General features: G+C 74.7%; 58 protein-coding genes (2 of these 58 running past the window's edge). 30 read left to right on the plus strand and 28 right to left on the minus strand.

Annotated elements, in window-relative coordinates; genetic code table 11:
- Both ATJ88_RS14075 and ATJ88_RS14080 read left to right on the plus strand, forming a co-directional pair.
- On the plus strand, positions 1-1,310 hold the 3' portion of the coding sequence (locus ATJ88_RS14075; protein ID WP_098465367.1) for a glycoside hydrolase family 1 protein. It extends 241 nt beyond the left edge of the window; 1,310 of the gene's 1,551 nt are visible here — the last part of the coding sequence; the start codon falls outside the window, past its left edge; its stop codon occupies positions 1,308-1,310.
- A gap of 19 nt (positions 1,311-1,329) precedes the next feature.
- Positions 1,330-2,340, plus strand: coding sequence for a LacI family DNA-binding transcriptional regulator (locus tag ATJ88_RS14080; protein WP_098464366.1), 1,011 nt, complete (start codon positions 1,330-1,332; stop codon positions 2,338-2,340).
- Here ATJ88_RS14080 and ATJ88_RS14085 read toward each other — a convergent pair.
- Positions 2,286-3,368 (minus strand): 1-acyl-sn-glycerol-3-phosphate acyltransferase, encoded by a 1,083-nt coding sequence (locus ATJ88_RS14085; RefSeq protein WP_245852445.1) that lies wholly within the window; start codon positions 3,366-3,368, stop codon positions 2,286-2,288. The two genes, ATJ88_RS14080 and ATJ88_RS14085, sit on opposite strands and share 55 nt — an antisense overlap.
- Positions 3,365-4,186, minus strand: a complete 822-nt coding sequence (locus ATJ88_RS14090; protein ID WP_098465369.1) for a patatin-like phospholipase family protein — start codon at positions 4,184-4,186, stop codon at positions 3,365-3,367. The genes ATJ88_RS14085 and ATJ88_RS14090 overlap by 4 nt, the downstream gene beginning before the upstream one ends.
- 134 nt (positions 4,187-4,320) lie before the next feature.
- Here ATJ88_RS14090 and ATJ88_RS14095 point away from each other — a divergent pair, with 134 nt between their 5' ends.
- The gene (locus ATJ88_RS14095; RefSeq protein ID WP_098464367.1) at positions 4,321-4,674 is read left to right on the plus strand and encodes a DUF6221 family protein; all 354 of its coding nucleotides are present in this window, start codon (positions 4,321-4,323) and stop codon (positions 4,672-4,674) included.
- A 91-nt stretch (positions 4,675-4,765) separates the two neighbouring features.
- On the opposite strand, the gene ATJ88_RS14100 is transcribed toward ATJ88_RS14095, so the two are convergent.
- Positions 4,766-8,290 carry a proline dehydrogenase family protein gene (locus ATJ88_RS14100; protein ID WP_098464368.1) on the minus strand — a complete coding sequence of 1,175 codons (3,525 nt, stop codon included), beginning with the start codon at positions 8,288-8,290 and terminating at the stop codon, positions 4,766-4,768.
- Between the two features lie 181 nt (positions 8,291-8,471).
- Between ATJ88_RS14100 and ATJ88_RS14105 the strand changes: the two genes are divergently transcribed.
- Entirely contained in the window at positions 8,472-9,749 is a 1,278-nt protein-coding gene (locus tag ATJ88_RS14105; protein WP_098465370.1) for a Glu/Leu/Phe/Val family dehydrogenase, read from the plus strand.
- A gap of 23 nt (positions 9,750-9,772) precedes the next feature.
- Entirely contained in the window at positions 9,773-10,714 is a 942-nt protein-coding gene (locus tag ATJ88_RS14110; protein ID WP_211287520.1) for a putative protein N(5)-glutamine methyltransferase, read from the plus strand.
- 4 nt (positions 10,715-10,718) lie between these two features.
- Here the strand turns inward: ATJ88_RS14110 and ATJ88_RS14115 are convergent, their stop codons facing one another.
- Genes ATJ88_RS14115 through ATJ88_RS14125 form a run of 3 tightly spaced genes read right to left on the minus strand, consistent with a single transcriptional unit; the run spans position 10,719 to position 13,556 of the window.
- On the minus strand, positions 10,719-11,549 hold the full coding sequence (locus ATJ88_RS14115; RefSeq protein WP_098464369.1) for a tryptophan-rich sensory protein: 831 nt from the start codon (positions 11,547-11,549) through the stop codon (positions 10,719-10,721).
- 59 nt (positions 11,550-11,608) lie between these two features.
- Entirely contained in the window at positions 11,609-12,367 is a 759-nt protein-coding gene (hemQ, locus tag ATJ88_RS14120; protein WP_098464370.1) for a hydrogen peroxide-dependent heme synthase, read from the minus strand.
- 43 nt (positions 12,368-12,410) lie between these two features.
- Positions 12,411-13,556, minus strand: coding sequence for a ferrochelatase (locus tag ATJ88_RS14125; RefSeq protein ID WP_098465372.1), 1,146 nt, complete (start codon positions 13,554-13,556; stop codon positions 12,411-12,413).
- Between the two features lie 165 nt (positions 13,557-13,721).
- On the opposite strand from ATJ88_RS14125, the gene ATJ88_RS14130 reads away from it, so the two are divergent.
- Complete coding sequence (locus ATJ88_RS14130; RefSeq protein WP_098464371.1) at positions 13,722-14,345, plus strand: carboxymuconolactone decarboxylase family protein; 624 nt, start codon at positions 13,722-13,724, stop codon at positions 14,343-14,345.
- A 4-nt stretch (positions 14,346-14,349) separates the two neighbouring features.
- The gene (locus tag ATJ88_RS14135) at positions 14,350-15,219 is read left to right on the plus strand and encodes an RNA polymerase sigma-70 factor (RefSeq protein WP_098464372.1); all 870 of its coding nucleotides are present in this window, start codon (positions 14,350-14,352) and stop codon (positions 15,217-15,219) included.
- 6 nt (positions 15,220-15,225) lie between these two features.
- Here the strand turns inward: ATJ88_RS14135 and ATJ88_RS14140 are convergent, their stop codons facing one another.
- The 3 genes from ATJ88_RS14140 to ATJ88_RS14150 are packed head-to-tail and all read right to left on the minus strand — an operon-like array spanning position 15,226 to position 17,719.
- Positions 15,226-16,410 (minus strand): glycerate kinase, encoded by a 1,185-nt coding sequence (locus tag ATJ88_RS14140; RefSeq protein WP_245852446.1) that lies wholly within the window; start codon positions 16,408-16,410, stop codon positions 15,226-15,228.
- Between the two features lie 23 nt (positions 16,411-16,433).
- Complete coding sequence (locus ATJ88_RS14145) at positions 16,434-16,922, minus strand: MarR family winged helix-turn-helix transcriptional regulator (RefSeq protein ID WP_098464374.1); 489 nt, start codon at positions 16,920-16,922, stop codon at positions 16,434-16,436.
- A 35-nt stretch (positions 16,923-16,957) separates the two neighbouring features.
- Positions 16,958-17,719 carry an isoprenyl transferase gene (locus ATJ88_RS14150; RefSeq protein ID WP_098464375.1) on the minus strand — a complete coding sequence of 254 codons (762 nt, stop codon included), beginning with the start codon at positions 17,717-17,719 and terminating at the stop codon, positions 16,958-16,960.
- A 213-nt stretch (positions 17,720-17,932) separates the two neighbouring features.
- Here ATJ88_RS14150 and trhA point away from each other — a divergent pair, with 213 nt between their 5' ends.
- A complete protein-coding gene (trhA, locus tag ATJ88_RS14155; protein WP_170023638.1) occupies positions 17,933-18,703 on the plus strand; it encodes a PAQR family membrane homeostasis protein TrhA in 771 nt (256 codons plus the stop codon).
- 16 nt (positions 18,704-18,719) lie between these two features.
- Here the strand turns inward: trhA and ATJ88_RS14160 are convergent, their stop codons facing one another.
- Genes ATJ88_RS14160 through mca form a run of 3 tightly spaced genes read right to left on the minus strand, consistent with a single transcriptional unit; the run spans position 18,720 to position 20,783 of the window.
- Complete coding sequence (locus ATJ88_RS14160; protein ID WP_098464376.1) at positions 18,720-19,538, minus strand: carbon-nitrogen hydrolase family protein; 819 nt, start codon at positions 19,536-19,538, stop codon at positions 18,720-18,722.
- Positions 19,535-19,909, minus strand: a complete 375-nt coding sequence (locus tag ATJ88_RS14165) for a hypothetical protein (RefSeq protein ID WP_098464377.1) — start codon at positions 19,907-19,909, stop codon at positions 19,535-19,537. The genes ATJ88_RS14160 and ATJ88_RS14165 overlap by 4 nt, the downstream gene beginning before the upstream one ends.
- Position 19,910: 1 nt before the next feature.
- A complete protein-coding gene (gene mca, locus ATJ88_RS14170) occupies positions 19,911-20,783 on the minus strand; it encodes a mycothiol conjugate amidase Mca (RefSeq protein WP_098464378.1) in 873 nt (290 codons plus the stop codon).
- Between the two features lie 77 nt (positions 20,784-20,860).
- Here mca and ATJ88_RS14175 point away from each other — a divergent pair, with 77 nt between their 5' ends.
- The 5 genes from ATJ88_RS14175 (at position 20,861) to ATJ88_RS14195 (ending at position 24,604) form a co-directional block, all read left to right on the plus strand.
- Positions 20,861-21,292 carry a DUF4307 domain-containing protein gene (locus tag ATJ88_RS14175; RefSeq protein WP_098464379.1) on the plus strand — a complete coding sequence of 144 codons (432 nt, stop codon included), beginning with the start codon at positions 20,861-20,863 and terminating at the stop codon, positions 21,290-21,292.
- 204 nt (positions 21,293-21,496) lie between these two features.
- The gene (gene greA, locus ATJ88_RS14180; protein ID WP_098464380.1) at positions 21,497-21,976 is read left to right on the plus strand and encodes a transcription elongation factor GreA; all 480 of its coding nucleotides are present in this window, start codon (positions 21,497-21,499) and stop codon (positions 21,974-21,976) included.
- A 204-nt stretch (positions 21,977-22,180) separates the two neighbouring features.
- Entirely contained in the window at positions 22,181-22,762 is a 582-nt protein-coding gene (gene ectA, locus ATJ88_RS14185; RefSeq protein ID WP_098464381.1) for a diaminobutyrate acetyltransferase, read from the plus strand.
- A gap of 148 nt (positions 22,763-22,910) precedes the next feature.
- Positions 22,911-24,158 (plus strand): diaminobutyrate--2-oxoglutarate transaminase, encoded by a 1,248-nt coding sequence (ectB, locus tag ATJ88_RS14190; protein WP_098465374.1) that lies wholly within the window; start codon positions 22,911-22,913, stop codon positions 24,156-24,158.
- A 41-nt stretch (positions 24,159-24,199) separates the two neighbouring features.
- Positions 24,200-24,604 (plus strand): ectoine synthase, encoded by a 405-nt coding sequence (locus ATJ88_RS14195; protein ID WP_098464382.1) that lies wholly within the window; start codon positions 24,200-24,202, stop codon positions 24,602-24,604.
- Between the two features lie 138 nt (positions 24,605-24,742).
- On the opposite strand, the gene ATJ88_RS14200 is transcribed toward ATJ88_RS14195, so the two are convergent.
- From ATJ88_RS14200 to ATJ88_RS14230, 7 genes are all read right to left on the minus strand, one after another.
- Positions 24,743-26,080 (minus strand): RNA polymerase sigma factor, encoded by a 1,338-nt coding sequence (locus tag ATJ88_RS14200; protein WP_098464383.1) that lies wholly within the window; start codon positions 26,078-26,080, stop codon positions 24,743-24,745.
- A complete protein-coding gene (locus ATJ88_RS14205; protein WP_098464384.1) occupies positions 26,077-26,421 on the minus strand; it encodes a YciI family protein in 345 nt (114 codons plus the stop codon). The genes ATJ88_RS14200 and ATJ88_RS14205 overlap by 4 nt, the downstream gene beginning before the upstream one ends.
- Positions 26,421-26,789 (minus strand): YciI family protein, encoded by a 369-nt coding sequence (locus ATJ88_RS14210; protein ID WP_098464385.1) that lies wholly within the window; start codon positions 26,787-26,789, stop codon positions 26,421-26,423. The genes ATJ88_RS14205 and ATJ88_RS14210 overlap by 1 nt, the downstream gene beginning before the upstream one ends.
- Before the next feature lie 10 nt (positions 26,790-26,799).
- The gene (locus ATJ88_RS18395; protein WP_170023640.1) at positions 26,800-26,961 is read right to left on the minus strand and encodes a hypothetical protein; all 162 of its coding nucleotides are present in this window, start codon (positions 26,959-26,961) and stop codon (positions 26,800-26,802) included.
- Between the two features lie 89 nt (positions 26,962-27,050).
- Complete coding sequence (gene ilvA / locus ATJ88_RS14220) at positions 27,051-28,244, minus strand: threonine ammonia-lyase (RefSeq protein ID WP_245852447.1); 1,194 nt, start codon at positions 28,242-28,244, stop codon at positions 27,051-27,053.
- Between the two features lie 76 nt (positions 28,245-28,320).
- Positions 28,321-29,580: an AI-2E family transporter gene (locus ATJ88_RS14225; protein WP_245852448.1), complete on the minus strand. Its 1,260-nt coding sequence runs from the start codon at positions 29,578-29,580 to the stop codon at positions 28,321-28,323.
- A 105-nt stretch (positions 29,581-29,685) separates the two neighbouring features.
- Positions 29,686-30,297, minus strand: a complete 612-nt coding sequence (locus tag ATJ88_RS14230) for a YdeI/OmpD-associated family protein (protein WP_098464388.1) — start codon at positions 30,295-30,297, stop codon at positions 29,686-29,688.
- 111 nt (positions 30,298-30,408) lie between these two features.
- On the opposite strand from ATJ88_RS14230, the gene ATJ88_RS14235 reads away from it, so the two are divergent.
- A complete protein-coding gene (locus ATJ88_RS14235; protein ID WP_098464389.1) occupies positions 30,409-32,001 on the plus strand; it encodes a Na+/H+ antiporter in 1,593 nt (530 codons plus the stop codon).
- Positions 32,002-32,093: 92 nt separating this feature from the next.
- Complete coding sequence (locus ATJ88_RS14240; RefSeq protein ID WP_141538694.1) at positions 32,094-32,474, plus strand: cytochrome d ubiquinol oxidase subunit II; 381 nt, start codon at positions 32,094-32,096, stop codon at positions 32,472-32,474.
- Here ATJ88_RS14240 and ATJ88_RS14245 read toward each other — a convergent pair.
- The 4 genes from ATJ88_RS14245 to ATJ88_RS14260 all read right to left on the minus strand — a co-directional run bounded on the left by ATJ88_RS14245 (position 32,471) and on the right by ATJ88_RS14260 (position 39,180).
- On the minus strand, positions 32,471-34,036 hold the full coding sequence (locus ATJ88_RS14245) for a class I SAM-dependent methyltransferase (RefSeq protein ID WP_098464391.1): 1,566 nt from the start codon (positions 34,034-34,036) through the stop codon (positions 32,471-32,473). The genes ATJ88_RS14240 and ATJ88_RS14245 overlap by 4 nt on opposite strands.
- 35 nt (positions 34,037-34,071) lie before the next feature.
- Positions 34,072-34,413: a YciI family protein gene (locus tag ATJ88_RS14250; protein WP_098464392.1), complete on the minus strand. Its 342-nt coding sequence runs from the start codon at positions 34,411-34,413 to the stop codon at positions 34,072-34,074.
- A 79-nt stretch (positions 34,414-34,492) separates the two neighbouring features.
- The gene (locus ATJ88_RS14255) at positions 34,493-37,837 is read right to left on the minus strand and encodes a hypothetical protein (RefSeq protein WP_098464393.1); all 3,345 of its coding nucleotides are present in this window, start codon (positions 37,835-37,837) and stop codon (positions 34,493-34,495) included.
- On the minus strand, positions 37,834-39,180 hold the full coding sequence (locus ATJ88_RS14260) for an SWIM zinc finger family protein (protein ID WP_245852449.1): 1,347 nt from the start codon (positions 39,178-39,180) through the stop codon (positions 37,834-37,836). Before ATJ88_RS14260 ends, ATJ88_RS14255 begins: the two co-directional genes overlap by 4 nt.
- Positions 39,181-39,325: 145 nt before the next feature.
- Between ATJ88_RS14260 and msrA the strand changes: the two genes are divergently transcribed.
- The 12 genes from msrA (at position 39,326) to ATJ88_RS14315 (ending at position 48,400) form a co-directional block, all read left to right on the plus strand.
- Positions 39,326-39,985, plus strand: coding sequence for a peptide-methionine (S)-S-oxide reductase MsrA (gene msrA / locus ATJ88_RS14265; protein WP_098464394.1), 660 nt, complete (start codon positions 39,326-39,328; stop codon positions 39,983-39,985).
- A gap of 15 nt (positions 39,986-40,000) precedes the next feature.
- The gene (locus ATJ88_RS14270; protein ID WP_141538695.1) at positions 40,001-41,560 is read left to right on the plus strand and encodes a recombinase family protein; all 1,560 of its coding nucleotides are present in this window, start codon (positions 40,001-40,003) and stop codon (positions 41,558-41,560) included.
- 698 nt (positions 41,561-42,258) lie between these two features.
- Positions 42,259-43,140, plus strand: a complete 882-nt coding sequence (locus ATJ88_RS14275; RefSeq protein WP_098464396.1) for a hypothetical protein — start codon at positions 42,259-42,261, stop codon at positions 43,138-43,140.
- Positions 43,141-43,302: 162 nt separating this feature from the next.
- Positions 43,303-43,878 (plus strand): DUF7169 domain-containing protein, encoded by a 576-nt coding sequence (locus ATJ88_RS14280; protein WP_141538696.1) that lies wholly within the window; start codon positions 43,303-43,305, stop codon positions 43,876-43,878.
- A complete protein-coding gene (locus tag ATJ88_RS14285) occupies positions 43,878-44,123 on the plus strand; it encodes a hypothetical protein (protein WP_141538697.1) in 246 nt (81 codons plus the stop codon). The genes ATJ88_RS14280 and ATJ88_RS14285 overlap by 1 nt, the downstream gene beginning before the upstream one ends.
- Positions 44,124-44,134: 11 nt before the next feature.
- A complete protein-coding gene (locus ATJ88_RS14290; RefSeq protein WP_098464399.1) occupies positions 44,135-44,809 on the plus strand; it encodes a hypothetical protein in 675 nt (224 codons plus the stop codon).
- The gene (locus ATJ88_RS18400; RefSeq protein WP_170023642.1) at positions 44,806-44,967 is read left to right on the plus strand and encodes a hypothetical protein; all 162 of its coding nucleotides are present in this window, start codon (positions 44,806-44,808) and stop codon (positions 44,965-44,967) included. Before ATJ88_RS14290 ends, ATJ88_RS18400 begins: the two co-directional genes overlap by 4 nt.
- A 156-nt stretch (positions 44,968-45,123) precedes the next feature.
- Positions 45,124-45,489 carry a hypothetical protein gene (locus ATJ88_RS14295; RefSeq protein ID WP_098464400.1) on the plus strand — a complete coding sequence of 122 codons (366 nt, stop codon included), beginning with the start codon at positions 45,124-45,126 and terminating at the stop codon, positions 45,487-45,489.
- Positions 45,486-45,761: a hypothetical protein gene (locus ATJ88_RS14300; RefSeq protein WP_098464401.1), complete on the plus strand. Its 276-nt coding sequence runs from the start codon at positions 45,486-45,488 to the stop codon at positions 45,759-45,761. The genes ATJ88_RS14295 and ATJ88_RS14300 overlap by 4 nt, the downstream gene beginning before the upstream one ends.
- A 59-nt stretch (positions 45,762-45,820) precedes the next feature.
- Complete coding sequence (locus ATJ88_RS14305) at positions 45,821-47,233, plus strand: phage portal protein (protein ID WP_098464402.1); 1,413 nt, start codon at positions 45,821-45,823, stop codon at positions 47,231-47,233.
- The gene (locus ATJ88_RS14310; protein WP_098464403.1) at positions 47,230-48,012 is read left to right on the plus strand and encodes a VG15 protein; all 783 of its coding nucleotides are present in this window, start codon (positions 47,230-47,232) and stop codon (positions 48,010-48,012) included. Before ATJ88_RS14305 ends, ATJ88_RS14310 begins: the two co-directional genes overlap by 4 nt.
- A gap of 64 nt (positions 48,013-48,076) precedes the next feature.
- Positions 48,077-48,400, plus strand: coding sequence for a hypothetical protein (locus ATJ88_RS14315; RefSeq protein WP_098464404.1), 324 nt, complete (start codon positions 48,077-48,079; stop codon positions 48,398-48,400).
- Between the two features lie 62 nt (positions 48,401-48,462).
- On the opposite strand, the gene ATJ88_RS14320 is transcribed toward ATJ88_RS14315, so the two are convergent.
- From ATJ88_RS14320 to ATJ88_RS14335, 5 genes are all read right to left on the minus strand, one after another.
- The gene (locus ATJ88_RS14320) at positions 48,463-49,179 is read right to left on the minus strand and encodes a hypothetical protein (RefSeq protein WP_098464405.1); all 717 of its coding nucleotides are present in this window, start codon (positions 49,177-49,179) and stop codon (positions 48,463-48,465) included.
- Entirely contained in the window at positions 49,176-49,859 is a 684-nt protein-coding gene (locus ATJ88_RS14325) for a helix-turn-helix domain-containing protein (RefSeq protein WP_170023644.1), read from the minus strand. The genes ATJ88_RS14320 and ATJ88_RS14325 overlap by 4 nt, the downstream gene beginning before the upstream one ends.
- Before the next feature lie 11 nt (positions 49,860-49,870).
- Entirely contained in the window at positions 49,871-50,800 is a 930-nt protein-coding gene (locus tag ATJ88_RS18405; RefSeq protein ID WP_170023646.1) for a hypothetical protein, read from the minus strand.
- An 83-nt stretch (positions 50,801-50,883) separates the two neighbouring features.
- Positions 50,884-51,366 carry a hypothetical protein gene (locus ATJ88_RS14330; RefSeq protein ID WP_098464407.1) on the minus strand — a complete coding sequence of 161 codons (483 nt, stop codon included), beginning with the start codon at positions 51,364-51,366 and terminating at the stop codon, positions 50,884-50,886.
- A 238-nt stretch (positions 51,367-51,604) separates the two neighbouring features.
- Positions 51,605-52,249, minus strand: a complete 645-nt coding sequence (locus ATJ88_RS14335; RefSeq protein ID WP_098464408.1) for an NAD(P)-dependent oxidoreductase — start codon at positions 52,247-52,249, stop codon at positions 51,605-51,607.
- A gap of 100 nt (positions 52,250-52,349) precedes the next feature.
- Here ATJ88_RS14335 and ATJ88_RS14340 point away from each other — a divergent pair, with 100 nt between their 5' ends.
- The 3 genes from ATJ88_RS14340 to ATJ88_RS14350 all read left to right on the plus strand — a co-directional run.
- On the plus strand, positions 52,350-52,727 hold the full coding sequence (locus ATJ88_RS14340) for a winged helix-turn-helix transcriptional regulator (RefSeq protein WP_098464409.1): 378 nt from the start codon (positions 52,350-52,352) through the stop codon (positions 52,725-52,727).
- 183 nt (positions 52,728-52,910) lie between these two features.
- Positions 52,911-53,093, plus strand: coding sequence for a hypothetical protein (locus tag ATJ88_RS14345; RefSeq protein WP_098464410.1), 183 nt, complete (start codon positions 52,911-52,913; stop codon positions 53,091-53,093).
- Between the two features lie 85 nt (positions 53,094-53,178).
- A protein-coding gene (locus ATJ88_RS14350) for an ATP-dependent DNA ligase (RefSeq protein ID WP_098464411.1) crosses the window boundary here: on the plus strand, positions 53,179-54,546 show its 5' portion. It continues 249 nt past the right edge of the window; the window shows 1,368 of its 1,617 coding nt (coding positions 1-1,368); its start codon is at positions 53,179-53,181; its stop codon lies beyond the right edge, outside the window.

The raw sequence follows: 54,546 nt of genomic DNA on the forward strand, positions 1-54,546 counted from the left end.
ACGGTGACGACGGGTCGGTCGCCTGCGACCACTACCACCGGTACCCGCAGGACGTCGCCCTCATGACGAGCCTGAACCTGGACGCCTACCGGTTCTCGACGTCGTGGGCCCGCGTGGTCCCGGACGGCCGCACCGTCAACCGGGCGGGCCTGGACTTCTACTCCCGGCTCGTCGACGAGCTGCTGGCGGCGGACGTCCTGCCGTGGCTGACGCTGTACCACTGGGACCTGCCGCAGGCGCTGGAGGAGCGGGGCGGCTGGCCGCGCCGCGACACCGCCCACCGGTTCGCGGACTACGCGGTCACGATGCACGAGGCCCTCGGTGACCGGGTCAAGGTGTGGACCACCCTCAACGAGCCGTGGTGCTCGGCGTTCCTCGGCTACACCGCGGGCGTGCACGCCCCGGGACGGACCTCGCCCGCCGACGGCCTCGCCGCCGCGCACCACCTGCTGCTCGGTCACGGGCTCGCGGTGAACGCGCTGCGCGAGCGGGACCCGGAGGCGACGCTCGGTCTGACGCTGAACTTCACGGTGTCCGACCCGGTGGACCCGACCGACCCGGCCGACGTCGACGCCGCGCGCCGCGACGACGGCATGTTCAACCGGATCTTCCTCGACCCGGTGTTCCGCGGCGCCTACCCGCCGGACGTCCTGGACGACACGGCCCACCTCGGCTTCGCGGAGGTCGTGCAGGACGGGGACCTGGAGATCATCTCCACGCCCCTGGACGTGCTGGGCGTCAACTACTACAACGGCGGCGCGGTGTCCGCGACGCCGCCCGCGCAGGCCCCGCAGGGCACCGCCGGACCCGACGGCGAGCGCGCCGTGCCGGCCGACGGCCCCGTGCGTGAGACCCGCTCCCCCAACCCGGTGCCGGACGGCATCCACCCGCACGGCCGCGGCCTGCCCACCACCGACATGGGCTGGGAGGTGCAGCCCGAGGGTCTGACCCGGCTGCTGCTGCGTCTGCAGGAGGACTACACGGGCCCGCGCGGCACCGCGCTCTACGTGACGGAGAACGGCGCGGCGTACCCCGACGTCGTGCAGGACGACGGCGGCGTGGACGACGCCGACCGGCTCGCGTTCGTCGACGCCCACCTGCGCGCCCTCAAGGACGCGATCGACGGCGGCGCCGACGTGCGGGGCTACTTCGCGTGGTCCCTCCTGGACAACTTCGAGTGGGCGCTCGGCTACTCCAAGCGGTTCGGGATCACCCGGGTGGACTACGCGACGCAGCAACGTACCGTGAAGGCCTCCGGCCGCTGGTACGCGCAGGTTGCCCGAGACAACGCAGTCCCGGCTCGCGACTGACAGAAGGCAGAATCAGACCGTGGTCACGAAGCACATCGCCCCGACGCTCGACGACGTCGCCCGCGCGGCCGGCGTCTCCCGCTCCACCGCGTCGCGGGCGATCAACGGCGGCGAACGCGTCTCGCCGGAGGCGCAGCAGGCGGTGGACGCCGCCATCGTGCGGCTCGGCTACGCGCCGAACCGGGCCGCCCGGTCGCTCGTGACCCGGCGGACCGACTCCATCGCGCTCGTCGTCCCGGAGCCGGACGCCCGCATCCTCACCGACCCGTTCCTCGCGGGCGTCGTCCGCGGCGTCAGCGAGGGCCTGGGCGGCACGGACCTGCAGCTCGTGCTGCTCCTGGCGCGGCCCGGGGAGCGTCCCGGCCACATCGCGCGCTACCTCAACAGCGGGCACGTGGACGGCGTCATCATCGCCTCGCACCACAAGGACGACCGGCTGGAGCCCGAGCTGCGGGCCGGGTCGCTGCCGGGCGTGTTCGTCGGCCGCCCGTTCGACAGCGCGGGACTGCACTACGTCGACGTGGACAACGCGGCGGGCGCCCGCGTGGCGACGCAGCGGCTGGTCGACCGCGGATGCCGCCACGTCGCGACCCTCACCGGACCCCAGGACATGACGGCCGCGCTCGACCGGCTCGACGGCTGGCGCCAGACCCTGACCCGTGCGGGGCTCCCCACGGACGCGGTCGCGCACGGCGACTTCACCGTGCAGGGCGGTGCCGCCGCGATGGCGCAGGTCCTGGCCGAGCACCCGGACGTCGACGGCGTGTTCGCGGCGTCCGACCTCATGGCCACCGGTGCGCTGCAGGTGCTGCGCGAGCAGGGTCGGCGCGTCCCCGAGGACGTCGCGGTGGTCGGGTTCGACGCGCTCGGCGCGGAGCTCACCACCCCGCGCCTGACGACCGTCCTGCAGCCCGTGGTGGAGATGGTCGCCGCGGCGACGTCGACGCTGCTCGACATGCTCGCGGGCGAGGTCGTCTACCCGGAGCCGCGGATCTTCGTGCCCCGCCTGGTCGAGGGCGACTCCGCCTGAGGGGTGCGCTCGGCGATCCAGCGGTCCACGACCTCCCACTGGTCGAACAGCCAGGCGGCGCGGCCGACGTCGTCGGCGGGCAGGGTGCCGGGGCGGTGGAGGCGTCCGCCGAGGGTGATGGTCTTGTCCATGGGGAGCTCGCGCCAGATGTCCCTGAGGGTGACGAGGCGTTCGAGACCGGTGTGCGCGACGACGAGGACGGCGGCACCGGGCACGCCGTCCAGCGCGGCGGAGAACCCGCCGGTGTGGGGTGCCATGACGTTGCCCATCGCCTCCGCCCGGCGGGCGAGGTCCTCCTGACCGGCGGCGCGCAGCGCGTCGATGCGGGCGGCGCGGCGCCGAGGGGTGACGTTGCCGCCCTCGGGGAAGAGGACGAGGGCGTCACCGGCGGTCAGGTCGCGGGCGATGCGGTGGACCGTCTCACGGGCGCCGGGACGTCCCGGGGGACGCCGTGCGGCGGGGGTGACGAACGCGGACGGCAGCCGGTGCAGGAGCACGTCGACGGCCGGGTCCCACTGGAGGGTGTCCTTGAGGACGACGGCGGGGGCGCGTCCGGCGAGGCCGAGGAGCCGGTCGACGAGGATGAACGAGTCCCCGGGTCCCGCGTGCCGGCTGACGACGACGAGCGGCGCGTCGACCAGGGCGCCGTCGGAGCGGTCGCCGTCGACGATCTCGACGTCGATGCGCAGGCGCAACGTCCAGCGCACCTGCCAGAAGAACACGGCGAGCATGCCGCGCGCGAGACGGACGTGGGCACGCCGGTACCAGGGGCGGCGGGCGGCGAGCCCGCACCCCGACGCGATCCACAGGCCGAGGAGGGCGAGGAGCGCGGCGGCGTCCCACACGACGTAGAACGCGGCCATCCACAGCGCGCGCAGGAGGCGCAGGCGTCCGGGCAGCACCCAGGTGAGGGCGGCGCCGACGACGAGGGCGAGCATGAGGGCGGTGGGCACCATGACCACGGCGAGGGCGACCACGAGGGGTGCCAGCAGGACACGGCGGACCCAGCGGGGTGGCGGGGCGATCACGCGTGCTCCGCGAGGTAGGTGCGGGCGGCGTCGTAGGACCGGCCGATTCGGTCGCGGGTGGCGTCGAGCCGCCGGAACGAGCCGATCTTCTCGTCGCCCGGCACGGGCCCGCCGGAGGGCAGGACGTGCACGGCGACGCCGAGCGGCACGTCCGCGAGCTCGCGGAAGAACCGGTGGCGCCGGGAGATCTCGAAGGCGACCTTCGCGACGTCGGACGGGGTGCGGGGCACGGTGAGGGGTTCCTCGACCCGCCCGACCTGCAGGACGTACACGGTGGTGGCGCCGCGCCGCACGGCCTCCCCGAGCGGGATGGAGTTGACGAGACCGCCGTCGAGGAAGTGCTCGCCGTCGATCTCGGCGGGCGGCAGCGCGCCGGGCACGGACGCCGACGCGACGATCGCGTCGACGAGGGGTCCGGTGTCGAACCAGTGCTCGGCGGCCCGCTCGATGCTGGCGGCGGCGACGACGAGCGGCACCTCGAGGTCGGCGAACGTGCGGTGGTCCCCGACGGTGCCCTCGACGAGGGCGCGCAGCTTGGCAGGGTCGAACACGTGGGTGCGGGACCGGGCGAGGTGCCCGATCTGGCGGTACCAGGGTTCGCCGTAGACGCTCGCGGCGACGGGAGACGCCCAGGCCTCGACGAGCCGGTCGACGACGGCGGGCGTGGGATCGGCGGCGAGCGCGGCCCCGTTGATCGCGCCGATGGAGGTGCCGACGACGAGTTCGGGCCGGACCCCCTGCTCCAGCAGCGCCTGGATCATCCCGACGTGGACGGCGCCGCGCACCCCGCCGCCTCCGAGCACGAACGCTGTGGTCACGCACCCGATGCTCTCACGGTGCTCCGCGCGGCGCGGGGCGTCCGCGCCGGACGGTGCCGACGGCCGTCGTCGCGGCCCTTGACCGGACGTGAGGTACTGGGGGCAGGACGTCGACAGCACGAAGGGCAGCACCGATGAGCATCACCGAGTTCCTGGAACGCCGGCTCGACGAGGACGAGAAGGTCGCCGGCGCGGCTGACCTCGTCTCCTCGGGGCTGGAGACGCCACCGTTCTCGTCGCGGTACGACGAGCTGACGGACCACATCCTGCGCTGGCGGCCGTCGCGGGTCCTGGCGGAGATCCGGGCCCGCCGGCACATGCTCGAGCTCGCCTACGAGGCGACGGGGCTGGACATGGACCGGGACCTCGACCGGGCGCTGGGGTCGCGGGAGCGCAGCGGGGTGGCGTACGTCGGCGACCGCATGCTGCGTTCGCTGGCCATGCCCTACGCCGACCACCCCGACTACGACGAGGCGTGGCGGCTGTAGCCGACGGCGCCGGACCGCCGGTCGCGAGGTCGTCCCTCCGGTCGCGGGTCGGTACCCCGACCTGCGACCGGAGGGACGTCCTCGCCGGGGGTCAGGCGCGCCGGTGGCCGTAGCGGTGCCGGGTGCGGCTGACGGCCTGCTCCCGCAGGAACGTGAGCAGCTCGCGACGCCCCGCGGCGACGACCGGGTGGTCGAGGACGGCGACCTCGCCGAGCCGGCCGACGGCGGCGGCGCGCAGGCCGGGGGCGGTGCCGACGACACGGATCCGCCCCGTGACCTCGCCGGCCTCGACGGCGGCGGCGAACGCCTCGTGGGTCATGGCCGGCTCGTGGGGCACGCCCCAGCCGGCGTCGGAGTCGGGGACGACGACGGCGCGCACCCCGGCCCGGTCGGCGGCGGCGAGCACGCGGCGCACCTCGACGGGCAGGGCGCCGTCGCCGACGCGCACGGTGACGTGCTCGACGGGCCGGTAGCGGAACGTGTTCTCCTCGACGTCGAGGCCGGACTCGTCGTGGCCGCGGGCGAACTCACGGGTCCAGGCGTCGTCGTCGGAGGTCCGCGCCCAGGCGAGCCAGCCCTCGGGGTCGCCGGCCCGGTCCGGGACGTCGCCGGCGTCGGACCACGCGCCGAGCTGGGCGACGTAGTTGGGGCCGCCCGCCTTGGCGCCGGGTCCGACGGCGGAGGCCTTCCAGCCGCCGAACGACTGTCGCTGCACGATCGCTCCCGTGATCTGTCGGTTGACGTAGGCGTTGCCGACCTCGACGGTGTCGAGCCAGGTCGCGACCTCGTCGGCGTCGAGGGAGTGGATGCCGCCGGTGAGCCCGAACGACACCTGGTTGGCGAGCGCGACGGCCTGCTCCAGGGTGTCGGCGCGCATGATGCCGAGGACGGGCCCGAACACCTCGGTGAGGTGGAAGAACGAGCCGGGCGCGACGCCGTCGCGCAGCCCGGGGGTCCACAGGCGGTCGGGGTCGAGGCCCGCGGCGGCGGCGACGTCGTCGAGGCGACGCGGCTCGACGAGCCACGTCTCCCCCGGCTCCAGCGTGGTGAGCGCGCGGTGCAGCTTGCCGGCGGCCGGCTCGGTGAGGGGACCCATCACGGTCGACAGCGACGTGGCCGGCCCGACGGCGAGCGAGCGCACCGAGTCGACGAGCTGGCGGCGGAACCGTTCGCCGGTCGTGGTGGTGGGGTCGCCGACGGGGCCGACGAGGATGACGAGGGACGCCGCGGAGCACTTCTGCCCGGCGTGCCCGAACGCGCTCCTGACGAGGTCGGCGACGGCGAGGTCGAGGTCGGCCGACGGGGTGACGATCAGCGCGTTCTTGCCGGAGGTCTCGGCGAGGACGGGTCGTCCGGGCCGCCAGCGGGCGAACATCTCGGCGGTCTCGATCGAGCCGGTGAGCACGACGCGGGCGACGTCCGGGTGGGTGACGAGGTGGCGGCCGAGGTCGCCGTCGGGGACGCGCACGTACTGGACGACGTCGTGGGCCACGTCGGCGGCCAGCCCGAGGGAGTCCGCGGCGGCGTCGAGGGCGTCCTGGACGGCGCCGACGGCGAGCTCGAAGCAGCGCGGCGTGGGCGGTGCGGGCTTGGCGAGCACGGTGGACCCGGCCGCGAGCGCCGCGAGGACGCCGCCGACGGGGATGGCGACCGGGAAGTTCCACGGCGGGGTGACCAGTGTGACGCCGTCGGGGTGGAACGTCGCGCCGTCGACGGTGTCGAGGGCCTCGGCGGCGGCGGCGTAGTAGTGCGCGAAGTCGACGGCCTCGGTGATCTCGGGGTCGGCCTCGGCGACGGTCTTGCCGGCCTCGTGGACGGCGGCGGCGACGAGCTCGCCGCGGCGGGCCTCCAGGCGGCGGGCGGCGTCGCGCAGGACGCGGGCGCGGTCGGCGGGGGCGACGGCGGCCCAGGCGGCCCCGACCTCGACGGCGCGGGCCACCGCGGTGTCGATCGTGGCGACGTCGGTCACCTCGGGGGCCTGCACGGGCACGAAGCCGCTGTCCGGGCCGACGATCCGGGCGGCCCAGGCGCGGTGCTCGGCGACGGCGGGGTCGGTGTCGGCGGCGTTGCGGAACCCGACGGGGGCGCCGGGTCGGTCGGACGCCGCGGCGGGCTCCTGCGGCGTCCCGGGCGTGCCGTCGGCGGCGAACCGGGAGCGGCGCCGGGGCGCGACGTCCTGCGGGTCGTAGTCGACGCCGTGGGTGACGGACGCGCGGAACGCGACCTCCTGGCGGTCCATCGCGGTGCCGGACACACCCGGCACCTCCACCGGCGGCGCGAACGAGGCGTGCAGGAAGTTCTGCACGGCGGCGTTCTCCTCGAGGCGACGCACGAGGTAGGAGATGGCGACGTCGAAGTCCTCGTCGCGCACGACGGGGGTGTAGAGCACGACGCGGCCGCCGTCCTTGGACACCTCGCCCTTGACGAGGCGCGCCTCGAGGGGGGCCATGCCCTGGAGCATCTCGACGTCGAGGCCCTCGCTGACGCCGCGGGCCCGGCCCAGCAGCACGGCGAGCGCGACGTGGAACAGGTTGTGGGAGGCGACGCCGACGCGCACGGCGGCGGTGCGCTCGGGGGTGAGGTGGTGGTCGAGGAGACGCACGTAGTTGGCGTCCACCTCGGGCTTCGTCCCGTAGGGCGCGAGCGCCCAGTCGTGCAGCTCGGCCTCGACGTGCTCCATGGCGAGGTTCGCGCCCTTGACGAGCCGGACCTTGACGCGGGCCCCGCCGGCCGCGACGCGCTGCTGCGCCCACGCGGTGAGCTCGTCGAGCGCGCCGAGGGCGTCCGGCAGGTAGGCCTGCAGGACGATGCCGGCCTCGAGGCCGCGCAGCTCGTCGCGGTCGAGGACGTCGCGGAACACGGCCGTGGTGAGGGCGAGGTCGCGGTACTCCTCCATGTCGAGGTTGAGGAACACGCCGTGGTCCCGGGCCGCGCGGTACAGCGGCAGCAGGCGCTCCACGACGCGCTCGCGCGAGCCGTCGAGGTCCCACGTGACGAGCTGGGCGGCGACGGACGACACCTTGACGGACACGTAGTCGACGTCGGGTCGGCGGACGAGCTCGAGCGTGCGCCGCAGGCGGGCGTCGGCCTCGTCGGCGCCGAGGACGGCCTCGCCGAGCAGGTTGACGTTGAGGGTGTAGCCCTCGGCGCGGGTCCGCGCGAGGTGCTTGCCGAGACCCGACCCGGCGTCGGCGACGAGGTGCCCGACGAGCTGGCGCAGGCGCACGCGCGCGGCGGGCACGACGACGGACGGCAGCGTGGGGGCGACGGCCGCGCCGACCTTGAACAGGGCGCGGTCGACGGGCGACAGGAACGACGCCGCACCGGCGTCGCGGCCGAGCCGGGCCAGCGCCTTCGCGGCCACGCGGACGTCCTGGGGGCGGGCGACGTCGTCGACGAACCCGACGGCGAGCTCCAGGCCGGCGGGGTCCGCGACGAGCGCGCCGAGGCGCTCCGCGGTGGCACGGGTGCGCCGGTCGGCGCGGGTCGTGGTGGCGCCGGCCTCGTGGGCGGCGGCGATCCAGGAGTGGGCGAGGGCGACGGCGTCCTCGACCAGGGCGGCGGTCTCCGCGGCGCCCGGGGTGCTGGTGCTCCGCGCAGGGACAGAAGTGCTCATGGCACCACTGTGCCCCCGTGGCGCCGAGGTCGTCTTGTACGGATCCGGCGGCGCGCGCGACCCTGGCTGCCAAGCCCGGCCCCGCCGGACGGGGGTACGTTCTTCCCTGGGGCCCGGAACGGGTCCCGTGACCGGCAGGGCCACCACCCTCGGCCGTGCCCCGACCTCCGAGGAGGACCCGTTGACGACGACGTCGACCCGCCCGGCCCCCGCGGCCGACGCCTCGCCCCTGGCGACGGCGCACCACCAGCTGGCGACGGCGGTCGCCCACCTGGGCTACGACGACGGGCTGCACCAGATGCTCGCGACCCCGCGTCGTGAGATGCACGTGGCGGTCCCCCTGCGCCGGGACGACGGCTCCTCGGCGCTGTTCCACGGCTTCCGCGTGCAGCACAACGTGTCCCGCGGCCCCGGCAAGGGCGGCCTGCGCTACCACCCGAGCGTCGACATCGACGAGGTGCGGGCGCTGGCCATGTGGATGTCCTGGAAGTGCGCGATCGTCGACCTGCCGTTCGGCGGCGCGAAGGGCGGCATCGGCATCGACCCGCGGGAGCACTCGACGGCGGAGCTGGAGCGGGTGACGCGCCGGTACACGTCCGAGCTCATGCCCGTCATCGGGCCCGAGACCGACATCATGGCGCCCGACATGGGCACGGACGCCGGGACGATGGCGTGGATCATGGACACGTACTCCGTGAACCGCGGCTACACGATCCCCGCGGTGGTCACGGGCAAGCCGCTGACCGTCGGCGGGTCGCTGGGCCGTGGCACGGCGACCAGCGCGGGCATCGTGCACGTGACGGCGGCCGCGCTGAAGGAGGACGACGTCCCGCTGGACTCGGTGTCCGTCGCGATCCAGGGCTTCGGCAAGGTGGGCGGGCACGCGGCGGCAATCTTCGCCGAGCGCGGCGCGAAGGTCGTCGCGGTGAGCGACCAGTACGGGGGCGTGCGCGCCGACGACGGCCTGGACGTGGCGCGGCTGTTCACGCACGTGGAGCGGACGGGGTCGGTCGTGGGGTTCGACGGCGCCGACCCGGTGTCGAACGAGGAGCTGCTGGGCCTGGACGTGGACGTGCTCGTGCCCGCCGCCGTGGAGGGCGTGCTCACGGCGACCACGGCGCACCACGTGCGCGCCCGCTGGGTCGTCGAGGGCGCCAACGGGCCCACGACGACGGCGGCGGACGAGATCCTGGCGGCCAAGGGCGTCACGGTGGTCCCCGACGTGCTCGCGAACGCCGGCGGCGTGGTCGTGTCGTACTTCGAGTGGGTCCAGGCGAACCAGGCGTACTGGTGGACGGAGCCGGAGATCGCCGAGAAGCTGGCCTGGCGGATGGCGTCCGCGTACGCGTCCGTGTCGGCGCTGGCGCGTCGGGACGAGCTGTCGCTGCGGGAGGCCGCGCTGATCATCGGCGTGCAGCGCACCGCCGAGGCGCACCAGATCCGCGGGCTGTACCCCTGACGGGCGCGCCGGTCCGGCACCCGGTGGCGGCCGGCGCGCCGTCACCGGGCCTGGTGGCGCGCCTGCGGGCCGCGGGCTGCGTGTTCGCGGAGGACGAGGCCGTGCTGCTGGAGGACGCCGCCCGGCCGGGCGGCGGTTCTCCCGGCCCGGACGCCGCGCTGCTGGAGCCGCTGGTCGCGCGCCGGGTGGCCGGCGAGCCGCTGGAGCACGTGCTCGGCTGGGCGGAGCTCGCCGGGCGCCGCTGGTCCGTGGGGCCGGGCGTGTTCGTGCCGCGCCGCCGCAGCGAGCTGCTCGTGGAGGTCGGGGCGGGGCTCCTGCCCGGCCCGGACGACGTCGGGGCGACGGGACCGCCGGTGGTGCTGGACCTGTGCTGCGGCTGCGGCGCGGTCGGCGGGGCCGTGCTGCTCGCCGCGCGGGACCGCGGGGTCGCCGTCGAGCTGCACGCCAGCGACCTCGATCCCGCGGCCACCGCGCACGCGGTGCGCAACCTGGGTCCGCTGGGCGCCGCGGTGCACACCGGCGACCTGTTCGCCCCGGTCCCGGCGACGCTGCGCGGTCGCGTCGACCTGCTGCTGTGCCACGCCCCGTACGTGCCGACCGGCACCCTGCCCACGCTGCCGCCGGAGGCCCGAGAGCACGAGCCGGTCGCGGCGCTCGACGGCGGCGGTGACGGGCTGGACGTCGTGCGCCGCGTGGCCGCCGTCGCGGGCGGATGGCTGGCGCCGGGCGGTGCCCTGCTGGTCGAGGTCGGCGAGGGTCAGGTCGAGGTCGCGACGGACGTCCTGCGGGGCGCCGGGCTGCGGGTCGCGGTGGTCCACGGCGACCCCGGGGACGACCCGTGGGACGACCTCGGCGCGGCTCCCGGACCGCCTGCCGGGCGGGCACCCGCCGACGGCACGGCGCCCGGTCACCGCGTGCCGGGCGGCCTCGTCCTCGTGGGGACGGCGCCGACGACCCGCCCCTGAGGGCTCAGCGACGCCGGCGCGCCAGGACGACGAGCGCCACGGGCACGAGGGCCGCGACGGCGGCGGCCACGGTCGCGGCGGTCGCGACGGTCGCGTCGACGAGCGGCCCCTGCGTGCGGGCGACGGCGATCCACGCCAGCCCCCACCCGGCGGCGAGGCCGGTGGCCACGGCGACGACGGGTCGCCGCACGGCGCGGACGGCGACGGCGACGACGATCGCCGCGCCCGCGAGCACGAGGACGGCGCCCCAGGCGGACGCGCCCAGGCCCAGGTCACCCACGGCGGCGGCGGACAGCGCCGCGGTGACGTTCGCGAGGGTGGCGACGCACACCCAGCCGAGGTAGAGGCCGGTGGTGGCCTCGGCGACGACGCCGTCGAGGGTCCGGGTGCGCGGGAGCCGCACGTACCGGACGAGCAGGACGCCCAGCACGACGAGCAGCGCGGCGATGACGACCACGCTCCCCCACAGCCACCCGGCCTGCACGACGGCGATCCACAGGGCGTTGAGCGCCATGGACGCCAGCACCCACCAGGCGGTGGCCCGCCAGCGCGGGTCGGCGGCACGTCCGGGCAGGGCCTGGACGACGGCGGTGACGACGAGCCCGAGGTAGATGACGGACCAGATGCGGAACGCCGGGGTGCCGGGGGCGACGACGGTGGCCTCGGCGGACAGCGCGCCGCCCGCGGCGTCCTGGATCGGCTGCCCGCCGAAGGCGCCGGAGCCGACCGCCGCCGCGGCGACGGCGACGAGCGCCCCGACGAGCACCACCGCCTGGCGGACGCGGTCGGCGGCGGTGGGTCCGGTGGTCGTGGTGGTGCCGGTGGGTGCGGTCATCCACCCAGCATGGCAAAGGTCAGCATGCTGAGCATCTCGGGCGGCGAGCCGCCCGCCCCTCAGTCCTGCGGCTGCGCGTCCACCCACGCCGCGAGCGTCGTGCGCGGACCGGTGTAGAACGGGATCTCCTCGCGGACGTGGCGCCGCGCCTCGGTGGCCCGCAGGTCGCGCATGAGGTCGACGATGCGGTGCAGCTCCGAGGCCTCGAAGGCCAGGAGCCACTCGTAGTCCCCGAGGGCGAACGCCGACACCGTGTTCGCGCGCACGTCCTTGTACCCCGCGGCGGCCGTGCCGTGGTCGCGCAGCATCGTGCGGCGCTCGTCCTCGGGGAGCAGGTACCAGTCGTACGACCGGACGAACGGGTACACGCACAGGTACTCGCGCGGCTCCTCGCCCGCGAGGAACGCGGGCACGTGACCGCGGTTGAACTCCGCCGGACGGTGGAGCGCCGCCACCGACCACACCGGCTCCAGGCCGCGTCCCAGCGCCGAGGCGAGCAGCCGGCGGTAGGCGCCCTGCACCGCCTCGATGCTCGGGCCGTGCGTCCAGAGCATGAGGTCCGCGTCCGCGCGCAGGCCGCCCACGTCGTACCAGCCGCGCACGACGACGTCGCCCTCGGTGGCGGCGGCGTCACGCTCGGTCGCGCCGCCCCAGACGGCGTCCTCCGCCTCGGCGACGAGCGCGGCCCGCTCGGCGGCGTCCGCCGGCACGGACTCCGACAGCGCGAACACCGACCACATCGTGTAGCGGATGCCCTCGTTGATCGCCGTGGTGTCGACGTCGTGGCCCGTGTCGCCGTGGACGTGGGTGTCGGTCATGCGGAGGTCTCCTCGGAGGTGGGTCGGGCGGGCGGGGGTGCGCTCAGACGGTCAGGCCGGAGCCGCACAGCGCGGGGACGCCGCTGGGCTCCCCGTCGCGGCGCAGGCAGCAGCCGGGCGCGCACACCGAGCGGTACGCGGGCAGGTCGCCCACGGTCTCCTCGGCGACGTCCTCGCCGCGGGCGATCGCGGCGCGCTCCAGCAGCAGGTCCACCAGGGCCCGCACGAACGGCTCGCGGGTGCCGACGGTCCCTGCGCGCACCGCCGTCATGCCGAGCTCGGCGGCCGTGGCCATCGCCTCGGTGTCGAGGTCGTAGGCGACCTCCATGTGGTCGGACACGAACCCGATGGGCGCCATGACGACGTCCGTGACGCCCTCGCCGGCGAGCGCCTCGAGGTGGTCGTTGACGTCCGGCTCGAGCCACGGCTGGCTGGGCGGGCCGGAGCGGGAGCAGTAGGCGAGGTCCCACGCGACGTCGTGCCCGAGCCGCTCGGCGAGGCCGGCGACCACGGTGCGCGCGACGTCGAGGTGCTGCGCGGAGTAGGTGGCGTGCGACAGGCGTGACGCGGCCTCCATCGTGTCGGGGATGGAGTGGGTGACGAAGACCAGACGCGCGGCGCGGGGGTCGCCACCCTTCGCGACGAGCTCCGCGAAACCGTCGGCGACGGCGTCGAGGTTGGCCTGCACGAAGCCCGGGTGGTTGAAGTACGAGCGGATCTTGTCGAACTGCACGCCGGTCGAGCCGTCGGCGTCGAGCTGGCCGCGCTTCTCGAGCACGACGGCCAGGTCCTCGCGGTACTGGCGGCAGCCGGAGTACGACGAGTAGGCGGAGGTGACGAGGGCGACCGCGCGCTGCGCGCCCAGCCGTTCGAGCTCGTCGATCGCGTCGGTGGTGTACGGCTCCCAGTTGCGGTTGCCCCACACGACGGGCAGGTCGAGGCCGCGTCGGGCGAGCTCGGCCTCGAGCGCGGCCTTCAGCGCGAGGTTCTGCTCGTTGATGGGGCTCTTGCCGCCGAAGCCGTAGTAGTGCTCGCCGACCTCCTCCAGCCGGGAGTCCGGGATGCCCTTGCCGACCGTCACGTTCCGCAGGAACGGGACGACGTCCTCGGGCTTGTTCGGGCCGCCGAAGGAGTAGAGCAGCAGCGCGTCGTACGGGGCAACGTCGAGTGACCGGGGGGTCGCAGGCATGGGACCCATCATCCACCCGACCACCGGGAGCCCACGACCGATGGACCCCCGGACCGACGTGACATTGAAAGCACGGCCCGTCAGAACCTCTGGAACGGAACCCGCTGTCACACCGGCGGGCCGGGCGGTGTCTCCATGTCGACCGCACCGACGGACGGAGGAACCATGAGCACCACCCCGAGCATCGTCCCCAGCCCGCTCCCGACCGGGACGCCCCGCGTCCCCGCCGCGGAGATCACCGGCCTGCAGGGCGCGCTGACGAAGTCCCTGAGCCGCCGCATGCTGGGCAAGGTGCCCGACTCCCTCGGCGTCATGTGGCACCACCGGCGCGTGCTGCGCGACCTCATGGGCGTCGGGCGCAAGGCGGAGCGCTGGGACCGGCTGGACCCGAGCCTGGCGACGTTCGCGAACATGGCGGCCGCCGCCGCGGTCGGGTGCGGCTTCTGCCTCGACCTGCACTACTTCCTGTCGCACGACCGCGGGCTGGACGAGCGCCGCGCCCGGGAGGTGCCCCGCTGGCGCGAGTCCGACGTCTTCACGCCGACCGAGCGCCGCGTCATGGAGTACGCGGAGGGCATGTGCCGCACCCCCGTCGAGGTCTCCGACGAGCTCGCGGCGGCGCTCCTCGACGACCTGGGCCCGGCGGGTCTCGTGGAGCTCTCGGCGCGCGTCGGCATCATGAACGCGACCGCGCGGTCCAACATCGCCCTCGGCATCCGCTCGCAGGAGTTCGCGGACGCCTGCGGTCTGCCCCCGCTCGCGGCACCCGCCCGCCCCGCGGCACGGTGAGCACATGAGCGACGACTTCACCGCCCACCGCGGCCTGCTCTTCACGGTCGCGTACGAGATGCTCGGCTCGGCCGCCGACGCCGAGGACGTGGTCCAGGAGACGTGGCTGCGGTGGGCGGCGGTCGACCGCGGGGACGTGCGGGACCCGCGCGCCTACCTGGTGCGCGCGGTCACCCGTCAGGCCCTCAACCGGCTGCGCACGGCCTCGCGCCGGCGGGAGGACTACGTCGGGCAGTGGCTCCCCGAGCCCCTGCTCACCACCCGGGACGTCGCGGACGACGTCGAGCTCGCCGACAGCGTGTCGACGGCGATGCTGACGGTCCTGGAGACCCTCGCCCCCACCGAGCGCGCCGTGTTCGTGCTGCGCGAGGTGTTCGACGTCCCCTACGACGAGATCGCCGCGGCCGTGGACCGCACGGTCCCCGCCGTCCGCCAGATCGCGCACCGGGCCCGCGGCCACGTCGCGGCGCGGCGCCCGCGTCTCAGCGTGGACCGGGCCGAGCAGGAGCTGGTGGTGCGGCGCTTCCTGGACGCCGTCACCACGGGTGACCTGCAGGCCCTCCTCGACGTGCTCGCACCGGACGTCGTCGGCCTCTCCGACGGCGGTGGGCTCGTCCGCGGCACCGCGCGCAGGCCGATCGAGGGCGCCGACCGCCTGGCTCCCGCGCTGCTGCGCGGCATGGCCCGGCAGACGGACGTCGTGGCGACGCCCGTCTGGATCAACGGCGCGCCGGGCGTGCGGGTCGAGATCGACGGCCGCCTCGCGGCGGCGATCACGCTGGACGTGTCCGGCGGGCGGGTGCACCGGCTCTACGGGGTGACCAACCCCGAGAAGCTGTCCCGGCTGGACGTCGCACGGGAGCTGGTCCGCTGACGCGGGTCAGCGCCCGGCGAGCGCCAGGCGGGTCACGGACGCGGCGAGGTCGGTCAGGCGCGCGGCCGTGCGGGGCAGCAGGTCCTCCAGCGCGACCGGGCCCGGGGCGATCGAGAAGGCCGCGGCGATCCCGGCGGCGTGCGCCTGCGCCGCCGGGAGCAGCACCTGCCCCGCGAGGACGACGACGGGCGGCCGGGCCGGGGAGGCGGCGGCGACCCGGGCCACGCCGTCGGCGACCTTGCCGCGCACCGACTGGGAGTCGAACGACCCCTCGCCGGTGACGACCAGCACGGCGTCGGCGACGGCGTCGGCGAGGCCCACGGCCTCGGCCACCAGCGTCGCGCCGGGCTCGGGCACGGCGCCGAGGACCGCGACGAGCGCGGCCGGGACGCCGCCGGCGGCCCCTGCACCCGGCAGGTCGCGGACCGCGACGCCCGTGTCCTGCTCCAGCAGGTCCGCCCAGCGCGACAGCGCCGCGTCGAGGAACGCCACGTCGCCCGGCGTGGCGCCCTTCTGCGGGCCGAAGACGGTGGCGGCGCCGTGCTCGCCGACCAGCGGGTTCGTGACGTCCACGGCGAGCCGCCAGCGCACCTCGCGGGCCCGCGGGTGCAGCCCGTCGAGGTCGAGGCGGGCGACGCGGGCCAGGCCCTCGCCCCCGTCGGGGACGGGCTCGCCGGCGGCGTCGAGCAGCCGGGCGCCGAGGCCGACGAGCACCCCGGAGCCGCCGTCGGTGGAGGCCGAGCCGCCCAGGCACACCAGGACCTCGTCGACCCCGGCGTCCAGGACGGCCGCCGCGAGCTCGCCGGTGCCCCGGGTGTGCGCGTGCAGCGGCTGCAGGGGTTCGTCGGCGACGGCGGGCAGCCCGCTGGCCTCGGCGAGCTCGACGACCCCGGTGCGGCCTTCGGGCGAGACCGCCCAGCGGGCGGTGGTCGGACGGCCGAGCGCGTCGCAGGTGCCGACCTCGTGCACGGGCGCGCCCCACGAGGTCACGAGCGCGTCGAGCGTGCCCTCCCCGCCGTCGGCCATGGCCAGGCAGGTGACGCGGGCGTGCGGGGCCGCGGCGAGGACGCCCTGGCGGACGGCCTCGGCGACCTCCGGCGCACCGAGGCTCCCCTTGAACGAGTCGGGGGCCACCACCACGTGCGGCGCGGCGGCGTCGGGCGCTGTCCCGGGGCGTGTCGACGGTGTCACGCCGCCGAGGATAGCGGTTTCCATCAGGAGCGGGGCGACCAGTCCGCGATCCCCGGCTGCGCCGCACGCAGCCGCTCCAGCAGGCGCGTGAGCTCCGCCTGCTCGGCGGGGTCCAGCGCCGACCCCACGTACTGCTCCATCGCGCGCACGTGGCGGCGGCCGACCTCCCGCTGCAGGCGGCGACCCTCGCGCGTCAGCGCGACCAGCGTCCCGCGGGCGTCGTCCGGCGGCACCGACCGGGTGACCAGGCCGCGCGCCTCCAGCCGCTCCACCATCCGCGACAGCGAGGACTGCGCGAGCAGCACGTCCTCGTTGAGGTCGCGCAGGCGCAGGCAGCCGCCGTCGGCACGCGACAGCGTGAACAGGACGTCGTACTCGCGCATCGACAGCTCGACCCAGACGTCGTCCGCCTGGAAGCGGCGCATCAGCGTCACCTGCGTGCGGAACAGCGCCTCCCAGGTGCGCGCGGCCTCCTTGGCGGTGCCCGAGACGCTCGACGTCGACGCGGCCATCACGCTCCCCCTGTCCCGGCGACCTCGCCGACGCCCTAACGTCCCAGCCGGCGTTCCCGCCGGGAGTAGTCGCGCAACGCCCGCAGGAAGTCGACGCGACGGAAGTCCGGCCAGTACGCCTCGCAGAAGTACAGCTCCGAGTGCGCACTCTGCCACATGAGGAAGCCCCCCACCCGCTGCTCGCCGGAGGTGCGGATGACGAGCTCCGGGTCGGGCTGACCCTTCGTGTACAGGTGCGCCGCGATGTCCTCGACGTCGATGCTGTCGGCGAGGTCCGCCAGCGTCGCGCCGTCGTCCGCCGCCGCGCGCAGGTAGGCCCGCACGGCGTCCGCGATCTCGTGCCGCCCGCCGTACCCGACGGCGACGTTGACCTGCAGCCCGTCGACGTCCGCCGTGGCCGCCGCGGCGGCGCGCAGCGCCCGGGACAGCCGCTCCGGCAGGAGGTCGAGGCGGCCCACGATCCGCAGCCGCCACCGCCCCGTCGCGGCGAGGTCGCTCACGGCGTCGGAGATGATGTCGAGCAGGTCGGCGAGCTCCGCCTTGGGCCGCGCGAGGTTGTCCGTGGACAGCATCCACAGCGTGACGACCTCGATGCCCTGCTCGGACGCCCAGCCGAGGAACTCGGCGATCTTGTCGGCGCCGCGCCGGTGCCCGGTGGCGGCCGTCTCCCCGAACGAGCGGGCCCAGCGACGGTTGCCGTCGAGGATGACGCCGACGTGACGGGGGGTCCCGAGACCGGCCAGCGACGCGGCGAGCCGGTGCTCGTACAGCCGGTACAGGGGGTGGGGAAGGCGCACGAGGTCCTCACGGTCTCGGGGCGGACGAATCGGGACAACGGTACCGCGCGGCGTCGGGGCCGGACCGCGTCCGGGCGCCCCGCTGCGCGCTCCCTGCGGACTCGTCGCACGATCTTCACAGGCTCCCGGGGACAACCGCCGCGCACATCGCCTACGGTGGCGTAACCTACGGAAGCGTAGGTTAGTTCGAGCAACGCCCCGAAGGAGACACCCGTGGCAGGAACCGCCGACCGGAGCCGCCGCCTGAGCGTCCCCGACCCCGCCGACGTCGGAGCCGCCGCCCGCGAGGCCGCCGCCGGCGCCCGCGGCGCCGTGCAGAACGTCGGCACGTCGGCCGCCGCCCAGGCCCGGCGCCTCAAGCCGCGCCTGCGCGGCTGGATCCACCTCGTCACCGCGCCGCTGGCGCTGGCGTCCAGCATCGTGCTCGTCGCCCTCGCCGAACCCGTCGCCGGCAAGGTCGCCGCCGCGATCTTCGGTCTCAGCGCCCTGCTGCTGTTCGGCACCAGCGCCGTCTACCACCGCGGCAACTGGTCACCCCGGGTCGCCGCCGTGCTGCGCCGGCTCGACCACTCGAACATCTTCCTCATCATCGCGGGCACCTACACCCCGCTCGCCGTCGCCCTGCTGCCCCGCTCCAGCGCGACGATCATGCTCGGCATCGTGTGGGGCGGCGCCGTCGCCGGCCTGCTCACGCGGGTGCTGTGGATGAACGCGCCCCGCTGGTTCTACGTCCCCGTGTACGTCGCGCTCGGCTGGGTCGCCGTCGCCTACATCGACCAGTTCTGGGTCAACGGCAGCCCCGCCATCGTGTGGCTCGTCGTCACCGGCGGCCTCGCGTACACCCTCGGCGCCGTCGTCTACGGCACCAAGTTCCCCGACCCGTCACCGCGCTGGTTCGGGTTCCACGAGATCTTCCACGCCCTCACCGTCGTGGGCTTCGCCTGCCACACCGTCGCGATCTACCTCGCCACGCTCGCCGTCTGAGGGCACCGCGTCCGCCTCAGCGCGGGCGCGGCACCACCGTGTAGCGACGGTTCGCCAACGACGGGTTCGTCGCCCGCACCGCCCCGAGGGCCTCGGCGTCGAGGTCCACCGTGCGCAGCTGCGGCGCCTCGTCCAGCTCCAGGCCGACGACGCCGTCCGGCCCCACCAGCGTCGACCGGCCCGTCAGGCCCTTGCCCGCCATGCCCACGCCGATCGCGACCATCGTGTTCTCGATCGCGCGCGCCGCGAGCAGCGTGCGCCAGTGCAGTGCCTTGCCCGGACCGTCCATCCAGGCGGCGGGCACCACCAGGACGTCCGCCCCGGCGTCCACCACCCGGCGCGCCGACTCCGGGAACCGCAGGTCGTAGCAGGTGATGACGCCGAACGTCAGGTCCCCCACCCGCATCGTCACCGGCTCCGCGTCCACCGGGCCCGGCTCCAGCCGGTCCGACTCGCGCGTACCGAACGCGTCGTACAGGTGGACCTTGCGGTACACCCCGGCGAGCGCGCCGGTGGCGTCCACCGCCACGACGGCGTTGACCGCCCGCGCGGCCTCGCCCGGCGCCGGGTCCGCACCCGGCAGCGTCACGCCCGCCACCACCGCGATCCCGTGCTGCGCGGCCAGGCCCCGCAGGCCGGTCACGAACGGGCCGTCCAGCGGCTCGGCGTGCTCCACGCCCACGCCGCGCCGGTCGTAGGCCGAGGCGTACTCCGGCAGCAGCAGCAGGTCCGATCCCACCCTCGCCGCCGCCGCGAAGGCGTCGGCGACGACCTGCCGGTTGGCGGCGCGGTCGTCCGACACGACGACCTGGGCGACCGTGACCCGCGTGGTCACGACGCCCCCGGCCCCGACCGGTCCGGACCGCCGCCGTCCGCGCCCGGCGCGGCGCCCGGCGACGTGGCCGAGGCCGCGCCGGCCCCGGTGTCCGGGCTCGCGGCGAGGTCCGGCGACGAGTCCGCACGGAACCCGATCGTGCGCCGCTGCGGCACCTCGATGCCGTGCTCGCGCGCGTACGCGTTCGCCTTGCGCATGTGCCGCGCCAGGGACAGGAACAGCAGGACCGCGGCCACCGCGACGCCGAACGTCGCCAGGAAGCCCTCCAGGCCCGGCGTCACCTCCCAGTCCTCCAGGCGGCGCGCCGTCGGGCTGGGCGACGGGGCGGGGTCCACGGCCGCGGCCAGACGGCCGACCAACGCGTACGGCAACTCAGTTCTCCTTCCGGACACCGGCGAACAGGTCGTCCTCCGGCGTCGACGTCGGCACGCGCGAGTCGGCGAGCTCGAACTCCTCGGTGGACCAGACGTCCGCCTCGATGTCCCGCGGGACCGCGAAGAAGAAGCCCGCCGGGTCGATCTGCGACGCGTGGGCCACGAGCGCGGCGTCGCGCTGCTCGAAGAACTCGGCCACCTCGACGCGCGTCGTCACCTCCCGCTCGGGGATCTCGCGCGCCGTGCGCGACTCGATCCAGTCGCCGAACGGGGACTCCAGGCCCGCGCCCTCCATGGCCTCGTGGGCGGCCCGCAGCCGCGCCATCGAGAAGCCGTGGTTGTAGTACAGCTTGAGCGGCTCCCACGGGGCGGCACCGCCCTCGACCACGTAGCGGTCCGCGTCGCCCGCCGCGTGGTAGGCCTCCACGGCGACCTCGTGGCACTTGATGTGGTCCGGGTGGGGGTAGCCGCCCGAGGGGTCGTAGGTCGTCATGACGTGCGGCCGGAACTCGCGCACCAGCTCGACGAGCGGCGCCGACGCCTCCTCCAGCGGCACGAGGGCGAAGCAGCCCTCGGGCAGCGGCGGCAGCGGGTCGCCCTCGGGCAGGCCCGAGTCGACGAAGCCGAGCCAGTGCTGACGGACGCCGAGCGCCTGCGCGGCGGCGGCCATCTCCAGGCGGCGCACGGCCCGCTTCTCGTCCAGCGACTCGAACCCGTGCCCCTCGGGCACGGCGAACGACGGGTTGAGCACGTCGCCGCGCTCGCCACCGGTGCACGTCACCACGAGGACCTCGACGCCCTCCGCGGCGTAGCGGGCCGTCGTGGCGGCACCCTTGCTCGACTCGTCGTCGGGGTGGGCGTGCACCGCCATGAGGCGCAGCGTTTCACCGGGCACGGGGTCCTCCTGGGGTGGTTCGGGACTGCCGGGGCGTCGAGCACAATGGTGTCATGAGCGAGGCACAGCCCCCGACGGGCACCACCGCACCCGACGACCGGTACGGGAGCGCCCGACGCCCGGCCGCGCGGGGCACGGGGCGCGGCGCGAAGATCGCGATCGGTGCGGCGCTGGTGGCGGCCGTGGCGGCCGTCGGCTGGTACACCGTCGCCCAGCAGCAGGCGGCCCCGGTGGACCACGAGGACATCGGGTTCACGGTCGTCGACGCCGAGCACGTGGACGCGCAGTTCCAGGTGCACATGCCGCCCGGCACCCGGGCGGTGTGCACGGTCGACGCCCTCTCCCCCAGCTACGCGCAGGTCGGCACGCTCGACGTCGAGGTCGGCCCGGTCGACACCCGCACCAGCGCCTACGAGGTGACGATCGGCACGTCCCAGGAGGCGACCACCGCGACGGTCGTCGGCTGCGAGGTCGTCGACGACTGACCGGCCGGTCGGGGCGCCGGGACCGGGGCCGCGCGAGCGCCGGCGGACTCCCCCGGCGGTCCGGCGGGCGGGGGACCCGCGTCGATCCGTTATCCTGAGGGATTCACACGCAAGCCCCGCACGAGCCGATGCGCGTGCCGACGCCGTCGGCAGGAATCCGCGCGGCCCGGACCGGGCACGATCGAGCACCACGAAAGGAGAGCCGTGGCCGACAACGTCACCTGGCTCACCCAGGAGGCTCACGACCGGTTGAAGGCTGAGCTGGAGCACCTGTCCGGCCCCGCCCGCACCGAGATCGCCGAGCGCATCGCCGCCGCCCGCGACGAGGGCGACCTCAAGGAGAACGGCGGCTACCACGCCGCCCGCGAGGAGCAGGCGAAGAACGAGGCCCGCATCCGCGAGCTGACCGAGAAGCTGCGGACCGTCCAGGTCGGCACGCCCGCCGACGACGGCATGGTGGAGGCCGGCATGGTCGTCACCGCGCTGGTCGCGGGCGACGAGATGACGTTCCTGCTGGGCTCCCGCGAGATCGCGGGCACCACCGACCTCGACGTGTACTCGCCGACGTCGCCGCTGGGTGCCGCGATCGACGGCAAGAAGGTCGGCGACAAGGCCGCCTACACCGCGCCGAACGGGCGCGAGATCCCGGTGGAGATCACGTCCGCCACGCCGTTCCTCGGCTGATCCGGCGCGTCCGTGGGCACCGCACGGTGCCCACGGACGCCCCCACGAGGCGACACGCCGGAGCGCGACACGCCGAAGAGGTGCGATCCCGCCCTCTGCCGCACGATCCCAACGATAAGTCCGGACCAGCGGCCGCCCATTCTCTCGATCCGGTCAAGTTCAGGGTGAGAATCCACCCCGACTGTGTCTATGGTCGTTGACGGTATGACGATCTTCGACCCAGCCCCCGTTGACCACACCTCCGCCGAGACCGAGCACGACGCCGAGCAGGCCGCCCCCGCGCGGGGCGCCCTCGGTCAGGACGGACCAGCTCGCCCGACGATCCGCCGCCCCGCCGTCACCGACGGCGCCGCGATGTGGCGGGTCGCCCGCGACTCCGGGACGCTCGACCTCAACTCGTCCTACGCCTACCTGCTGCTCGCCGACCACTTCGCGGCAACCAGCCGCGTCGCCGTCCTCGACGGCGAGGTCGTCGGGTTCGTCTCCGGCTACCTCACGCCCGACGACCCGACCCGCTGGTTCTGCTGGCAGGTCGCCGTCGACGAGCGCGCCCGCGGGCACCGCCTCGCCGGCCGCCTCCTCGACGCCGTGATCGACGACCACCCCTCCGTCACGTCGTTCGCCACGACCGTGACCAACGACAACACCGCCTCCCGTGCCGTGTTCCGCCGCTGGGCCGACGCCCGCGGCGCCACCCTCACGGAGACCGCCGGGTACGAGGCCGAGCACTTCCCCGACGGTCACGAGGCCGAGCCGCTGCTCGTCGTCGACGGCTTCCGTCGCTGACGACGCACCGCACAGACTTGGGCTGCGCCGGTACGGCGCGCAGGTGACGACGCAGCCCCGACCCTTCACCGCACCGGCGCGCACCATCGAAGGAGTGTCATTCGTGACAACCTTGACCACCCCGACGCCCGACACCACCGCCGACCCGATGGGCTTCACCGCCCTGGAGTCCGAGGTCCGCAGCTACTCGCGGGCCTGGCCCGTGGTGTTCGACCGCGCCGTCGGGTCGACCGTCTTCGCCGAGGACGGCACCGAGTACCTCGACTTCTTCGCGGGCGCGGGCTCGCTCAACTACGGGCACAACAACCCCGTGCTGAAGAAGGTCCTGCTGGACTACCTCGCCGACGACCGCATGGTCCACTCGCTGGACATGCTGACCAGCGCCCGCCGCGAGTTCCTCGAGACGTTCCGCGCGCACATCCTCCAGCCGCGCGGCCTCGACCACAAGGTCGTCTTCCCCGGCCCGGGCGGCGCCAACGCCGTCGAGGCGGCCCTCAAGCTGGCCCGCAAGATCACCGGGCGCGAGTCCGTCGTGAACTTCACCAACGCGTTCCACGGCATGACGCTCGGCGCGCTCTCCGTCACGGGCAACTCGATGAAGCGCGGCGGCGCCGGCATCCCGCTGGTCCACGCCACCCCGATGCCGTACGACGACTACTTCAACGGCGACGTCTCCGACTTCCAGTACTTCCAGCGGATGCTGGAGGACTCCGGCAGCGGCCTCAACAAGCCCGCCGCCGTCATCGTCGAGACCGTCCAGGGCGAGGGCGGCATCAACGCCGCCCGCGCCGAGTGGCTGCGCGGCCTCGCGGACCTGTGCAAGGCCCACGACATCCTGCTCATCCTGGACGACATCCAGATGGGCTGCGGCCGCACCGGCGGGTTCTTCTCCTTCGAGGAGGCCGGGATCGTGCCGGACATCATCTGCCTGTCGAAGTCCATCTCCGGCTACGGCCTGCCGATGGCGATCACCCTGGTGCGCCCCGAGCTCGACGTGTGGGAGCCCGGCGAGCACAACGGCACGTTCCGCGGCTTCGCGCCCGCGTTCGCCACGGCGTCCGAGGCGATCCGCACGTACTGGTCCGACGACGCCCTGGAGCGCTCCGTGCGCGCCAAGGGCATGCTCGTGGAGAGCCACTTCAACACCGTGGTCTCCCGCTACCCGGACCTCGGGCTCGTCGCCAAGGGCCGCGGCCTGGCCCGCGGCCTCCAGCTCCCCGACGGCGAGACCGCCGGCCGGGTCACGGACGAGGCGTTCCGCCGCGGCCTCCTGGTCGAGACGTCGGGCCCCGACGGCGAGGTCGTCAAGCTGCTGCCGCCGCTGACGATCACCGAGGACGAGCTGCGCCGCGGCCTGACGATCCTCGACGAGTCGTTCGCCGCCGTCCTCGGCTGAGCCGCCACCCGTCCCCCGACCCGCAGACCCGAGGAGGAACCATGCTCGTCCGCACCCTCGACGAGATCACCGACACCGACGCCGACGTCAAGAGCGAGAACTGGCGCTCCAAGCGCATCGTGCTCGCCCAGGAGGGCGTCGGGTTCTCCGTCCACGAGACCACGCTGTACGCCGGCACCGAGAGCTTCTTCTGGTACGCCAACCACATCGAGGCCGTCTTCATCACGTCCGGCGAGGGCGAGATCGAGGACCTCGCCACCGGCGAGGTGCACCCCCTGCGACCCGGCACCCTGTACCTGCTGAACGACCACGACAAGCACAAGGTCCGCCCCACGACGGACATCACGTGCGTGTGCGTGTTCAACCCGCCGGTCACGGGCCGCGAGGTCCACGACGAGAACGGCGTCTACCCGCTGATCACGGAGCCGGAGACCGCCACCGTCTGACGGTCCCGCGCCTGACCCCCTCCGGCGACGTGCGTGCTGGGTCGGTACCGCAAACCGAGGTTTGCGGTACCGACCCAGCACGCACGTTCGCGTCCGGGCGGCCGGGGTCAGGTGGCGGAGGCGGGTGGCCGGGTCCGCTCAGCGGTCGTCGACGGCGCCGGTGAGGGTCGCCAGCCGCCGCTCCAGCAGCCGCCGGTCGCCCTCGCGGTCGACGAGCGCCAGCGCGACCCGCAGGGCGTCCGCGGCCTCGGCGGGACGGCCCAGGCGGGTGAGGAGCTCCGCCCGGACGGCGGGCAGCAGGTGGTAGCCCGCCAGCGCGGGGGCGCCGGCGAGGTCGTCCAGCGCCGCCAGCGCCGCCTCGGCACCGTGCACCTCGGCCAGGGCGACCGCCCGGTTCAGGCCCACCACCGGTGAGCCGGTCATGGCGGCCAGCACGTCGTAGAGGGCGAGGACCTCCACCCAGTCGGTGGACCCGACGTCGGCGGCCCGGGCGTGCAGCGCCGCCACCGCCGCCTGCACCTGGTACGGACCGGGGCGGCCCGCGGCGAGGGCGGCGTCCAGCACCGCCAGACCTTCGGCCGTCTCGTCGTCGCGCCACCGGGACCGGTCCTGCTCCGCCAGGACGAGGGCGGCGCCGTCCGGCCCGGTGCGCGCGTCCCGCCGGGCGTGCTGGAGCAGCGCCAGCGCGAGCAGCCCACGGGCCTCCGGCTCGTCGGGGAGCAGCCGCACGACGAGCCGGGCGAGCCGCACCGCGTCACCGGCCAGCGCACGCCGCTCGGCGGCCCCCTCGACGGCGTCGGCGGGCTCGGCCCAGGCGTCGTAGCCCTCGGTGAACAGCACGTACAGGACCGTCAGGACGCCCGCCGTGCGCTCGGCCAGCAGGGTGGACGGCGGTACCCGGAAGACGATGCCGGTGTCGCGGATGCGCTTCTTCGCGCGGACGAGCCGCTGCGCCATCGTCGCCTCCGGCACGAGGAAGGCACGCGCGACCTGGGCCGTCGTCATGCCGGTCAGCGACCGCAGCGTGAGCGCGACCCGGCCGTCCAGCGGGATCGCCGGGTGGCAGCACGTGTAGACGAGCCGCAGCAGGTCGCCGTCCGGGTCGTCGAGCTCCCAGGCCCCGTCGTCCAGGCCGTCCGCCACCGCGGTCGGCACCGGGTCGGCGGACGGCCCGTCGGCCCGCGCACCCGGGCGCACCCGCTCCTCCAGACGGGCGGCCTCACCGGTCCGCTCCCGCTCGGTGCGGCGGCGGCGCAGCACGTCGATCGCGTGCCGGCGCGCCGTCGTCGTGAGCCAGGCTCCCGGCCGGTCGGGCACACCGTCGCGGGCCCAGGTCCGCACGGCGGAGGCGAACGCCTCCTGCGTCGACTCCTCCGCCAGGTCGAGGTCGCCCGTGGAGCGCGCGACCGCGGCGAGGACGCGTCCCCACTCGGAGCGGAACGCGTCCTCGACCGCGGCGCCGACCGTGCCCGTCACGCGGGTCCGGCACCGTCCGTGGGCCAGAACGGGTGCACCTCGACCGTCGAGCCGCCCCACGCCCCCGGGTGCTCCGCCGCGATCGCGAGGGCGGTGGCGAGGTCCGGGGCCTCGACGACGTCGAACCCGCCGATCACCTCCTTGGACTCCGCGAACGGCCCGTCGGTGACCACCGGCCGGCCGTCGGTGACCTGCACGCGGCGGACGTCCGCCGCGGGCCGCAGCCGCTCGCCCAGCACGCGGGAGCCGTCGGCGTCGTGCCGGCGCACCCAGTCCTCGATGTCGGGGGTCGGGCCGCGGTCGGGCACGTCGGGCTCGTGGACGAGGAACAGGTACCGCATCACCCCTCACCGCCCTGGCCGTCGAGGTCCAGCGGCCACACGGGGCGCAGCTCGATCGCGCCCGCGTGCGCCATGGGGTGCTCCGACGCGACGGTGATCGCGGTGTCGAGGTCCGGGGCCTCGATGACGTCGAAGCCGCCGATCGCCTCCTTCGACTCCGCGAAGGGGCCGTCGGTGACGAGCACCTTCCCGCCCCGCACCCGGACGCCCACGGCGTCCTCGGGCGGGCGGAGCCGGTCCCCCGCCGAGGCGGTGCCGTCACCGTAGTAGCGGTCGACCCACCCCTCGATGGGCGGGGCGCCGGCCTCGTCCTGGGGGGTGAGGTCCGGGTCCTGGGGGGTGGAGAGCACCAGCATCAGGTAGCGCATCGCGTCCTCCTCAACGGGTCCCGACGCCCGGTCGGGCGTGCACGAGGGGTCCGAACAGCACGACGTCGGCGGCGTCGACGCCGTCGCCGACACCGTACCTCCGCTCGGCGACGGCACGCCGGTGCCGCTCCACCTCGGGGCCCCGGCACAGGATCGTGGTCAGGAATCGCATGGTCGTCTCCTTCCGCACGGCCCGGGCGGCCGTGTCGTCACCACGACGAACGGCGGCGCCCCCGATCGACACCCCGCCGGGAAGGAGGTTCAGGAGACGTCGTAGCCGTCCCGTCGCAGCCGCTCGACGACGGCCGCGCAGTGCTCGGGGCCCTTCGTCTCGAGCTGGAGGGTCACCAGCACCTCGGACACCTCCAGCGCCGTGTCGGTGCGGCGGTGGTCGACGCGCACGATGTTCCCCTCGGCGGACGCGACGGTCTCCAGCAGACGGGCGAGGGCGCCGGGCTCGTCGTCGAGCCGCACCGACATCTGGAGGTAGCGGCCGGCCGCGACGAGGCCGTGCTGCACCACGCGCTGCAGGAGCAACGGGTCGATGTTCCCGCCGGTCAGCACGGGCACGATCGTGCCGGGGAAGTCTCCCGGAGCGTTCATCACGGCCGCCACGGCCACGGCCGCCGAGGGCTCGACGACCAGCTTGGCGCGCTCCGCGACGAACAGCAGGGCGCGGGACATCTGGTCCTCGGTGACGGTGCGGACCTCGATGCCGAGCCGGTGCAGCACCTCGAACGGCACGTCGCCCGGGGTGCCGACGGCGATGCCGTCCGCCATCGTGCCGCCGAGCGTGCCCGGTACGGGGTGCCCCGCGGCGAGCGAGGCCGGGTAGGCGGCCGCCGACGCGGCCTGCACCCCCACCACCTTGACGTGCGGCGCCGCCTCGGCGAGCACCGTCGCGATGCCGGCGACGAGCCCGCCGCCGCCGAGCGGGACGACGACCGTCCCGACGTCGGGCACCTGCTCGAGGATCTCCAGGGCGACCGTGCCCTGGCCCGCGACGACGTCCGGGTGGTCGAACGGGTGGACGAGCACCTTGCCCGTGCGGGCCGCCTCGGCGCGGGCCGCGACGACCGCGTCGTCGACGGACGTGCCGACCTGGCGGACCTCCGCGCCGTAGCCGCGCGTGGCGGCCAGCTTGGGCACGGACGCGCCCTGCGGCATGTACACGGTGGCGGGGATGCCGAGCTGCTGGGCGGCGAGGGCCACGCCCTGCGCGTGGTTGCCCGCGGACGCCGCGACCACGCCGAGCCGCTGCTCGGCCGGCGAGAGCCGGGACAGGCGCGTGTACGCACCACGGATCTTGAACGACCCCGCCCGCTGGAGGTTCTCGCACTTGAGGACGACGTCGGCTCCCGCCAGCTGCGCGAGCGCCCGGAAACGGTGCACCGGGGTGCGGGTCACCGTGCCGTCGAGCAGCTCGGCAGCGGCGCGCACGTCGTCGAGGGTCACCCGATCGAGAGGATTCGCTGCGTTCACGCCCCCCAGTATGGGTGGCGGCACCGGGGTCCGGTGACGCCGGGGCCGGTCAGCGCGGCGCGGTCGGCCCGCCGGGGCCGGTGCCGTCGCCCGCACCGTCCTGCGGGGCCGCGCCGGTGCCGTCGCCCGCGTCGGGGGTCGCGCCCGGGCGGTTGGCCCACAGCAGGGTGCCGGGCAGCTCGTCACGGGTCGGACGTCTCAGGAGGGGGACGTGGTCGTCGGTGCCGAGCTCGGGGAACTTGTCGTGCCCGTGCAGGTACTGGATGACGGTGTTGAGCACGGCGGCCAGCGGCACCGCGAACAGCGCGCCGACGATCCCCGCGACGAGGCTGCCGGCGGCGACCACGAGCACGACCGCGACCGGGTGGAGGGACACGGCGTGGCCCATGAGGAACGGCTGCAGGATGTGGCTCTCCGCCTGCTGCACGAGCAGCACGATGCCGAGCATGATGAGCGCCGACACCCAGCCCTGGGACACCAGCACCACCGCGCACGCGATGGCGCCGGTGAAGATGGCGCCGAGGATCGGGATGAACGAGCCCACGAACACGAGGATGCCGATGGAGATCGCGAGCGACGGCACGAAGAACGCCGCGCCGACGCCGATGCCGATCGCGTCCACCAGGGCCACGAGGATCTGCGTGCGGACGTAGGACGACAGCGTGACGATGCCGCGACGGCCCGCCTGGTGGACCTTCTCCCGCGCGGCGAACGGCAGCAGGTTGACGATCCAGGTCCAGATGGTGCGGCCGTCCTGCAGGAAGAAGATCGTGCAGAAGATCGTGATGATGACGCCCACCAGGACGTGCCCGACGGTCGTCGCGGCACCGAGCGCGCCGGAGATGAGGGAGCCGCTCTGCCCCGCGACCATGTCCTGCGCCTGCTGGGTGAGGTCGCCGAGGCTCGCCGTGTCGAGGCCGAACGGCCCGTTCGACAACCAGTCGAGGAACTCCTGGAAGCCGGCGACCGCCTGGTCCCAGAGGTCCTGGAAGCCGTTGACGATCGACTGCCCGGCGAGCACGATCAGGCCGGTCACGAACGCGATGAGGCCGAGGATCGACAGGGCCGTCGCGAACCCCCGGGGCACCCCCACCTGTTCGAGCGCACGCCGCATCGGCGCGAGCAGGATCGTCAGGAGCAGCGCGATCGCGACGGGCACCGCGATGGTCTTGAGCTGGCCGAGCACCCAGACGATCGCGCCGATGCCCGCGGCGACGAGCAGCAGACGCCATGACCACGCGGCCGCGCTGCGCACGCTGAGAGGGACGGTGTCGGCGCCGCTGAGCCGCGGGATCCCGGGAGTGCTCACCGGTTCACCCTAGGTTCCGCTCCCCCGCGCCGCGCGGCGACGCCCGGAGCCGTCCGTGCAGGTCCTGTGCGTGTCCTGGGCGGGTGGGTCACCGGCAGGGCACGGTCACGACCCGAACAGCGGTCGCTTCTGCGGGTAGGCCGTCTCGCCGCGCTCCAGCATCGCGACGAACTTCTCCACGTTCCGCGTCCGCGACTCCGGCCGCTTGAGGGTCACGATGCGGTGCAGGACGGCGAACCGGTTCTGCGACGTCAGGTTCCCCCACGCCTCCGTGGCACGCGGGCTGGCCGCGAGCGCCGCCGCGAGCTCGTCGGGGACCTCGATGGTCGCGGGCCCGGCGTACGCGGCGTCCCACCGGCCGTCGGCGCGGGCCCGGTCGATCTCCGCCTGACCGCGCGGCCGCATCCGACCCTCCTGCGTCAACCGCGCCACGATCTCCTGGTTGCGCACCGACCAGATGCTGCGGGCCCGGCGCGGGCAGTAGCGCTGCAGGGAGGTGTCGGCGTCCCGGCCGAGGGCCTGCGCGTCGATCCAGCCGCTGCACAGCGCCTCGTCGAGCGCCTCGGCCCGGGTCAGCGTGGTCGGGGCGTCGGGGCGGCCCTTGCGCGCGAGCACCAACCACACCCCGTCGGGCGTGGAGTCCTCGTGCTCGTCGAGCCACGCGCGCCACGCCGCGGCGTCGGGCACGACCAGCGGGTCCTGCGACGGCTTCGTCATGGTCCGACCCTAGGCGCGGCCCCCGACACCTGCCGCGGTCCAGCGTGTGCACGGTCCGGCGCCGGGGGGCAGACTGGCGCCGACCAGCGGGTGCGGGACCGGGGAGGACGCATGTCGACGATCGCGCTGTGGGGTCTCGTCCTCGCGGGGATCGTCGTCCTCACGCCGCTCGCGGACCGGGTGCGGGTGCCGCTGCCGGTGCTGCTGACCCTGTTCGGGATCGTGCTCCCCCTGATCCCCGGCACGCCCACGCTGCGCCTCGAGCCGGACCTCATCCTGCCGCTGGTGCTGCCGCCGCTGCTGTTCGCCGCGACCCAGCGGGCCACCGTCCGGGAGTTCCGCGAGCAGGCCCGACCCATCCTGCTCACCGCCGTCGGCCTGACGATCGCGTCGGCGGCGGTCGTGGCGGTCATCGCGCACGCCGCGGGCGCGCCCTGGGCGGTCGCGTGGGTGCTGGGCGCCATCGTGTCCCCGCCGGACCCGGTCGCCGCCACCGCCGTCGCCCGTCGCCTGCGCCTCCCGGGCCGCGTGGTCACGGTGCTGGAGGGCGAGGGCATGTTCAACGACGCCACCGCCCTCGTGCTCTACCACGTGGCCGTCGCCGCGGTCGTGGCGGGCTCCGTGACGGCCGGCGAGGTCGGGCTCGACCTGCTGCTCGCCGTCGTGGTGGGCGTCGGGGTCGGGCTGGCCGGGGGCTGGCTCGGCCACCGCGTGCTCGGCCGCCTGCACGTGCCGGCCGCCGAGACCACGGTGACGATCGCGCTGCCGTTCGCCGCCTACCTGGGCGCGGAGGAGCTGCACGGCTCCGGCGTCCTCGCCGTCCTCACGCTCGGCCTGATGCTGCGCGCCGTCTCCCACACGTCGGTGACGTCCGGCGGGTGGCTGCTCGGCCGGTCCGTGTGGGAGTACGCCGACTACCTCATCACCGGCGTCGTGTTCGTCCTCATCGGGTTCGAGCTGACCAGCGTGCTGGACGACAACCCCGTCGCTCCCCAGGCGCTGCCCCTCGCGCTCACCGTCGTCGCGGCGCTGGTCGTGGTCCGGTTCGCGTGGATGTTCCCCTCCCTGTGGCTGCTCGGCCACGGGTTCGCCCGGCGGGCCCGCGCCCACGGCGTGCCGGAGGAGGTCGCCGGCGTCGGGGCGTTCACCCGCCGCGAGACCCTCGTCGTGTCCTGGGCCGGGATGCGGGGCGTCGTGTCCGTCGCGTCCGCGCTCGCCCTGCCGCACGTCGTCGAGTCCGGGGCGGACTTCCCCGATCGTTCCGCGGTCGTGTTCGTCGGGCTGGTGGTCGTCCTGGCGACGCTCGTGCTCCAGGGCCTCACCCTCGCGCCGGCCGTGCGGTGGCTCGGCGTCGGCAGCACCACCGACGAGGCCGCCGAGGTGGCGACGCTGCGTGAGCAGGCCACCCGCGCCGCGCTCGAGGCGGTGCGCGCCCGTGACGACGTCCCCGCCCCCGTCCGGGAGGCCGTCGCCCTCCAGTACGAGGGCTACCTCACCGCGCAGCTCGCGCTGTCCGAGGCGCGCCGCGCCGGCGACGACGTCGAGGGACGGTTCGGCGAGCTCGTCGACGCGCTGCTGCGCGACGCCGTCGAGGTCGAGCGGGACGTCGTCGTCCGGGCGCGCAACGACGGCGAGGTCACCCCGCACGTCGCCGATGAGGTCCTCGCCGACGTCGAGGCCCGCGCCGTCCGCGACCTCGACTGAGCTGATCGATCCTCCCCAGGGCGGGTGCCGACGCGCGTGCCGTCGATGACCTCTACGATCGGGAGGACCGACCGTAGTGGGAGGTGCGCGTGATGCTGAGACGTATCGGCGTCGTCGCGTCCGTCGCCGCCCTCATGGCGCTCCTGGTCTACTCGATCGCCACCGGCAACGGCATCGCCGGCTGGATCCTGTCCCTCGCGCTGCCGGTCCTCGTCGTCTGCGGCGTCGTGCGACGCCGGCTGTCCGGGCACTCCGTCTCGTCCGCCGTCCGACCCGCCGCGCAGGGCTTGAACGAGGTCCAGGGTGTCGTCCTCAACCGCCCGGGCAGCGCGGTGATCTACGGGTCTCCGGTGCGGGACGTCGCGGCGGACCACGACGCCCGCTCCCGAGAGCCGCTCCTCAGCGAGCCGGACCGGAACGGAGGCGATCCGTCGCCCGACGACGACCGGCCGCGGTCCGGTGCCGTTGGCTAGAGCGGGCGCCGCGCCACGAACGTCACGTGCGTGTCCGGCCACGCCACCGGCTCCCCCGTGGCGGCGTCGCGCAGCGCGGCCCCCACGGACAGCCGGTTCTCCACCAGCCACTCGTTGCGCCACGGCCCGCTCACCGGGTCGACGCTGAACCCCGCACCCTCCAGCAGCTCGACCCAGTCGGGCCAGGTCATGTCGCAGAACCGCTCGTGGCACTCCGACAGCCAGGAGTCGGTGTAGTCGCGCGTGTAGAGGAACTCCGCCGCGGCGCGCAGCGTCAGCTCGGCGACGCCGTCCGCCACCCACGTCACGTCGCACGCGCCGCCGGACAGCGCCGGGAAGTCGTGCGCGAACTGCACCAGCCGCTCCGCCGGGGACAGCGCCGCCACGTGCGCGGCGACGTCCGCCGTCGGCAGGCCGTCCAGGTCGGTCGCCGTGGCGCCCGCCCCCGCGCCGTCGAGGGCGACGTGCACGAGCCGGTCCCCGCCCTCGGGACCCAGGACGTCCGAGCACACCCACACGCCGCCCGGAGCCGTGTGCTCGAAGATCCGCCGCGCCAGCAGCTCCAGGTCCGCCCGGCCCGCCCCGTAGCTGGAGATCTCGTGCGTGAGGGCGACCGTGAACGTCGTGCTGACCGACGCCGGCGGGAACACCGCCGAGCGCAGCAGGTTGCGCTGCGCGAAGAACACGTTCGGGTTCGCGAACACGCCCTGCGCCCGACGGTGCTCCGCCTCCGCGACCAGGTGCCGCGACACGTCCACCCCGTACAGGTCCGACTCCGCCAGCCGCGGGTCGCGGGCCGCCCGCTCCAGCAGCCCGCCCGCCGCGCAGCCCAGGTCCACCACCCGGCCCGGCACGACGAACGGCGCCACCAGGTCCCACTTGCGGTCCGACGCGTCGTCGAACGCCGCGGTGTACGTGCGGTAGTCGCGCGTCGTCGTGAGGTCCCCCTCCGTGGAGACCGTCGGGTCGGCGTGGACCAGCTCGACCTGCGCCGCCAGGCGATAACGGTCGTAGTAGGCCACGGCCTCCGGGTGCGCGAGGTCGCGCCACCGGTCGTCACCGGCGGCCAGCAGCTCCAGCACGTCCCACGGGCGCAGCGGCTCGCCCGCCCCGTCGTCGGCGCGGTCCTCCACCGGCACCACACGGAACCCCAGGTCGGCGTACATCGCGACGACGGCGGGGGTCGAGCAGGCGACCACCGTGTCCCCGGGGGTCGCCGCGACCCCCGTCGACAGCTCGACGCTCGCCAGCACCGTGCGGGCGAAGCGTGGGCTCGGCGGCACGTCCGCCACCGGCGCGACCAGCGACGGCAGCCCCTCCAGGGCCGCGACACGCTCGATCATCGCCTCGCGGCGGTGCGCCGGCACCGGGTTGCGACGGGTGCCGCTGTGCGTCGCGGACGTCACCGCCCACACGACGTCCGCGCCCTCGGCGCACTCGACCGGCACGCCGTCGGCGTCGGTCAGGTCCCCGGCGAGCAGCCGGTGCAGGTACTCCGTCTGGAAGCGCGTCACCAGGTGGTGCCGGCCGGGGAACAGGACATGTCGGACGCGCGTGGGCATGCGCGCAAGGATGCCATCCCGCGCGCCCTGCGCCGTCAGGACTCCGCGTCGTCCATGATCTCGCGGACCTCCTGCGCGCACCGGCACGCCGCGGCGGTCCTCGCCGCCCACTCCAGCGCCTCGTCGCGCGTGGCGACGTCGACGACGCAGAACCCGCCGACCACGGCCTTCGTCTCCGGGAACGGGCCCGGCGTCACCGTGCCGTCCGTGCCCACGACCGTCGCCTGCTGCCGCTCCAGCCCGCCGCCGAACACCCACACCCCCGCGGCCTTCGCCTCCGCCGTCACCGCGTGGGCCGCCGCACCCACGGCCGCGAAGTCCTCCTGCGGGATCGCGTCCATCGCACCGTCGTCGAACGAGATCAGGTACTTCGTCATCGCCGGTCCTCCTCGTGCTCGCGGCGGCCGGGCGGACGCCGCTCCGTCCCCCCGGTAGGACGGCTCCCGGCACCAGGACTCATCGCCGCACGCCCGGCACCCCCTCCGACGGGGCGCCCGCGACCTCCGCGGCCAGGGCTCGGGCCTTGCGCGAGGCCGCCGCACCACCCGGTCGTGCCGCCAGGTCGGCGAGCCCGGGCCAGGTGGCCTGCTCCGCCGGGACCAGGCCCCGCCGGGCGGCCTCGCGCAGCACCGGGGCGTACTTCAGCGCGACGTCGAGGACCCGGTTGAGCCAGCGTGGCGGGCTCACGGCGTCCGCGGCGTGGCGCACCGGCTCCACGAGCAGCGGCCACAGCACCGGCAGCAGGTCCTCGTCGTCGTCGACCGCCTTGACCAAGCGGGCCGGGCTGACGTCCGGCGAGGCGAGCAGCGCCCGCACCGCCACGGTCACGGCCGCCGACCCCACGCGCTCGCGCAGGATCCCCCGCTGGTGGTAGGTGGACGCCGCGTCGTGGGCGAGCGTGGCGAGCACCACGGCCACCATCGACGTGGTGAGCGGTGGCACCGGACCCTTGCTGAGAGGCCGGTCCTCGCCGGTGCGCCAGTCCCGGTGCGCCGAGACGGCGAGCCGTCCCTCGGACGCGTCCCAGCGCAGCCACGCGTCCAGCGGGCGTGACGCGTCCGCGGCGGGCGACGTCGCGGCGCACTGGCCCTCGTGCTCGAGGTCGTGGAACCAGGCCTTCACCACCCGGTACGGACCGCCGGGATCATCAGGCAGGTCGAGGTCGACGGCGAGCATCCGACCCGGCACGTCAGGGTCGACCCAGCTCGCCACGACCCCCGCGCCGTCCACGACCGCGGGCAGGGTCCCGGCGCCGGCGGGCCAGACCTCCTCGAACGGCCGCGACGGCTCGGGCTCCGGCGCGGCGGGCGCCCCGGGGGAGGCCGGCGCCGGGAGGTCCGCGGCGACCGCGCGCGCGGCGACCACCGCCCGCGACGTCCCCGACCGGGCCGCGAGCGCCCGCGCACCCGGCAGGTCGAGCGCGCCGGTCCCCGCGTCCCCGGCCACGACGGCGGCACGCACCGCCGGGGCGAGCGCCTGCATCGTCTCGGCGACGGCGGCGGTGCCGGCGAGCAGCCTGGTTCCGCGCTGCGAGGTGACGAGCAGGTCGTCGAGCAGCGGCCAGACGACGGAGAGGAGGCCGTCCGCGGCGAGGTCGCGGCACACCGCGGCGAAGGCCGCCAGCCCGGTGGGCGTCTCCTGCCACGCGAGGAGCCCGACGTCCGCGACGCCGGGCCGCAGCAGCCCCCGCTCCCACGCCTCGGCCACAGCGGTCGCGCCGTCCACCGCGGCCGCGGGGTGCAGGTCGCGCTGCGCGGCGACCAGGTTGACCGCGAGGCCCGGGGTCAGCGGTGCCGAGCGGCGGGCCTGCTGGCGCAGCGCGATCTCGGCCCGGGGGTCGTCACTGCCCCACCACTCCCCCGTGGCGTCCCCCCAGGTGGGGAAGGCGGCCGCCTCGTGGCGGTCGTACCGGTCCGGGCGTCCGGTGCGGGCCGGCAGCGCGGCGAGCGCCGGGAGCGGCGTGGCCGGGAGGGGGTGCCAGCCGGCCCAGGGGATGCCGCGCACGAGCCCGGGCTCGCGGAACGGGTCGCGCAGCACGTCCCGCAGGAGAGGCCCCGCCGCCACCGGGAGCGGCTTGCCGTCCTGGCCCACGACGGGCACCGCGAGATCGCCGAGCACGGCGAGGACGTCGGCGTCCGCGAGCGCCGGGTCGACGCGGGTGGCCGCGAGCTGGAGGTCGGCCTCACTGACGGCCACCCCCGCGTCGGCGTACCGCCCCAGGCGGGTCACGAGGTCGGCCGGGTCGATCCGCAGGTCCACCCACGACGGCGTGGACAGCAGCACCGGCACCTCGCCGAGCCGGGCCACGACCTGCGCCTCGCGCGCCTCCAGCGGCTCCCACACGGTGACCCCCCAGCCCCGGAGCGCGTCGACGTCCGCGGGCAGGACCGTCCGCGTGTCCGCGAGCGGCGACGGCGTGCCGCGCACCCAGGACGGCACGCACCGCAGGCCGGCCACCCAGGTGTCCCGGACCCCGCCGAGCGCGGAGCGGGCGGCCTCGCGGTCCGCTCCGGCGACGGCGTTCGCCAGGGCGAGGAACCGTTCGACCTCGACGTCCACCACACCCTCGGGGTAGCCGGTGAGCACGGCGGCCGCGGCGGTGAGCGCCTCCGGGGTGGCCTCGCCCGTGTCGAAGCGCGGCGGCTCCCACACGGGCGGGGTGGGGAGCCAGCGGGCGGGCGCACCGTCCTCGCCCGCGTCGTCGTCCCCCGCGACGGTGAGGTCCCACGCCGCGACGAGCGCCGACGCCGCCCGGGCGAGCACGCGGTCCGGGCCGGCGGCGTGGGGCACCACGAGGGGCGCGACGACGTCGGCCGCCTCCGCGGGCGGGCGAGGACGCCCGGCCGCCGCCGTGAGCAGCAGCCGCAGCACCTTCTTCGTCCGGACCGGCAGCGTGACGAGCAGGACGTCCGCCAGCAGGTCGTCGGGCAACGTCCGCACCAGGCGCGGCCCGAACGCCTCGACCACCGGGCCGTCTCCGTGCGTGAGGATCGCGACCAGGACGTCGGTGCGGGCCACGAGCTCGTCGTCGGTGACGGCGAGCGGGCCGGTCAGCAGCCGCGCCCACACCTTGCGGTCGCCAGGGCGTTGCGCGGCGTCGAGCGCGGCGAGCGCCAGGTCGAGGGCTTCGGTGCGCTCGACCAGGTCCCGCTCCACCGCCGCCGCGAACACCGTGCCGAAAGGACCGGTCGCCGGGACGCCCGCCGCGACACCCGCGCGCAGGTGCTCGGGCAGCCGCCGCAGCACGACGTCGGGCTCGCACCAGCCCCGATCGTGCGGCTGGAGGTCTCCCCATTCCGGGAGGTCGTACCCGCGCAGTGCGCCCCGCGCGAAGACCGCCCAGTCCTTGAGGTATTCGACGTCCACCGGGACGTCGAGGTCGAGGGCGTCCACCACGCGCACGACGGCACCGGCGTGCATCGAGGTCGCGTGCTCCGCCCACCGGTCGGGACGGCGCGCGGCCTCGGCGACGAACCGGGCGGCGAACGCCCTCCCCCGCCCGGCGACGAGGCGGGCGACGACGTCGTCGTCACGGCTGGACAGGACCCGCACGGCCCGGCGGGCGTCCACCCCGACGCGCACCGCGAAGAGCGCGAGCAGCGACTCGTCCTTCCAGGTCAGTCCTCCCGGCGGGTCGTCCCGCCCCCATCGCTGCCAGTCCGCCGGCGCGAGCCCGTCGCGCGCGACGCGCTGCTGCTCGGGGGTGCCGAGCGGCAGGCTCTCCGCGTCGGCGGCCGAGGCGCCGCGCCAGCCGAGATCGGTGAACACGTCGATCGCGGCGAGCAGGCGCGCGCTGGTCATGCGGTGGTCTCCTGGACGTCGGTGCGGGGGGTGCGGTCGGACGAGGCGTCGAGACCGGTGGCGAGGACGTGGGCGCACGGGCCGCGGCCGGTCGGGTGCCGCAGGTACCAGGGGCACGTGCACGTGCCGCCGCGCCCGACGCGATGGTCGGGGCCGCCGGTGCGGCTGCGCACGGTCCACCCGTCCGCGGTGGCACGCACGGCGCCGTCGGCGACGAGACGCCGGGCGGCGACGAGGCGCGGGTTGTCGCGGTCGACGGCGGCGGGGTCGTGCGGGAGCTCCCGGTGGAACCAGGTGCCGTCGTGCACGTCCCAGCCGACGCGCCCGTCAGCCGCGAGCACGGCGAGCGCCGCCCGGACGCGGGACTCGTCGAGCCCGCCGTCGGAGGCCAGACGCGGCACGTCGATCACGGGCTCGAAGGCGAGCAGCGCGCTGACGAGGTCGCCGTCCTCGGCGACGGTCGGGCCCGCGAGCGCAGGCAGCAGCGCGCCCTCGCCGGAGTGGCCACGCCACGCGGACTCCGTCAGGCCCAGGACGAGCCGCGCGCCGGGCAGCGCGAGCTCCACCACCACCGGCCCGGCCTCCGGACCGCCGTGCACGGTGAGGCCCCGGACGTGCGGGAGGAGCCGCTTGGCGGCGCTGAGCCGGTGCAGTCCCGCGACGGGCACGCCGCCGGGCACCCTCCGGGGCGAGACCTGCACCGAGCCCCGCGCGGCGGCGATCCACACGGTGCGGTCGGTCGCGGTGGCAGCGGGCAGGCCCGCGACGAACGCCCGCGCCCCCGCGGCCCCGACCGTCAGCACCGGGGCGAGCCCGTGGTGGAGCTCGGCGACGTTCCCCAGCGCCCGCACCCACCGGGTGGGCATCTCGACCGGACGCTCGACGACGGTCCGGTCCGGGGCGGACACCGTCAGGCCGTCCCGACCGACCGCGACGTGCAGCAGCCGGTCCCGACCGACCCGCGCCAGGGCCGCCCGCGTCGTCGCGGCGATGTCGACGTTCGTGGTGCCGTGCCCGACCGCGCCGGCGTCGACGCCGTCGGGCAGCACGTCCAGGCGCGCGTAGACGCCGTTGCAGGCCGAGAAGCACTCCGCGCGGAGCCGGTCGCCGTGCGCGGTGAGCACCGGGTCGCGCAGCGACGACGGCGCGAACCGGACGTAGCGTGTCGCGGTGACGTCCGCGAGCGCCACGAGGCCGCGTGCCACCACCTGGGGGTGGGCGAGGAAGCCGCGGAAGAACGTGGGGTCGTCGTCGACGCCGTCGGGCGTGAGCGCCGGGGCGAGCCCCAGCGCCAGTGCGCCGGGCCGCTGGTGGGACGCTGTGCTGAACGCTCGGCTGGTCACGCCCGGGACACTAGGGGGACCGTCCGACAGCGCCCGTCGTCGAGCTCGCCCGCCCTGCTGCCCCGTCGGGGCGAGGGAACAGGTGCACCTGGCCGGGCGTTGCCGATCACGGGTGCCACGAGCACCCGTCCTGAGGAGGAAAGCGATGATCTTCGAGAACCTGTTCGGCAGCGGCAAGCAGACGATGGTCGCCCCCGAGGAGGCCCTGCCCGGCCGCCAGTCCCCGGTGCTGCCCGCGCCGCGCCCGCACACCGTGCTGGGCTCGTCGTTGACGGGCCCGTGGGCGCCCGGCACCCGGGTGCTGTACCTCGCGATGGGCTGTTTCTGGGGCGCCGAGGAGATCTACTGGCAGGTCCCGGGCGTGGTGAGCACCGCCGTCGGCTACATGGGCGGCACGACGCCGAACCCCACCTACGAGGAGGTGTGCTCGGCGCGCACGGGCCACACCGAGACGGCGCTGGTGGCGTACGACCCGTCGGTGGTGTCCGAGGAGGAGCTGCTGCGGATCTTCTGGGAGCGGCACGACCCGACCCAGGGCTTCCGGCAGGGCAACGACGTCGGCACCCAGTACCGCTCGGCGGTGTACTGGACGACGCCGGAGCAGGAGGAGGCCGTGAAGGCGACCGCCGCCCGCTACGGCGAGGTGCTGGCCGCGCGGGGCTACGACCCGATCACGACCGAGACGGCGCCCGCCGTCGAGGCCGGGCCGTTCTTCTATGCGGAGGACTACCACCAACAGTACCTGCAAAAGCACGTAAACGGCTATCGTTGCCACAGCACGACGGGGGTTCCGTTCCCCGGGTAGACAGAGAGGGTGCTCATGGCAGGCGCGAAGATCGACCGAGTCGCAATCTACGCGCGTCTGTCCAGGGCTACTGAGGAGTCTGTCAGCATCGAGCGGCAGATCGAGTCCGCCCGGAACTACGCGAAAGCGCGCGGCTGGACCGTCGTCCTGGAGGCGAAGGACGACGGCGTCAGCGCCACCCGGAACAAGCCCGAGGACCGGCGCGGCTGGCAAGAGGTGCTTCACTCGCCCGAGGACTACCAGGCAGTCATCGTCTGGAAGATCGACCGGCTCGCGCGGAGGGTTCTCGATTTCCTCCACGCTGACGAAGAACTCCAGAAGCGGGGCGCCGCCCTCGTGGCAGTCGACCAGCCGATCGATATGACCTCGCCCGAAGGTCGCGGGTTCACACAGATGCTCGCGATCTTCGGCGAGATGGAGGCCGCGGCTATCGCGGCGCGCGTCACGGCGGCTCGGCGGACGCTCCTCAACTCTGGGCGCCGAGTCGGTGGACGCCCCCCGTTCGGCTACATGAACATCGAGAATCCCGACGGCCCCGGCGTGATCCTCGCGCAAGACCCCGCAACGATCGACTTCGTCCGTCAGGCGGCGGCCCGCGCCGCCGAGGGCGCCTCGCCCTACTCGATCGCCCGGTGGCTGGAGGCCTCCGGCGTCCGTCCGCGCCCTCGCCGAGTCCGGGACGCCGAGGGCAACCTCTCGGAGAAGCCCGTCGCCGCTGACTTCTGGCACGAAGCATCCGTGGACGCCTTTCTTCGGGCGCCCGCACTGGCGGGGCTGACGCCCTACTCCCCCGGTCGGAAGCCGAAGATGACGAAGAACTCGAAGGACTACGTCGTCCAGGACGTCCTTCGCGGCTCCAACGGCCTGCCGGTCGTGGACGAGTCCATCGCGATCATGACCCCGGCCGAGCGCCGGGCGATGCTTGCGACGATGGACTCCGCCAAGCGTCCCGGCGCGAGGACGCACGGCAACGCCGAGCCCGCGTTGCTCTACGGGCTCGCCCGGTGCGACGGGTGCGGGAGTCTCCTGCACCGCGCGTCGTCCAGCGGGGGCTATACGACCTACCGGTGCTCCGATGCTGGCAAGCGGTGCCCGACGCGGGTGTCGATCAGCCGCCCTGCGCTGGAGGAGCATGTCGTCGCCGAAGTTATTCGGGTGGCGGGTGAACTCCCGGTGACGTTCGCCGAGGTGACCGCCCGTGAAGAACCGTCCCAACGCGCTGAGGTCGAGGCGGCAATCACGGATACCCTCACAGCACTTGGTCAGGTCGATGACCTAGAGCAGGAGGAGCAACTCAACGCGCGACTCCGGCGCCTGAAGGCAGCACGCCGTGAGGCGCGGTCGAAGCCCGATCACGCCGAGGTCACCCTCCACGAGACGGGAGAGACCTTCGCCGAGGTTCTCGACCGGGTCAAGGACGTCGAGGAGCGCCGCCGCATCCTGGGAGCGGCGATCAGCACCGTCACGGTGCGGCCCCCGCTCCGGCGCTCGAACAAGTTCGACCCTGACCGCGTCACGATCGAATGGGACACCGCCGAGAGCATGGACGCCGACCTCCAGATGCAGGTCGACTGAGCAACCTCTCTCTGCCCGCCCGCCCTCGGGCGCCGCGTAGCGCCGAGGAGGCCCCGTCCGTGGGCGCCGATGTACCGAAGGGCTGCACTCTCTAGGTCTGTGTTCTAGAGCCGCTCTGCTCTACTACAGACCTAGAGAGTGCAGCCCTTCCGTACATCGCCCTCCAGAAAACCCCCTCCAGGCATTCAGGTATCCCAGCCCGCGCCCGGCGCCTCCTGCCCCTGCGTGAGGCCCTGTCCAAGGCCGGACGGCCAACTCCCTGGCCGTCCGCCCTTCGTCGCTCTACGCGATTGTCTGTGATTTCTTGGGGCATACCACGCCGAGGCCCTCGCGCCGGGCGCTTCCCGCTTTCACCTCTGCAACCCTGAGTGTCGTTCTTGACTGCATTCCTATATTGAGTTCTAAGGCGACTCTTTCACTCTAGTGCGCCCTGTTGCCCCTTGCCCCCTCTATTTCCAGCACCTATTTACTACACTGCCAGTTCACGCCGGAGAGGGCTCCGCCCTCGTCGTCCGGCCGGTAGGCCGTTTAGACACTCCCAGAGCCCTCCCCTGGGGCCTCCGGCCCGGACGGGGCGCCCGCCGCGCCACCCGCTAAAGGAACCCAGGGGGCACCGGGGCAACACTCGGCCGCGAGCCGCGCACTCCTTCAGCGTCACAACGGGGCACCCGGCCCCGCCCGATCGTCTGGAGTCCCTCGTGCCCGACTTCCTCCCGCCCGTCCCGCTGCCGATCATCCGTTCGATCCTCGCCCTTCCCGACGAGGTCACCCGCCTCGACGCGGTCGTCCACGGGATCGCCCAGGGCTTCGACACCTTCCCGCTGACGACGCCTCTGCCTGCCGACGGGCTCCTCGCGGCCTGCCACGACGGGGACCTCGCCGCGCTGCCCGCGATTGTGAAGAAGGAGTCCCATGCCGACCCGCGGGCGCACCGGGCCGGGCTCCTGCCCCGCCGCCCTCTGGCGGCCGACCTCGCCGCGCGGGGCGTGACCTACTTCCGGGGCAACTTCCACATGAACGGCGACCACCTCGACCGGTACGACCTCGGCGAGGTCGCGGCCGAAGTCCTGCGGGACTGCGCCGCGGCGGTCGACCTCACGCCCTGGGGCGCGCTTCACGAGTTCCGCGCCCTCCTCGACGTCTTCGACTACGACGGCGACCCCACCCTCGCGTCCCTCGCCCAGAGACTGAAGGACGCGGAGCGCACCGCTGCCCGGCGCCCGGGAGCCGTGAGTCCTGCGGAGTCCGCCGACCAGGCCCACGCCCTGCGTCGCACCGCGGACGACGTCCAGGCCTCCCGTCGCGTGATGGGCACCCTCGCCGAGATGCTTCACGGCCCTTTGACGGTCTCGACCCCGCCCGACGACGACCCCGCGGGCGAGGCCGCCCTCGCGTGGCTCGGGTTGCACGATGCCGAGTTGAAGATCGTCCGCCCCGACCTCGGCCGCATGTATGCGGCGGCCGGTTCTCCCGGCGCCCTGGCCCTGCCCGAGTTGTACGGGGCCGCCGCCGAGCGGTGGGGCCTCCCGACCAAGGTGCAGGGCATTTACGTCTTCCGCCCGGCGCGCGCCTTGAAGTGAGGGTCTCAGGAAGCGCCCTGCGCACTGTATCTGTAGGACGAGTTCACACTCGCCCCGCGTGCGGTGCGTCGCCTTCATCGACTCCCGCGCATTGAATCGCCGCGGCTCCTCCGGTTCGTGATCGGAAGTTGAAGCCCGGTAGGCCCCTGGGGCCGTTTCGCTATGAAGGAGCGAAGCGGCTCCGGGGGCTTTTTTTGTTTGCGTCGAATCGTCGCCCGTGCCCGGCGCTGGACGATTCCGCCCGCTATTCACGACGCCGGACCCTCCGGCGAGATTGGAGATGCCGCTTTGGCATCGCACACCTTCAACGGCACAGAGAACGTCGGAGACGCCCTGCCGACCCTTCTCCCCGTCCTTCGCGATCTCCGAGACCTGCGGGCCTCGGCCGAGGAGGCCCGCTGGACGCCTCCGTCCCGCGCTCGCTCGCGCGAGGACGCCGAGGGCCGCCGCCCTTCCGGTGGCCGCCGCTCGGACCCGACGGCCGCGGCGGCGCTGGACGACCGACGTCTCGCCCTGTCGTCGGCCTGCACGAAGGCCGACGCCACGATGCGGGCGGCGACGACGGCGATCCTCGACGCCTACTCGGACCTCGCGAAGGCCTTCACGGATTACGCGGAGTGCGACCTCCCCAGCGTCCACATGGCCCGCGCCTCGGCGACCTCGGATCCCGACGCTCGCGCCGCTCACATGCGGGCCTTCGCGGCCTCGGCGGGCATCCCGATGGGAGTCTTCGCGTGATGCGCCACCGGTTCGTGTCCTACGTCGCCTATGTCGACGGGGTCCGCCAGGTCCGCACGGTGGCCCGCGACCAGCGTTCCGCGAGGACCGCGGCCGGGCCGATCGTCCCGCGCGCTCCCCGCGTGGCCCTGTGGGACGTGCCTTCCCAGCGTGAGGGCCGCGCCCGCGGCCTGGAGCCCGCCGACGTCGTCGCCGAGCACGTCGGCCCCCGCGCCCTTCCGACCTTCTCTTCCTTCACCCGATAGGACCCCGCCTCATGCCCACGAAGAAGCTCGCCCCCTCGTCCCTGCACTCCCTCGCCGACCTCCTGCCCACGACGGGCCGGTTCACGGTCGCCGTCCGTCTCGGCCCGGAGTCCCTGCGCGAGGCCCGCGCAAATGACGGCCCGCGCCGCGCGCACCTGCGCAACGTCCCGCCCGCGTTCGTCTCCGGCGCTCTGGCGGCCGACGGGACCACTAAGGCCCTCGCGGCCCTGGCCGAGGCCCGTGCCGCCTCCAGTGCCGCGCACGACGCCCTTCGCACGGCCACCTCGGCGCGCGCGGCCCTGCCCGGCGATTCCACGCCGGGCGAGGTCGAGGAGGCCGAGGTCGCCAAGCGGGATGCAACCCGCGCCCTGGCCGCCGCCCAGCGCGTCACGACCGCCGCCGAGGTGGCCGCCGTGACCGCGATCTACGACGTGCCCGAGGACCTCGCGGCCCGTCGCCGCGAGGCCTACGCGACCGCCCGCACGGTGGCCGTGCTCCAGGCGCGCGAAGCGCTGGTCTCGCTCACCGAGTCCCTCTCGATGATCGCGGCCGACGACTACGTGAACCCGGCGTCCGACGCCTCGCGCGTCATCCTCGCCGACCGTCCTGCCGGGTCGGAGCACCTGCACGCGATCACCGAGTTCGTCGCGGGCTTGAAGACCGAGGACGAGGAGGAGGCCCGATGAGCGCGCCCGCCCTCCAGGTGCAGGCCTTCGCGGCGGCCGTCGTGGCCGCGCGCGAAGCCGAGCACGACCGAGCCGAGCGGGCGGCCCTCGGCGAGTCCCTCACGGCCGAGGACCACGCCGACGTCGCCGCGTCTGCCCGCCGTCCCCGCTGGTCCTAGTTCGTCCGCCGTCGTCGTCGGACCTCGCCGTCCGGCGACGACGGCCCCCTCGGGGGAGCCCCGGCCCTCGACTTCTACCCCCGAGAGGGCATGGCGCCTAGCCCCAAGCGTCCGCATGACGCCCCGCCCCCCAATGACCCGCCCAAGGAGGCGCCCGTGAGCACGACACCCGCCCCCGACGGTTGGGCCTTTCCCGAGGAGTGGAGCGCTGAGGCGCTCGAAATGGCGGCCGAGGTCCTCGCCCAGAGAGCCGACCTCTCCGGCGCCGAGGTCGCCCTCCTCGAAAATGCCGGCTGGCTCCTGACGCAAGCCTCGATCGCGTTCGACGTCGCCAAGCGGCACGCCTTCGAGTCCACGACGGACCGCGGCGCGATCACCCTGCACCCCGGCCTCGCCGAGGCCCGCCAAGCCCGCCTCGCCGCGAACGCCGCCCTCCACAAACTCGTCCCGCACGACTCCGGCGCCGCCGCTGGGACGATCGCGGGCGCGTCCCTGGCTCGGCGCCGCTGGAGCCCACGTTGAGACGCCTCACGCCGTCGGCGCCCGCCCGCCCGACGGTCGAGGTCCGCGGCCCGGACGGCCCCGTCACGGTGCCCGCCCCGCACGGCTGGACGGCCGGGACGGTGTCCCTCGCCGATGCCGCCGCGGCGGCCGACGACATCGTCGCCGCCCTTGGCTGGCCGCCGTCCTACCGGAGCCGCGTCCTGACCGCCGTGGCCGCCTGGGACGACCCGAGCCCCGGCGTCCCGCGCCTGTCCCGCGAGTCCCTGGCCGCCCGCCTGGCGACCGACTGACCACACCCTCCGCGCCGCCCTTCCCGGCGTGGCCTTGACCTTTGAGGAGCCCACAAACGATGACCACGACCACGACGCAAGCCCGCGACCTGATCGACCGTCTCGACGCCGAGAGGGCGCCAGGCGGACGTCTCGACATTGCCGAGAGGTACGCCTACTCCGGCGACACCGACCTCCCGTACATGCCGCGCCAGGCCCGCCGCGAGTACCGCGAACTCGCCAAGTCCAGCCGGGAACACCGTGTACCTGCCGTTCTCGGCGCCCTGACGGCCCCGCTGCGCGTCGTCGGATTCCGTTCCACCGGCGCGACGGACAACCTCTCCCCGTGGGACAACTGGCAAGCAAATGGCTTGGACGCCCGCGCGGACGGAGTCCACATGGACGCTCTCGCTGCGGGGGTGTCCTACGTTCGCGTCACGCCGTCGAACCAGCCGGGTCGCGCGGCGATCACACCGTGCCGCTTCGACTCGGTCCTCGCCGACTACGCCAACCTCAACGGCAAAGACACCGACTGGCCCACGATCGCCCTGCACTACATCGGGACGACCGTGGACACCTTCGGGACGTCCCGCCGCGTGTTCGACGTCTGGGACGCCGAGAGCCGGACCCGATTCACCGAGACCGACCGGACCGACAACGTCGGGGGCCTGGTCGCGTCTGAGCCCGTGGAGCACGGCCTCGGCGTCGTGCCGATGGTGCGCTTCCGTGAGCGCTGGAGCCCGTCGGGGTCGCCCGGCCTCGCCTCGGTGCTGAAGAACCCGGCCGACCGCCTCAACCGCGCCCTCCTCGCGTGGGAGGTGGCGATTCAGTACGCCTCCTTCCGCCAGCGGTGGGCGACCGGTCTCGTGATCCCGGAAGACGACGAGACCGGCGAGCCCGTGGAGCCGTTCGAGTCGGCTGTCGATCGCCTCTGGGTCTCGGACTCCCCGGACGCGAAGTTCGGTGACTTCGCCCAGACGGACACGTCGGGCATGAGGGCCGCGGTCGAAGACGCGCGCACGGCCCTCGCGGTCCTTGCTGGCGTCCAGCCGGGCTTGGTCGAGGGTCTCGACGTGGCCGGGGCCAAGACCGGCGCCGCCGCGACGTCGTCGTCGCTCATGGACCGGCGCCTCCGCGCGCTCTCGGCGTCGTTCGGCGAGTCGTGGGAGCAGGTCCTGAGACTCGCTGCCCAGATCACGGGAGACACCGAGGCCGCCGCCGACACGTCGGCGCGGGTCGTGTTCGAGGTGATCGAAGCCGAGTCCGTCCAGGCGACCGTGACCGCCCTCGCGACGGCCGTCGGCTCGCTCGGTCTGCCTCCGGAGGCGACGTGGCCCTCGCTGGTCGCGGTCATCCCCGGCGCCTCCGCGAACGACGTCGAGACGTGGAAGGCGCTGGCCCGTGACCGTGACGGCCGCGCCGGGCTCGCCGTCGACTACGTCGTCGGCGCCGAGGAGCCCGCGGTCGAGGCCGAGCCCGCGGTCGCCGCGTGACGCCCGAGGAGGGGGCCGCGTGGGAGGCCCTGCGGGTGTCCGTCGCGGCGCGCTCCTCGCGCGTTGGGTCGGCCTTGGAGGGGCTCTGGTCGGGCCGGATGACGCCGGGGACGCTGACCGCCTCGGCGACCCGCTCCGCGTTCCTCGGCGACGTGCTCGCGCTGGTCCGTGAGGCCTACGGCGCGAACTCCCTGGAGGCCCTGGAGGCCTACCGGATCGCCCGCGCCGCGGCGGGCCTCGGCCCGCTGCCCGCGACCCTCGACCGGCCCGCCTCGGCGAACCCTGACCGCGTCCTGGAGTCGGTCGAGGGCATCGTGACGGCGCGCCTGGACGCCGAGGACACCCCGACGCTGCGGACGGCCGAGCAGGCCCTCGCGGCCGTCTCGGCGCGCGCCGTGAGCCTCGCGGCCTACGGCTCCTCAGACCAGATCATTCGGACAGTGGCCCGCGACCGGGACGCCGTCGGCTGGGAGCGGTACGACGACGTCGGCGAAACGTGCTCGCGTTGTCTTCTACTTCTGGCGAGAGGTCCGGTCTACTCGGCGACGTCGTCGTCCTTCGCCCGGCACCCACACTGCACCTGCGGAGCCCGCGCGGTCTTCACGGACCGCGGCCCGAGCCCGGAGGCGCGGGAGGCCTATGGCTTCTATGCCGCCGTCCAGCGCGGCGAGTTCCGCTACCCCGAAGGGCACCGCCTGGAGGGCGAGCGCCTCTCGTTCCGCGCGGCCCTCGCGGCGCAACGGGCGGGCACTCTGGAGTCCTTCCGCGCCTCGGCGTGATGCCGAGCGAAAGAAGTTGGGGCAACGGGGCAACACTCGCGACGTCGCCGCGTACTGCCTGAGCATGAACAACAACACCGACCCCGCCGCCCCGACGACCGCCTCCGCCGTTCCGTTCACGGAGCACGGCGAGGTCCGCGTCGACTCGGCCCGCCTCCTGATCGTGGACCCGGCCTACCTCCCGGCCGACCTCGTGGAGCGCCTCACGACGCCGAACGCCTACGGCGTCTCACCCGCCCTCATGCTCTGCACCCCGAGCGTCGACGGCTGGCACGACGTCTGGAGCGACCCGGAGGAGTCCGCCGAGCACGGCATGGCGACGCTCCACATCACCGCCCCGAGCGTGAGGCTCGGCGAGGTCTTCCACCTCACGGACATGCACCACTGACGCACGAGAAGGCCCCGACCCTCAAGTGAGGGCCGGGGCCTTCGGGCGTTGTGGGTCAGGGATCATGAGCCGAGGAGCCCCTGAATGGCGGCGGTGGCACTCGACGCGACGAGAGGGATACCGTCCCCGGCCGCGACGTTCGCTGAGAACTGCAAGACCCAGTCGGAGGCCTTCTGTCTCCACGCGCTGCGGTGCGGCTCTGGGACCACCTCTGCCGTGAGGGACGTAGTCCCGATGAACTCGGCAACGAGTGGTCCGGCCTGATCTGCCCGACCGTTCTCCACCGCCTCACGAATCGCAGCGAGGAGCCCCAGGAGGTGCAAGCGGAGTGAGTCCCTGATTTCCTCTGCGCCCTTGATGAAGTCCTCTGCGTCTGTGATCGCAGCCTCGACCTTCTCGATCGATTCCGGACCCAACTGGACTGAGCCGCCAGCAACGTCGGTCGTGATCGCAAGGGACCGAAGTAGCCTGAGGTCGCCAGCCCCGACTACCGCACGCGAGATGGTCGCCACGTTCGACCAACCCTCATCTATCGAGTAGATGGACTCTGCCCAACGAGTCAGGGCCTCCTCAAAGTCCGCCACGTCGTGACCTCGGGCGCGAAGCCTGACGATGTCCTGTTCGACCAAGGAGAGGAGGTGTGTAGCGCGCTTCATCTCCTCGTGGAGCGTCGAGTCCTTCCCTGCCGCGACACTGCGCCGATGGTCGATCGCGTCGACACGAGCCGGAATCGTCCACTCGTCCAACATGACGGCGAGTTCGCGTGCAGGGTTCTTCATGACGCGAAAGTACCGGAAAGTGTCGTCAGAAGGGCGCCTGAGTCTTCTTCGACCGGCGTGTCACGCAACCGTCGCGCGACGGTGGAGGCATGGCATCCAAAGGCCGCCCCAACCTCGCGCAACGTGGCGCCCGCGGACCTCATGGCCTGCATCGCGGCGAGTGTGTCCTCGACCTCGATGGGCTCCTCCTCGGCGTCGTCTGCAACGTCGTCGGCGACGAATGCAACGTCCGGCGCAACGGGCTCCTCCTCGGCTGCAACGTCCACATCCTCGGCCGTACCCGGCGCAAGGAGCGCCGCGAGGGTGTGCGTCGCCACGAGGACCACGACGGGCGCGAGTCCGACGACGAGCACGCCGACCGCCACGCGCGCTGCCTCGGGAACGTGCGCGCCGAGGCCGTGCGCTGTATTGGCTGCCACGCTGACGACGGCGAGGACGCCGAGCGCGCACCATTCGACGCCCGCGCCGCGCCCCTGCCCTCGGCGCACGAGTGCGGCGAGGCTGAAGGCGAGCGCGCCGCCGTCCGTGAGGACGGGGACGCACCATGCGAGGCGGCCATCCACGCCCGCCCAACCGGCGACCGCAACGAGCGCGGACGCCGAGAGGGCGAAGGACGCGACGGCGACGACGCCGACGAGCGCGGCGACCGTCCAGACGACGGCGGGGGCGGGTCGGTTCACGATGGGGCTCCTCACGGGTTGACGATCACGGGGCGGTGCGTGGAGTAGAGGGCGGTGCGCCGAGCCGACTCGATCGAGGCGCGGATCGAGGCCCGTGCGGAGGCGACGACAGCAGGCCGGGAGGCGGCCCGCTCGGCGGCCTCCTCGGCCTCGCGGCGGCGGGCACGCTCGGCGCGCTCCTCGGCGGCCTTGGCGGCCCGCTCGGCGGCCGTGCGGTGGCCGCTGGCGCGTCCGGCGCGGAGACGGGCGCCGAGCCATGCCCACGGGTCACGGGCGTCCTGCGCGGCCCACACGCGGCCCGTGCCGCCCGCCTCGGCGATCGCGAGCACGTCGCCCGCGGTGGCACCCTCGACGGCCGGACCGAGCGCCCGGACGAGGACGTCGGCCAACCCGCCAACATGGCGACCGACCGGGGCGAGGTGAGGCGCCCGTCGGGCGACCTCGGCCGTGAGCCGCTGGAGTCGGATGCTCCTCGGCGCGGTCTGGGTCTTCGCGGAGCGCTTCGCCCCGGCGCGTCGCGCCTTGGGGGTGTTCTCATTACCCGAGGACCCCTCACGGCTAAAGCCGGAGGGGTGGGCGGACACGGCGCCGCCGGTCAGAGCCCACACCGAGGCGGCGCGGATGCCCCGCGCGCCGACGTCCCGCCGCTCCGCCCTCTCGGCGCGCGTCAGGTGACGGCCCTTGAACACCTCGACGGCGAGGCCCTCGGCCGCGAGCCACGCCCGTGCCCGGCGCACGGTCCGATCGGTTACGCCCGCCCGCTCGGCGGCCGTGTCGACGCCGAGGGCGACCCCGCGGCCGGTACGCCCGTCCGCGGCCTCGGCGAGGACCCGCGCGACGGCGAGGGCGCCCGCGGTGGCCCCGCGAGCCTCGACCTCGGCGAGCCACTCCCGCCGCCCGGCCCACACCGGGACGCGGCTGTAGGCCCCCGCCTCGACCATGTCGTGCCATGCCCGACGACGCCCCCGACGGGACGCCGAAGGGCGGCCGGCCTCCGAGTTGGAGACGGGCCGACCCCCGCGGTTCACGCGGCGATGAGCGAGCCGTTGAGGACCGCGGCACCGAGGCGCACGCGATCTACGACGACGGCGAACACACGGGCTCGTTCGGCGGCATCTCGGAGCGTGAGCCCCGTAGGTCGCGCCTCCTCGATCCTCGCGAGGTGGAGGAGGACGCGGCCGTGGAGGACGCCCGACACCGAGGCCGTAGCGGCCTCCTCGACGTCGACCTCGCCGCGGGCGATGAGGGCCTCGGCCTCGGCGACCTCAACCGCGAGGTCCTCGACCGGCTCCGAGTCGACCTCGACGTCGTGCTCGGCCTGCCAGGCGGCGATCGTCTCGACGGCGGCCTCGACCTCGGCGGCGCCGGTCTCCGTCGGGCTGTACGCGGTCGCGCCGCAGATCAGGCAGGCGACCCGGTAGTCGTCCCGGCGCGCGGTGGTGGTGTGCGGGCACTCGCCGCTCTCCGCGCCGGACCAGTAGAAGAACGTGCAGGTACGCTGGAGCATGTCGGGAATCCCCCCGGCCGTGCCCCCGACCGGTGCCAGCCGGTGCGGGGGTTTCTACGTGTTCCGACTACGCGGAACACCTGACACGGCCAGCAGTACCTGTCGGCGGCGAAGAACCCGCACGGCTACCGCTGCCACGCCACCACCGGGGTGCCCTACCCCGCGTGACGGAGCACGACGAGGCCCCGCGACACCGTCCGGTGTCGCGGGGCCTCGTGCGTGGTGCGGGTCGCCCGCGTCAGGCCGCGACGGTGAAACGACGGCGACGGTGCGCCGGCTGCTCCAGCTCGTCGACGAGCGCGACGGCGAAGTCCGCACCGGAGATGGCGGAGGTGCCGTCCTCGGCGGCGAGCAGCACGTCGCCGCCGGTGCGGTAGCTGCCGGTGCGCTCCCCGGGGGCGTAGGCGCCGAACACGGCGGGCGGGCTGAGGTAGAACCAGTCCAGGCCCTCCGGGGCGGACCGCAGGTCCTCGAGGACGGCGGTGAACTCCTGCGCCTCCGCCTTGTAGGCGTCGGGGAACTCGGGGCCGTCGACGAGGCGCGGGCCGCCGGGCGCGACCTGCAGCGAGCCGGCGCCGCCGACGACGGCGAGGCGCACGTCGCGCCCGGTCGCCAGCTCGGCGAGACGCGCATAGGCGGGGCGCACCTGCCCGGCCATGTCGCCGCGCGGCGAGACGGTGGCCACGACGACGTCCGCGCCGTCGAGCGCGGTGGTCAGGTCGGCGTCGTCGAGCACGGACCCGGTCGTGTAGCGGACGCCGTCCACCTGCTCGGTCGGCAGGGACCGGCTCAGGGACGTGACGTCGTGCCCGCGGGACGCCGCCTCCCGGACGATGTGCTCGCCGGCGAAGCCGGTCCCGCCGATCACCACGATGCGTGCCATGGGTTTCTCACTCTCTCGTCGAGGGTCACTCTCCATTGGAGAGTGGCTTACCGTCGGCTACCATAGGCGGGTCGACCGCGTTCCGCAAGGAGGTGTCACCGTGACCCCGATCCCCTTCGACCCGTACCTCAAGGACTGCCCCAGCCGCACCGTCCTCGACCGCGTCGCCGACCGCTGGACCGTGCTCGTCGTCGGCGCCCTCGCCGACGGACCCCAGCGGTTCACCGCGCTCGCGCAGCAGGTGGGAGGCGTCTCCCAGAAGATGCTCACCCAGACCCTGCGCGGCCTGGAGCGCGACGGACTCGTGCGCCGCACCGTGCACGCCGAGGTCCCGCCCCGCGTCGAGTACGACCTCACCGACGCCGGCCGCGACGTCCTCGGCCCCCTGCGCGCCCTGGAACGCTGGACCCTCGACCACTCCGCCGCCGTCCTCGCCGCCCGCGACGCGTACGACACCGCGCACGCCCCCACCGCCTGACGGTCGGGTCGCCCACCTCGACCCCCGGCACGCAGCCGCTGCCGCGCTGCGATTCCTCACCGATGAACGTCCGACGGGCGAGAATCCGCAGCGCCGACGACGCGCGCCGCCGCGCTTCCTCACCCATGAGCCGCTGATGCGTGAGAAACCGCCGCCTGGCGAGCCACCGCTAGGTTCCGGTCCATGAGAATCGACGTCCTCGCGGTCCTGCTCGTCGTCGTGACCGCCGTGCTCCTGGGCGCAGGGCACCGCAGCCTCGCAGCGGGCACCACACGGTCGGTCGCGACCGGCGCGCTCCTGCTGGCGGTCGGCGTGATCGCCGGGTTCGCCGCCGTGCTGACCGTCGCCGCGCTGCCCGTCTGGTAGTCGCGCGGCGCCGTCGTCGACCCGGGACACCGCCGACACGCGTGGTGCTCGGGCAGGACCGGTACCGCAGCGCCACGATGGGGGGATGCTGCTCGCCGAGCTCGTCCGCACCCACACCGCCGTCGCCGCGACGCGCTCGCGGCTGACCAAGCGGGCCGAGCTCGCCGCGGCACTGCGGGCGGCCGCCGGTCGCAGCGACGAGCGTCCCGGGGCCGCCGCCCCGGGGCACGGCGGAGCGGGCGACGGTGACGCGGGGGCCGACTCCCCGGACACGGCGGACGTCGTCGGCGACGACGTGGAGATCGTCGCGTCGTACCTGTCCGGGCGGCTGCGGCAGCGCCGCACGGGGGTGGGCTGGCGCTCGCTCGCCGACCTGCCGCCCGCGGCCGCGGACCCGGTGCTCACGCCCCGTGACGTCGACGACGCCCTGGAGGCCGTGTCCCGGCTGTCCGGCCCGGGCTCGGCGACGGCGCGCGCAGCCGCGGTCGCCGACCTGTTCGGGCTGGCGACGGCGGACGAGCAGCGGTTCCTGCGCGGCCTCGTGCTGGGCGAGCTGCGCCAGGGCGCCCTGGACTCGCTCCTGCTCGACGCCGTCGCCGACGCCGCGGGCGTGCCCGCGACCCTCGTGCGCCGCGCGGCCATGTTCAGCGCCGAGTCCGGGCCGATCGCCCGCGCCGCGCTCACCGGCGGCGCGCCCGCGCTCGAACGGTTCGGCCTGGAGGTCGGGCGGCCGGTGCGACCCATGCTCGCGTCGTCCGCGCCGGACGTCGCGGCCGCCGTCGAGAAGCTCGGCGGCGGGCAGGTCGTCGCGGACGTCAAGCTCGACGGCATCCGCGTGCAGGTGCACAAGCGGGACGACGACGTCCGCGTGCTCACCCGCTCCCTCGACGACGTCACCGACCGGCTGCCCGAGATCGTCGACCTCGTCCGCACGCTCGACGTCGGCGCGGCCGTGCTCGACGGCGAGGCCCTCGCCCTCGACGACGCGGGCCGCCCCCGCCCCTTCCAGGAGACGGCGTCCCGGGCAGGGACCCACGACGTCGCCGAGGTCGCGGCCGCCGTGCCGCTGACCGTGCGGTTCTTCGACGTCCTGCACGCCGACGGCGTCGACCTGATCGACGCCCCCACCGCCGAACGCCTCGCCACCCTCGACCGGGTCGCCCCCGCCGGGGTCACCGTCCCGCGCCTCGTCACCGACGACGTCGCCGCGGTGTCCCGGTTCTTCACCGGCGCCGTCGCCGACGGCTACGAGGGACTCGTCCTCAAGGACCCCGCCGCCCCGTACGCGGCCGGACGCCGCGGGACCGCCTGGGTCAAGGTCAAGCCGCGTCACACCCTCGACCTCGTCGTGCTCGCCGTCGAGCGCGGCTCCGGCCGCCGTCAGGGCACCCTGTCGAACATCCACCTCGGCGCCCGCGACGGCGACTCCTTCGTGCTGCTCGGCAAGACGTTC

Origin of the sequence: Isoptericola jiangsuensis (assembly GCF_002563715.1) — a bacterium.
In the GTDB taxonomy this organism is placed as follows: Bacteria; Actinomycetota; Actinomycetes; order Actinomycetales; family Cellulomonadaceae; genus Isoptericola; species Isoptericola jiangsuensis.

Excerpts from the sequence above, each read along its gene's own strand:
- ATJ88_RS14095 (WP_098464367.1), top strand. The coding sequence starts at position 4,321 with ATGAGCATCACCGAGTTCCTGGAACGCCGGCTCGACGAGGACGAGAAG.
- ATJ88_RS14100 (WP_098464368.1), bottom strand. The coding sequence starts at position 8,290 with ATGAGCACTTCTGTCCCTGCGCGGAGCACCAGCACCCCGGGCGCCGCG.
- ATJ88_RS14115 (WP_098464369.1), bottom strand. The coding sequence starts at position 11,549 with ATGACCGCACCCACCGGCACCACCACGACCACCGGACCCACCGCCGCC.
- hemQ (WP_098464370.1), bottom strand. The coding sequence starts at position 12,367 with ATGACCGACACCCACGTCCACGGCGACACGGGCCACGACGTCGACACC.
- ATJ88_RS14125 (WP_098465372.1), bottom strand. The coding sequence starts at position 13,556 with ATGCCTGCGACCCCCCGGTCACTCGACGTTGCCCCGTACGACGCGCTG.
- ATJ88_RS14130 (WP_098464371.1), top strand. The coding sequence starts at position 13,722 with ATGAGCACCACCCCGAGCATCGTCCCCAGCCCGCTCCCGACCGGGACG.
- ATJ88_RS14135 (WP_098464372.1), top strand. The coding sequence starts at position 14,350 with ATGAGCGACGACTTCACCGCCCACCGCGGCCTGCTCTTCACGGTCGCG.
- ATJ88_RS14145 (WP_098464374.1), bottom strand. The coding sequence starts at position 16,922 with ATGGCCGCGTCGACGTCGAGCGTCTCGGGCACCGCCAAGGAGGCCGCG.
- mca (WP_098464378.1), bottom strand. The coding sequence starts at position 20,783 with ATGGCGGTGCACGCCCACCCCGACGACGAGTCGAGCAAGGGTGCCGCC.
- ATJ88_RS14175 (WP_098464379.1), top strand. The coding sequence starts at position 20,861 with ATGAGCGAGGCACAGCCCCCGACGGGCACCACCGCACCCGACGACCGG.
- ectA (WP_098464381.1), top strand. The coding sequence starts at position 22,181 with ATGACGATCTTCGACCCAGCCCCCGTTGACCACACCTCCGCCGAGACC.
- ectB (WP_098465374.1), top strand. The coding sequence starts at position 22,911 with ATGGGCTTCACCGCCCTGGAGTCCGAGGTCCGCAGCTACTCGCGGGCC.
- ATJ88_RS14195 (WP_098464382.1), top strand. The coding sequence starts at position 24,200 with ATGCTCGTCCGCACCCTCGACGAGATCACCGACACCGACGCCGACGTC.
- ATJ88_RS14205 (WP_098464384.1), bottom strand. The coding sequence starts at position 26,421 with ATGCGGTACCTGTTCCTCGTCCACGAGCCCGACGTGCCCGACCGCGGC.
- ATJ88_RS14210 (WP_098464385.1), bottom strand. The coding sequence starts at position 26,789 with ATGCGCTACCTGATGCTGGTGCTCTCCACCCCCCAGGACCCGGACCTC.
- ATJ88_RS18395 (WP_170023640.1), bottom strand. The coding sequence starts at position 26,961 with ATGCGATTCCTGACCACGATCCTGTGCCGGGGCCCCGAGGTGGAGCGG.
- ATJ88_RS14230 (WP_098464388.1), bottom strand. The coding sequence starts at position 30,297 with ATGACGAAGCCGTCGCAGGACCCGCTGGTCGTGCCCGACGCCGCGGCG.
- ATJ88_RS14235 (WP_098464389.1), top strand. The coding sequence starts at position 30,409 with ATGTCGACGATCGCGCTGTGGGGTCTCGTCCTCGCGGGGATCGTCGTC.
- ATJ88_RS14240 (WP_141538694.1), top strand. The coding sequence starts at position 32,094 with ATGCTGAGACGTATCGGCGTCGTCGCGTCCGTCGCCGCCCTCATGGCG.
- ATJ88_RS14245 (WP_098464391.1), bottom strand. The coding sequence starts at position 34,036 with ATGCCCACGCGCGTCCGACATGTCCTGTTCCCCGGCCGGCACCACCTG.
- ATJ88_RS14250 (WP_098464392.1), bottom strand. The coding sequence starts at position 34,413 with ATGACGAAGTACCTGATCTCGTTCGACGACGGTGCGATGGACGCGATC.
- ATJ88_RS14255 (WP_098464393.1), bottom strand. The coding sequence starts at position 37,837 with ATGACCAGCGCGCGCCTGCTCGCCGCGATCGACGTGTTCACCGATCTC.
- msrA (WP_098464394.1), top strand. The coding sequence starts at position 39,326 with ATGATCTTCGAGAACCTGTTCGGCAGCGGCAAGCAGACGATGGTCGCC.
- ATJ88_RS14270 (WP_141538695.1), top strand. The coding sequence starts at position 40,001 with ATGGCAGGCGCGAAGATCGACCGAGTCGCAATCTACGCGCGTCTGTCC.
- ATJ88_RS14280 (WP_141538696.1), top strand. The coding sequence starts at position 43,303 with ATGAAGGAGCGAAGCGGCTCCGGGGGCTTTTTTTGTTTGCGTCGAATC.
- ATJ88_RS14285 (WP_141538697.1), top strand. The coding sequence starts at position 43,878 with ATGCGCCACCGGTTCGTGTCCTACGTCGCCTATGTCGACGGGGTCCGC.
- ATJ88_RS14290 (WP_098464399.1), top strand. The coding sequence starts at position 44,135 with ATGCCCACGAAGAAGCTCGCCCCCTCGTCCCTGCACTCCCTCGCCGAC.
- ATJ88_RS18400 (WP_170023642.1), top strand. The coding sequence starts at position 44,806 with ATGAGCGCGCCCGCCCTCCAGGTGCAGGCCTTCGCGGCGGCCGTCGTG.
- ATJ88_RS14305 (WP_098464402.1), top strand. The coding sequence starts at position 45,821 with ATGACCACGACCACGACGCAAGCCCGCGACCTGATCGACCGTCTCGAC.
- ATJ88_RS14315 (WP_098464404.1), top strand. The coding sequence starts at position 48,077 with ATGAACAACAACACCGACCCCGCCGCCCCGACGACCGCCTCCGCCGTT.
- ATJ88_RS14320 (WP_098464405.1), bottom strand. The coding sequence starts at position 49,179 with ATGAAGAACCCTGCACGCGAACTCGCCGTCATGTTGGACGAGTGGACG.
- ATJ88_RS18405 (WP_170023646.1), bottom strand. The coding sequence starts at position 50,800 with ATGGTCGAGGCGGGGGCCTACAGCCGCGTCCCGGTGTGGGCCGGGCGG.
- ATJ88_RS14330 (WP_098464407.1), bottom strand. The coding sequence starts at position 51,366 with ATGCTCCAGCGTACCTGCACGTTCTTCTACTGGTCCGGCGCGGAGAGC.
- ATJ88_RS14335 (WP_098464408.1), bottom strand. The coding sequence starts at position 52,249 with ATGGCACGCATCGTGGTGATCGGCGGGACCGGCTTCGCCGGCGAGCAC.
- ATJ88_RS14345 (WP_098464410.1), top strand. The coding sequence starts at position 52,911 with ATGAGAATCGACGTCCTCGCGGTCCTGCTCGTCGTCGTGACCGCCGTG.